Annotated in this window: 58 protein-coding genes, 1 tRNA gene and 1 pseudogene (1 of these 60 only partly in view); 43 read left to right on the top strand and 17 right to left on the bottom strand. The window is 37.2% G+C overall.

What is annotated here, in order from left to right; all coding sequences use genetic code 11:
• Positions 1-32: 32 nt before the first annotated feature.
• Complete coding sequence (locus tag G7Y57_RS09825; RefSeq protein ID WP_006801658.1) at positions 33-308, bottom strand: HU family DNA-binding protein; 276 nt, start codon at positions 306-308, stop codon at positions 33-35.
• Between the two features lie 138 nt (positions 309-446).
• Between G7Y57_RS09825 and mutY the strand changes: the two genes are divergently transcribed.
• The 23 genes and pseudogenes from mutY (at position 447) to G7Y57_RS09710 (ending at position 22,530) form a co-directional block, all read left to right on the top strand.
• Positions 447-1,502: an A/G-specific adenine glycosylase gene (gene mutY / locus G7Y57_RS09820; RefSeq protein WP_165023119.1), complete on the top strand. Its 1,056-nt coding sequence runs from the start codon at positions 447-449 to the stop codon at positions 1,500-1,502.
• Positions 1,503-1,700: 198 nt separating this feature from the next.
• Entirely contained in the window at positions 1,701-3,173 is a 1,473-nt protein-coding gene (locus G7Y57_RS09815) for a hypothetical protein (protein ID WP_165023116.1), read from the top strand.
• A 98-nt stretch (positions 3,174-3,271) separates the two neighbouring features.
• Positions 3,272-4,198: a glycosyltransferase family 2 protein gene (locus G7Y57_RS09810; protein WP_165023113.1), complete on the top strand. Its 927-nt coding sequence runs from the start codon at positions 3,272-3,274 to the stop codon at positions 4,196-4,198.
• Positions 4,199-4,390: 192 nt separating this feature from the next.
• Positions 4,391-4,744: an NADH-quinone oxidoreductase subunit A gene (locus G7Y57_RS09805; protein ID WP_165023111.1), complete on the top strand. Its 354-nt coding sequence runs from the start codon at positions 4,391-4,393 to the stop codon at positions 4,742-4,744.
• Positions 4,735-5,298, top strand: coding sequence for an NADH-quinone oxidoreductase subunit B (locus tag G7Y57_RS09800; protein WP_165023094.1), 564 nt, complete (start codon positions 4,735-4,737; stop codon positions 5,296-5,298). Before G7Y57_RS09805 ends, G7Y57_RS09800 begins: the two co-directional genes overlap by 10 nt.
• Positions 5,299-5,363: 65 nt before the next feature.
• Complete coding sequence (locus tag G7Y57_RS09795) at positions 5,364-6,992, top strand: NADH-quinone oxidoreductase subunit D (protein ID WP_165023091.1); 1,629 nt, start codon at positions 5,364-5,366, stop codon at positions 6,990-6,992.
• A 35-nt stretch (positions 6,993-7,027) separates the two neighbouring features.
• Entirely contained in the window at positions 7,028-8,155 is a 1,128-nt protein-coding gene (nuoH, locus tag G7Y57_RS09790) for an NADH-quinone oxidoreductase subunit NuoH (RefSeq protein WP_165023087.1), read from the top strand.
• Positions 8,156-8,171: 16 nt separating this feature from the next.
• A pseudogene (locus G7Y57_RS17975) lies at positions 8,172-8,645 on the top strand (4Fe-4S binding protein); the annotation flags it as partial.
• A gap of 313 nt (positions 8,646-8,958) precedes the next feature.
• The gene (locus G7Y57_RS09780) at positions 8,959-9,462 is read left to right on the top strand and encodes an NADH-quinone oxidoreductase subunit J (RefSeq protein WP_165023081.1); all 504 of its coding nucleotides are present in this window, start codon (positions 8,959-8,961) and stop codon (positions 9,460-9,462) included.
• 11 nt (positions 9,463-9,473) lie between these two features.
• A complete protein-coding gene (gene nuoK / locus G7Y57_RS09775) occupies positions 9,474-9,818 on the top strand; it encodes an NADH-quinone oxidoreductase subunit NuoK (RefSeq protein ID WP_165023078.1) in 345 nt (114 codons plus the stop codon).
• A gap of 23 nt (positions 9,819-9,841) precedes the next feature.
• Positions 9,842-11,785: an NADH-quinone oxidoreductase subunit L gene (gene nuoL, locus G7Y57_RS09770; protein ID WP_165023075.1), complete on the top strand. Its 1,944-nt coding sequence runs from the start codon at positions 9,842-9,844 to the stop codon at positions 11,783-11,785.
• Positions 11,786-11,807: 22 nt separating this feature from the next.
• Positions 11,808-13,289 (top strand): NuoM family protein, encoded by a 1,482-nt coding sequence (locus G7Y57_RS09765; RefSeq protein WP_165023072.1) that lies wholly within the window; start codon positions 11,808-11,810, stop codon positions 13,287-13,289.
• 50 nt (positions 13,290-13,339) lie between these two features.
• Positions 13,340-14,764, top strand: coding sequence for an NADH-quinone oxidoreductase subunit N (locus G7Y57_RS09760; RefSeq protein WP_165023069.1), 1,425 nt, complete (start codon positions 13,340-13,342; stop codon positions 14,762-14,764).
• 96 nt (positions 14,765-14,860) lie between these two features.
• Positions 14,861-15,559 carry a MotA/TolQ/ExbB proton channel family protein gene (locus tag G7Y57_RS09755; RefSeq protein ID WP_165023066.1) on the top strand — a complete coding sequence of 233 codons (699 nt, stop codon included), beginning with the start codon at positions 14,861-14,863 and terminating at the stop codon, positions 15,557-15,559.
• A 22-nt stretch (positions 15,560-15,581) separates the two neighbouring features.
• Positions 15,582-15,992, top strand: a complete 411-nt coding sequence (locus G7Y57_RS09750) for an ExbD/TolR family protein (RefSeq protein WP_165023063.1) — start codon at positions 15,582-15,584, stop codon at positions 15,990-15,992.
• A 148-nt stretch (positions 15,993-16,140) separates the two neighbouring features.
• Positions 16,141-16,689 (top strand): RNA polymerase sigma factor, encoded by a 549-nt coding sequence (locus tag G7Y57_RS09745; protein WP_165023060.1) that lies wholly within the window; start codon positions 16,141-16,143, stop codon positions 16,687-16,689.
• Between the two features lie 3 nt (positions 16,690-16,692).
• Positions 16,693-17,286 carry a hypothetical protein gene (locus G7Y57_RS09740; RefSeq protein WP_165023057.1) on the top strand — a complete coding sequence of 198 codons (594 nt, stop codon included), beginning with the start codon at positions 16,693-16,695 and terminating at the stop codon, positions 17,284-17,286.
• Positions 17,287-17,766: 480 nt separating this feature from the next.
• Positions 17,767-18,594, top strand: coding sequence for a hypothetical protein (locus tag G7Y57_RS09735; RefSeq protein WP_165023054.1), 828 nt, complete (start codon positions 17,767-17,769; stop codon positions 18,592-18,594).
• A 73-nt stretch (positions 18,595-18,667) separates the two neighbouring features.
• Positions 18,668-19,159 (top strand): mechanosensitive ion channel domain-containing protein, encoded by a 492-nt coding sequence (locus G7Y57_RS09730; RefSeq protein ID WP_165023051.1) that lies wholly within the window; start codon positions 18,668-18,670, stop codon positions 19,157-19,159.
• A gap of 74 nt (positions 19,160-19,233) precedes the next feature.
• The gene (locus tag G7Y57_RS09725; RefSeq protein WP_165023048.1) at positions 19,234-19,692 is read left to right on the top strand and encodes a single-stranded DNA-binding protein; all 459 of its coding nucleotides are present in this window, start codon (positions 19,234-19,236) and stop codon (positions 19,690-19,692) included.
• A 202-nt stretch (positions 19,693-19,894) separates the two neighbouring features.
• Positions 19,895-20,359 carry a hypothetical protein gene (locus G7Y57_RS09720; protein ID WP_255491398.1) on the top strand — a complete coding sequence of 155 codons (465 nt, stop codon included), beginning with the start codon at positions 19,895-19,897 and terminating at the stop codon, positions 20,357-20,359.
• Between the two features lie 7 nt (positions 20,360-20,366).
• The gene (locus tag G7Y57_RS09715; protein ID WP_165023042.1) at positions 20,367-21,875 is read left to right on the top strand and encodes a glycosyltransferase family 39 protein; all 1,509 of its coding nucleotides are present in this window, start codon (positions 20,367-20,369) and stop codon (positions 21,873-21,875) included.
• A 310-nt stretch (positions 21,876-22,185) separates the two neighbouring features.
• Complete coding sequence (locus tag G7Y57_RS09710; RefSeq protein WP_165023039.1) at positions 22,186-22,530, top strand: hypothetical protein; 345 nt, start codon at positions 22,186-22,188, stop codon at positions 22,528-22,530.
• 83 nt (positions 22,531-22,613) lie between these two features.
• Here G7Y57_RS09710 and G7Y57_RS09705 read toward each other — a convergent pair whose 3' ends face one another.
• Entirely contained in the window at positions 22,614-23,537 is a 924-nt protein-coding gene (locus G7Y57_RS09705; protein ID WP_165023258.1) for an endonuclease/exonuclease/phosphatase family protein, read from the bottom strand.
• Between the two features lie 145 nt (positions 23,538-23,682).
• Here G7Y57_RS09705 and G7Y57_RS09700 point away from each other — a divergent pair, with 145 nt between their 5' ends.
• The 6 genes from G7Y57_RS09700 (at position 23,683) to G7Y57_RS09675 (ending at position 28,929) form a co-directional block, all read left to right on the top strand.
• Complete coding sequence (locus G7Y57_RS09700) at positions 23,683-24,489, top strand: patatin-like phospholipase family protein (RefSeq protein ID WP_165023036.1); 807 nt, start codon at positions 23,683-23,685, stop codon at positions 24,487-24,489.
• A 20-nt stretch (positions 24,490-24,509) separates the two neighbouring features.
• The gene (locus tag G7Y57_RS09695) at positions 24,510-26,201 is read left to right on the top strand and encodes an alpha-amylase family glycosyl hydrolase (RefSeq protein WP_165023033.1); all 1,692 of its coding nucleotides are present in this window, start codon (positions 24,510-24,512) and stop codon (positions 26,199-26,201) included.
• A gap of 86 nt (positions 26,202-26,287) precedes the next feature.
• Complete coding sequence (locus G7Y57_RS09690) at positions 26,288-27,223, top strand: ribose-phosphate pyrophosphokinase (RefSeq protein ID WP_165023030.1); 936 nt, start codon at positions 26,288-26,290, stop codon at positions 27,221-27,223.
• A gap of 142 nt (positions 27,224-27,365) precedes the next feature.
• A complete protein-coding gene (locus G7Y57_RS09685; RefSeq protein ID WP_165023027.1) occupies positions 27,366-28,028 on the top strand; it encodes a phosphatidylserine decarboxylase family protein in 663 nt (220 codons plus the stop codon).
• A gap of 3 nt (positions 28,029-28,031) precedes the next feature.
• Positions 28,032-28,751, top strand: coding sequence for a CDP-alcohol phosphatidyltransferase family protein (locus G7Y57_RS09680; RefSeq protein WP_165023024.1), 720 nt, complete (start codon positions 28,032-28,034; stop codon positions 28,749-28,751).
• Positions 28,752-28,855: 104 nt separating this feature from the next.
• Positions 28,856-28,929 (top strand) — tRNA-Ile (locus tag G7Y57_RS09675).
• Positions 28,930-29,059: 130 nt separating this feature from the next.
• Here G7Y57_RS09675 and G7Y57_RS09670 read toward each other — a convergent pair.
• Complete coding sequence (locus tag G7Y57_RS09670) at positions 29,060-30,205, bottom strand: hypothetical protein (protein ID WP_165023021.1); 1,146 nt, start codon at positions 30,203-30,205, stop codon at positions 29,060-29,062.
• A gap of 90 nt (positions 30,206-30,295) precedes the next feature.
• Positions 30,296-31,174: a HEPN domain-containing protein gene (locus G7Y57_RS09665; protein WP_165023016.1), complete on the bottom strand. Its 879-nt coding sequence runs from the start codon at positions 31,172-31,174 to the stop codon at positions 30,296-30,298.
• 391 nt (positions 31,175-31,565) lie between these two features.
• Between G7Y57_RS09665 and G7Y57_RS09660 the strand changes: the two genes are divergently transcribed.
• The gene (locus tag G7Y57_RS09660) at positions 31,566-31,961 is read left to right on the top strand and encodes a hypothetical protein (protein WP_165023013.1); all 396 of its coding nucleotides are present in this window, start codon (positions 31,566-31,568) and stop codon (positions 31,959-31,961) included.
• A gap of 166 nt (positions 31,962-32,127) precedes the next feature.
• Here G7Y57_RS09660 and G7Y57_RS09655 read toward each other — a convergent pair whose 3' ends face one another.
• On the bottom strand, positions 32,128-34,089 hold the full coding sequence (locus tag G7Y57_RS09655; RefSeq protein ID WP_165023010.1) for an FISUMP domain-containing protein: 1,962 nt from the start codon (positions 34,087-34,089) through the stop codon (positions 32,128-32,130).
• Between the two features lie 712 nt (positions 34,090-34,801).
• Here G7Y57_RS09655 and G7Y57_RS09650 point away from each other — a divergent pair.
• The 3 genes from G7Y57_RS09650 (at position 34,802) to G7Y57_RS09640 (ending at position 38,282) form a co-directional block, all read left to right on the top strand.
• Positions 34,802-35,974, top strand: coding sequence for a helix-turn-helix domain-containing protein (locus G7Y57_RS09650; protein WP_165023007.1), 1,173 nt, complete (start codon positions 34,802-34,804; stop codon positions 35,972-35,974).
• 431 nt (positions 35,975-36,405) lie between these two features.
• Positions 36,406-36,963: a peroxiredoxin family protein gene (locus G7Y57_RS09645; RefSeq protein WP_165023004.1), complete on the top strand. Its 558-nt coding sequence runs from the start codon at positions 36,406-36,408 to the stop codon at positions 36,961-36,963.
• A 104-nt stretch (positions 36,964-37,067) separates the two neighbouring features.
• Positions 37,068-38,282 carry a clostripain-related cysteine peptidase gene (locus G7Y57_RS09640; RefSeq protein WP_255491397.1) on the top strand — a complete coding sequence of 405 codons (1,215 nt, stop codon included), beginning with the start codon at positions 37,068-37,070 and terminating at the stop codon, positions 38,280-38,282.
• Positions 38,283-38,388: 106 nt separating this feature from the next.
• Here G7Y57_RS09640 and G7Y57_RS09635 read toward each other — a convergent pair whose 3' ends face one another.
• Positions 38,389-38,937: a DUF3332 domain-containing protein gene (locus G7Y57_RS09635; protein WP_165023001.1), complete on the bottom strand. Its 549-nt coding sequence runs from the start codon at positions 38,935-38,937 to the stop codon at positions 38,389-38,391.
• Positions 38,938-39,095: 158 nt separating this feature from the next.
• The gene (gene xerD / locus G7Y57_RS09630; protein WP_165022998.1) at positions 39,096-39,995 is read right to left on the bottom strand and encodes a site-specific tyrosine recombinase XerD; all 900 of its coding nucleotides are present in this window, start codon (positions 39,993-39,995) and stop codon (positions 39,096-39,098) included.
• A 67-nt stretch (positions 39,996-40,062) separates the two neighbouring features.
• On the opposite strand from xerD, the gene G7Y57_RS09625 reads away from it, so the two are divergent.
• Both G7Y57_RS09625 and G7Y57_RS09620 read left to right on the top strand, forming a co-directional pair.
• A complete protein-coding gene (locus tag G7Y57_RS09625) occupies positions 40,063-40,365 on the top strand; it encodes an FtsB family cell division protein (RefSeq protein WP_165022996.1) in 303 nt (100 codons plus the stop codon).
• A gap of 25 nt (positions 40,366-40,390) precedes the next feature.
• Complete coding sequence (locus tag G7Y57_RS09620) at positions 40,391-40,759, top strand: hypothetical protein (protein ID WP_165022993.1); 369 nt, start codon at positions 40,391-40,393, stop codon at positions 40,757-40,759.
• Positions 40,760-40,761: 2 nt separating this feature from the next.
• Here the strand turns inward: G7Y57_RS09620 and G7Y57_RS09615 are convergent, their stop codons facing one another.
• The 3 genes from G7Y57_RS09615 to G7Y57_RS09605 are packed head-to-tail and all read right to left on the bottom strand — an operon-like array spanning position 40,762 to position 44,185.
• Complete coding sequence (locus G7Y57_RS09615; RefSeq protein ID WP_165022990.1) at positions 40,762-41,868, bottom strand: TlpA disulfide reductase family protein; 1,107 nt, start codon at positions 41,866-41,868, stop codon at positions 40,762-40,764.
• 28 nt (positions 41,869-41,896) lie between these two features.
• Positions 41,897-43,003, bottom strand: a complete 1,107-nt coding sequence (locus G7Y57_RS09610) for a TlpA disulfide reductase family protein (RefSeq protein WP_165022987.1) — start codon at positions 43,001-43,003, stop codon at positions 41,897-41,899.
• A 45-nt stretch (positions 43,004-43,048) separates the two neighbouring features.
• On the bottom strand, positions 43,049-44,185 hold the full coding sequence (locus tag G7Y57_RS09605) for a TlpA disulfide reductase family protein (RefSeq protein WP_165022984.1): 1,137 nt from the start codon (positions 44,183-44,185) through the stop codon (positions 43,049-43,051).
• A gap of 277 nt (positions 44,186-44,462) precedes the next feature.
• On the opposite strand from G7Y57_RS09605, the gene G7Y57_RS09600 reads away from it, so the two are divergent.
• Complete coding sequence (locus G7Y57_RS09600) at positions 44,463-44,732, top strand: co-chaperone GroES (protein ID WP_165022981.1); 270 nt, start codon at positions 44,463-44,465, stop codon at positions 44,730-44,732.
• A 46-nt stretch (positions 44,733-44,778) separates the two neighbouring features.
• Positions 44,779-46,416, top strand: a complete 1,638-nt coding sequence (groL, locus tag G7Y57_RS09595; protein ID WP_165022978.1) for a chaperonin GroEL — start codon at positions 44,779-44,781, stop codon at positions 46,414-46,416.
• 104 nt (positions 46,417-46,520) lie between these two features.
• Here the strand turns inward: groL and G7Y57_RS09590 are convergent, their stop codons facing one another.
• From G7Y57_RS09590 to uvrB, 5 genes are all read right to left on the bottom strand, one after another.
• Positions 46,521-47,453 (bottom strand): SecDF P1 head subdomain-containing protein, encoded by a 933-nt coding sequence (locus G7Y57_RS09590; protein ID WP_165022975.1) that lies wholly within the window; start codon positions 47,451-47,453, stop codon positions 46,521-46,523.
• Positions 47,453-47,821 (bottom strand): hypothetical protein, encoded by a 369-nt coding sequence (locus G7Y57_RS09585; RefSeq protein WP_255491396.1) that lies wholly within the window; start codon positions 47,819-47,821, stop codon positions 47,453-47,455. The genes G7Y57_RS09590 and G7Y57_RS09585 overlap by 1 nt, the downstream gene beginning before the upstream one ends.
• Positions 47,822-47,943: 122 nt before the next feature.
• Positions 47,944-48,504: an RNA polymerase sigma factor gene (locus G7Y57_RS09580; RefSeq protein ID WP_255491395.1), complete on the bottom strand. Its 561-nt coding sequence runs from the start codon at positions 48,502-48,504 to the stop codon at positions 47,944-47,946.
• Entirely contained in the window at positions 48,501-48,812 is a 312-nt protein-coding gene (locus G7Y57_RS17970; RefSeq protein WP_317167533.1) for a DUF6249 domain-containing protein, read from the bottom strand. Before G7Y57_RS17970 ends, G7Y57_RS09580 begins: the two co-directional genes overlap by 4 nt.
• A gap of 169 nt (positions 48,813-48,981) precedes the next feature.
• A complete protein-coding gene (gene uvrB, locus G7Y57_RS09570) occupies positions 48,982-50,997 on the bottom strand; it encodes an excinuclease ABC subunit UvrB (protein ID WP_165022972.1) in 2,016 nt (671 codons plus the stop codon).
• A 287-nt stretch (positions 50,998-51,284) separates the two neighbouring features.
• On the opposite strand from uvrB, the gene G7Y57_RS09565 reads away from it, so the two are divergent.
• The 6 genes from G7Y57_RS09565 to G7Y57_RS09540 all read left to right on the top strand — a co-directional run bounded on the left by G7Y57_RS09565 (position 51,285) and on the right by G7Y57_RS09540 (position 56,182).
• Positions 51,285-52,016 carry a lysophospholipid acyltransferase family protein gene (locus tag G7Y57_RS09565; protein ID WP_165022969.1) on the top strand — a complete coding sequence of 244 codons (732 nt, stop codon included), beginning with the start codon at positions 51,285-51,287 and terminating at the stop codon, positions 52,014-52,016.
• 64 nt (positions 52,017-52,080) lie between these two features.
• A complete protein-coding gene (locus G7Y57_RS09560; RefSeq protein ID WP_165022966.1) occupies positions 52,081-53,835 on the top strand; it encodes a LysM peptidoglycan-binding domain-containing protein in 1,755 nt (584 codons plus the stop codon).
• A complete protein-coding gene (locus G7Y57_RS09555; protein WP_165022962.1) occupies positions 53,832-54,512 on the top strand; it encodes a porin family protein in 681 nt (226 codons plus the stop codon). The genes G7Y57_RS09560 and G7Y57_RS09555 overlap by 4 nt, the downstream gene beginning before the upstream one ends.
• Positions 54,513-54,516: 4 nt before the next feature.
• Entirely contained in the window at positions 54,517-55,200 is a 684-nt protein-coding gene (locus G7Y57_RS09550) for a class I SAM-dependent methyltransferase (RefSeq protein WP_165022959.1), read from the top strand.
• A 102-nt stretch (positions 55,201-55,302) separates the two neighbouring features.
• Positions 55,303-55,866: a cob(I)yrinic acid a,c-diamide adenosyltransferase gene (locus G7Y57_RS09545; RefSeq protein ID WP_165022956.1), complete on the top strand. Its 564-nt coding sequence runs from the start codon at positions 55,303-55,305 to the stop codon at positions 55,864-55,866.
• Positions 55,867-55,960: 94 nt separating this feature from the next.
• Entirely contained in the window at positions 55,961-56,182 is a 222-nt protein-coding gene (locus G7Y57_RS09540; protein ID WP_165022953.1) for a DUF2795 domain-containing protein, read from the top strand.
• Between the two features lie 80 nt (positions 56,183-56,262).
• Here the strand turns inward: G7Y57_RS09540 and G7Y57_RS09535 are convergent, their stop codons facing one another.
• Complete coding sequence (locus G7Y57_RS09535) at positions 56,263-57,450, bottom strand: aminopeptidase C (RefSeq protein ID WP_165022950.1); 1,188 nt, start codon at positions 57,448-57,450, stop codon at positions 56,263-56,265.
• A 35-nt stretch (positions 57,451-57,485) separates the two neighbouring features.
• Positions 57,486-57,671 carry the final stretch of an HD family phosphohydrolase gene (locus tag G7Y57_RS09530; protein ID WP_165022947.1) on the bottom strand. Its footprint extends 1,878 nt past the window's final position, so the window shows 186 of its 2,064 coding nt (coding positions 1,879-2,064); the start codon falls outside the window, past its right edge; its stop codon occupies positions 57,486-57,488.

The following is a 57,671-nucleotide window of genomic DNA, read 5'->3' as shown; positions in this document are numbered from 1 at the left end:
ATTTAGAAATTAATAATTGTTGATGTAATTTTTTATTTTCTTACCTGTATAACAAAAGTTTTAGCCGGCTTAAATGCAGGGATAGAATGTGCAGGTATAATAATTGTAGTGTTTTTAGAAATGTTACGAGCTGTTTTTTGTGCTCTAGTTTTCACGATGAAACTTCCAAATCCTCTTAAGTAAACGTTTTCATTCTTGCTAAGTGAGTCTTTTACAACGTCCATGAATGATTCAACTGTTTTTAATACAGTAGCTTTGTCAATACCTGTATTTTTCGCAATTTCGTTAACGATGTCAGCTTTTGTCATTTTTTTATTTTTTTATAGTTCTAAACAATTAAATTTTTGGACTGCAAATATATAGCTTTTTATTTACCTTTGAAACAAATAAAACTCATTTTTTGTAAAAAAAGCAGTTAAACATGAGATTATCATATATTAAACTACATGGTTGAAGGGAAAAACTTAAGATTGAGTGCATTGCTGACACAATGGTATGAAAAGAATAAGCGGGAATTACCCTGGCGGGAAACAAACGATCCTTATATAATATGGATATCGGAAATAATATTGCAGCAAACACGGGTCGATCAGGGCTGGGCATACTTCGATCGTTTTATTTACCGTTTCCCTGATGTGAGTAGTTTAGCCGTCGCCGACGAGGGCGAAGTGTTGAAATTATGGCAAGGTTTAGGCTATTATAGTAGGGCACGAAATCTTCATGCAACGGCTCAAATAATAGCAGGTATATATAAAGGAGTATTTCCACGCGAATATAAAGATGTTTTAGCATTAAAAGGTATAGGGGAGTATACTGCTGCTGCAATTGTTTCTTTTGCATATAATCAGCCCTATGCCGTAGTCGATGGCAACGTGTATCGGGTGTTGTCGCGTATATTTGCTGTTGATGACGCTATAGATACAACATCCGGCAAAAAGGTTTTTGCTCAATTGGCTCAGTCTTTGCTCAATGAGGAAGAACCGGGTTTGCATAATCAGGCTATCATGGAATTTGGGGCTTTGCAGTGTGTTCCTATGTCTCCCAATTGCCAAATATGTCCAATGGCAGATTTTTGTCAGGCATATTTATATAATAAGGTGTCATCTTACCCCGTTAAAGAAGGCAAGACTAAGGTTCGAAATCGCTATTTTAATTACTTGGATATTCGTCACAACGATAAAATGTATTTGAACAAACGTGGAGCTAAAGATATTTGGCATGGACTTTATGAATTGCCGCTGATTGAAACTTCCGAAAGCTTATCCATAGAACGATTGCAGAAGGATGAGTCTTTTGTTAAGCTGTTTGATAATGTGGAGGGAGTGACAATCACTTTGGTGTCACAAATGAAGCATGTCTTGTCACATCAGATAATTTATGCTAATTTTTATCGAATAGAAATTGAACGCGGGGATTTTCCTGATTACTTACAAATAGAAGCTGAAACGGTCGATGATTATCCGGTTTCGCGATTGGTAGAAAAGTATCTTCTTTCTGATTGATGTTTGTCGTCTTTGCTTTAATTTTTACTTTTGCGGTCTATTTAACTCTCCAATTCTAATTTGGCTTAGTTATTTAAGCTTTACAAATTTATTCTCGGTAATATGAATTATAGTATTCTGGTAAAGATTTTTCGTTCGTTTTGGTTTTGGGTTTTATTAGTCTTTGTTTTGGCTACCGGTATTCGTTGCTTAAAGTTTATGGATAAAGAACATTTATTTTTAGATGAGCACCTTTCTGTAATATTATCTACTTATAATACCTACGGATGGACCGAAGAGTTTAAAGATGATAGTGCCGTATACACAGGACGAGAACTGAAAGCTATTTTATTGTCAGATGATAATTCTTTAAAAAGTATTTTTCAAGATGTAAGATCTTTGCGTAATTCGACGAGAGACGATCCACACACAAATCTGTATTATTCTTTTTTACGCATAAGTTTTTGGGGAGCTGATACAACAGTTTTTGATCAAATATTGATGAGAGGTTTCATTTTGAATCTCCTGCTGTTTGCTTGTGGCTTCTTTTTATTATGCGGGTTGTCTCGTAAATTATTCTCAAATAAAATTCTCGTAATATGCACCCTTGCTATTGCATTCCTTAACCCTGCCTCCATAGCGAATACTTTGTTTTTTAGGCCATATCAGTTACAAGAAACCATTCTTGTATTATTCTCTTTTGTGTTTGTTTTGTGTTATTTGTCAATACAAGATAGGGTGAGGTTCGATACATGGAAAAATATGCTTCTAATTGCGATAGCTACGGCGCTGGTTTTTCTGTCTGGCTATTTTGCAGTATTTTATGTTATTATTTTAGGATTTGCCTTGGTGTTTTTTTCTTATAAGAAAAAACAGAAGTATAATATTTCTTTTTTGATATGTACCCTTGTTTTGTCCTATATATTCGTTTTGACAGTTTATTCCAATTACAATAGCTTCCTTATCGCAGAACGCGGTACACAAGCCATAGAAAAGTTAGGCGGAGACGGGGTGATCGCAAATATTTTATTGTCAATTGAAGGACTGGCTAAAGAGCTTTGTTCATTCTTTCTTGATATATATTCAGTTGGAGTACTTGTTCTTTCGGTAGCCTTTATTTTCATGCAAAGAAGAAAGGGTAACAATCAAGATATAAAATCCTTTCTGCCATTGCTACTTTCTGTTTGTGCTTTATTTTGGATTCTGATTGTTTTTATATTAGCTCCATACAAAGCTATTCGCTATGGTGTTTCTGCTCTGCCGATTGTGTCATTATTTATTCCTTTTGTTTTATCGTATTTCGATTCTCGCAAACAGCAGTTTTTGTTTGTTCTGTTTTTTGCTTTCACATTGAGTAAAGGGATTCTTAAAGACGATGTATATTGGGGTGTTCCCTATGTTAAAGTAAATTGTGTTGAAAGTCAGAAGGTTCCAATGTTAATTGTCAATTCTGATTCGATTGGTCAGGCGCCATGGGTGCAAGCTTTACTAATACCATATTGGGCAGATGATAGGATTGTTGAATTTTCATCAGAAAAAGATTCTTTTTCTAAGATCGAAAAATATGATGATGTATATGTTTTTGCTGTGCCCGGTCTTTCTGAGAATTGTTTTTTACCCGAGGGATATAAATTAGAAGATATTCCAAATAAGCTGAGACATTTTAATGTTTATAGAGTGAAGCGGAAATAATTAAAGATAACAAAGATCTGTATTCTATTTATTATTAGCTTTGTGATTCAGAAATGATCAAACTTTATAATATTGTTTTTATCTAAATTTGCAATATCATGGATAAAATATCCTTAATAATACCTTGCTATAATGAAGAGCAAGCACTTCCCTTCCTTTATGAAGAACTAAAGAAAGTAACAGAAGGTATGTCCGGGCAAGAGTTCGAATTTATTTTTGTTAATGACGGATCGAAAGATAAAACATTATCGGTAATCAAAGGACTTAAAGATGTGGATAACCGTGTCCGTTATGTATCATTCTCTCGTAACTTTGGCAAAGAAGCCGGTATTTATGCCGGGCTAGAGGCGTCGACAGGCGATTATGTCGCATTGATGGATGCCGATTTACAAGATCCGCCATCGTTATTAAAAGAGATGTATGATACTCTTAAAACCGAAGACTACGATTGTGTAGCAACCCGTCGCCTCGATCGCAAAGGGGAGCCGGCAATACGATCTTTCTTTGCTAAGCAGTTTTATCAGTTGATAAATAAAATATCAGATACCGAAATTGTAGATGGTGCTCGTGATTTTCGCCTGATGAGCCGCCAAATGGTAAATGCCATAATTGACTTGAGCGAGTATAACCGTTTTTCAAAAGGTATTTTCGGCTGGGTCGGGTTCAATACTAAATGGATTTCGTATGAAAATATAGAGCGGGTTGCAGGTGCTACTAAGTGGTCGTTTCTGAGTTTGTTCTTTTATTCGATAGAGGGTATCATTGCTTTTTCTACAAGACCTTTATATATAGCATCGGCTTTTGGGATTTTGTTTTGTGTCATCGCCTTTCTGATGATTTGTGTCATCATAATGAAAACACTTATCTGGGGAGATCCTGTAGATGGGTATCCTTCTACTATTTGTATTATATTTTTCATTGGCGGTATCCAGCTTTTCTGCTTGGGTATTCTTGGCCAATATTTGTCAAAAACATATCTTGAAACAAAGAGAAGACCTATTTATATCGTTAAGGAGAAGGCATAACAGTTAATTTTGTAATGTTCAGTTGACAATTTTCGATTATTTGGCGTCTTAAGTTTGTGTATAACGAAATAAAATTTTAATTTTGCGCCCATTGTGTATGGAGTGTATTATATTATATTTCTTATTACAATCGTTTGATAAAGGAACTGAAATACTATAAAACTATAATAGATCTAACTTTAAAATAAAAATATGAGTTCTTCTGCTCTTTTTTTAGTCGTTTTAGTTACAGGGATGACCTTAGTCTGTGCCGGTTTGGGCATGGCCCTGTTGCTCTCTCCTAAATCATTTAATGCGCAAAAAGGTGAGCCTTATGAGTGTGGTATTCCTACACATGGCACATCGTGGATGCAATTTAAAGTGGGATATTATCTGTATGCCATTCTTTATCTGATGTTTGACGTGGAAACTATATTCTTGTTCCCGTGGGCAACAGTAGTGCGTGACTTGGGTATGCAGGGTTTGTATAGCATATTATTTTTCATATTGATATTAGGTCTAGGCTTAGCCTATGCTTGGAGGAAAGGAGCTTTGTCATGGAAGTAAAGAATATATATATAAAAGGGATTCCGAATGAGGAATTTAAAGATAACGAATACCTTGAAGAATACGTTAAAGAGCTTCAATCCAACGGAGTTGGTATTGTAGTCGGTAAACTTGACGATCTAATAAACTGGGGACGATCTAATTCTATATGGCCTTTGGCTTTTGCTACAAGCTGTTGTGGTATTGAGTTTATGGCATCGGCTGCTTCAAAATACGATCTGGCTCGTTTTGGCATGGAGGTTACACGTAACAGTCCACGTCAGGCAGATACAATTGTAGTGGCAGGCACTATCGTGCATAAAATGGCTCCATTGTTGAAGCGTGTTTATGATCAGATGGCCGAACCTAAATATGTAGTGGCAATGGGTAGTTGTGCTATTTCGGGGGGTCCGTTTGTCGATTCTTATCATGTAGTGAAAGGCGTTGACGAAGTTATTCCTGTAGATGTATATATTCCGGGATGCCCGCCCCGCCCCGAAGCCTTGTTTTACGGATTGATGCAATTGCAACGTAAAATAAAAGTAGAGCGATTCTTATTCAAAGTAAAAAAGTAAAAACAAAAGATATTGAATGGAGGAGTAAGTTCGCTTATCCCTTGCCTTTTATTTATTAATAATCGATGGAAAATATCAAGAAGGTAATACTCGATGCTGTACCGGAGGCTGTTATCGAAGAAAGAAATAAGCTTACGGTAACTGTAGAGCCTAACAAATTGCGTCATTTAGCAAAAACTCTTCGTTATCATGCCGAATTGCCGTTCGACTATCTGGCCCAGCTAACAGGAATGGATTGGGGAGAAAAATTAGGTGTAATATACCTGCTTTCTTCATCCAAAGATCTTACTAAAGAGCTTGTTATCGAAACAGGTACAACAGATAGAGAAAAACCTTTATTATATACTGTTACCGATCTTTGGGGGACAGCTCACTATAATGAGCGAGAAGTATTTGCTATGTTGGGTATCCGTTTTATAAACAATCCCGATATGAGACGTTTCTTTCTTAACAGTGATTGGGTTGGCTTTCCGTTGAGGAAAGATTATGATGCAAATCCTGTTTTGAATCCTGTTTCTTTAGAAAGTAAAGAGATTGAAGATATTGCTCCGCGAATAGTAGAGACTCCGCAAGGACTGAAAGAGGAGAAAAATAACATCTTTGCAGATGACGCTTATATCATCAATATAGGACCACAACATCCATCCACTCATGGTGTAATGCACTTTAGAGTTGCGTTAGACGGTGAGATTGTAAAAAAGATAGATGTTCATAGCGGATATATTCATCGTGGAATTGAGAAGATGTGCGAGAATATGACCTATCCTCAAATTCTTCATTTAACCGATCGTTTAGACTATTTATCTGCCAATATCAACCGCCATGCACTGTGTATGTGTGTTGAGAAAGCGGCTGAAATAGAAGTGCCCGAGAGAGCGCAATACATCCGTACCATTATGGATGAGCTTAACCGTATCGACTCTCACCTTATTGCATGGGGTACTATGTGTATGGACCTTGGTGCTACTACAGCATTTATTTATGGAATGCGTGAGCGTGAGCAGATACTTAATATTATAGAAAAAACATCAGGTGGACGTTTGATCATCAATTATAATGTGATTGGTGGTGTAATGTTCGATATTTATAAAGACTTCCAAAAAGATGTAAAGGAATTTATTCCTTATATGAGGAAGCACCTTAAGCAATACGATAAACTATTTACAGGCAATGTAATTGCAGTAGGCCGTATGAAAAACATCGGCATTCTTACTACAGAAGATGCAATTTCGTATGCGGTAACCGGTCCGGCCGGACGAGGTTCGGGTTTTTCTTGCGATATGCGTAAACATCAACCTTATGCCTTATATGATAAGGTTCAGTTTACAGAGGTTATTCGTAATGAGTGCGACTCATATGCAAGATATTTGAATCGTCTTGATGAAATAGAAGAATCATTGAAAATTATAGAGCAATTGATAGACAATATACCCGAAGGTGATATTCAGGCTAAAACTAAAGCCATCATCAAATTACCCGAAGGTGACTATTTTCAACGAGTGGAAGCTGCTCGTGGCGAATTTGGTGTATTTATCCAAAGTAGGGGAGACAAAACTCCTTATCGCATGAAATTCCGTTCTCCGTCGATGGCAGCAGTTTCGGTTATGCCGATAATCTGTGCCGAAGAAAAGATATCCGATTTTATTGGTATCGGAGGATCTATGGATTATGTGATACCTGATATCGATCGCTAAAAAAGATTATTTATTTTATCAATATAAAGAAATATATGTTGTTAAAGGTTTCATTTGAAATTTCTCAGCTAACAAGTTGGTTAGATACAACACTGCGAGCTAATTTACCCGAATTTGCGGTACTTTTAATCCAGTTTGTACTTGTAGGAGTTGCTTTACTGCTTATGTATGCATTGTTGGCTCTGATATTGATTTATGCAGAACGTAAGATAACTGCATTCTTTCAGGCTCGCGTCGGTCCTAACCGTGTAGGTAAATACGGATCGATACAGAGTGTTGCCGATATGTTGAAGATATTGATCAAGGAGATTATCGAAATCAATAATGTCGATAAATTCTTGTTCTATGCTGCTCCTTTCTTTATGATTGTAGCATCTATGCTGACATTTGGAGCATTACCTTTTGGAAAGGGATTGCAAGCTGTCGATTTTAATATCGGAGTATTTTATGTTATAGCAGTATCATCGATAGGTATCATTGGTGTCCTATTAGCAGGATGGTCTAGTAACAATAAGTATTCGATGATTGGTGCTATGCGAAGCGGTGCGCAGTTTATCAGTTACGAACTTTCAGCAGGACTAGCATTGATGACGATGGTTATATTATCGGGAACCATGCAGTTTTCTGAAATGATAGCAAGACAAGAATATTGCTGGAATCTTTTCAATGGTCATATAGTATCAGTAATCGCATTTGTGATTTACCTTATATCGGGTCATGCCGAAACCAATCGTGGTCCTTTCGACTTACCCGAAGCAGAATCAGAATTGACAGCCGGCTATCATACAGAGTATTCGGGTCTTCAATTTGGATTCTTTTATCTGGCTGAGTATTTGAATATGTTTATTGTGGCAGGGATTGCTTGCACAGTATTCTTAGGCGGATGGATGCCGATACAGGTACATGGATGGGAAACCTTTAACGAATGGATGAATTATATTCCTTCTTATGTTTGGTTTTTTGGTAAAACAGGCGTATTGGTATTTGTAAGTTTATGGGTGAGATGGACATTCCCTCGTTTGCGTATAGACCAATTGTTAACTCTTGAATGGAAATATTTATTGCCAATCAACGTAGTAAATATATTATTGATGGTAATTATTGTTTTGGCAGGATGGACATTATCTGACTGGTTGCCTACTATATTTCCTCGAATGTTTTAATTTATAGCAGAATAAAATGAGTTCAGTATCAGAATATTTTTCAGGTTTATTTGGCGGAATCAAGTCGTTACTCACAGGTATGGGTGTGACATGGAAGGAGCTATGGACAAAGAAAATTACAGAGCAGTATCCTGAAAACAGAGCAACACTAGTGATTGCCGATCGTTTTCGTGGCGAACTGGTTATGCCCCACGACGAGAATAACGAGCACGCTTGTACATCTTGTGGTATTTGTCAGATGAACTGCCCGAACGGAACGATTAGAATCGTTTCGAAAACGATAGAAACAGAAGACGGCAAGAAAAAGAAAATTCTTGATGAATATTTCTATGATCTTGGTATGTGTACCTTCTGTAATCTTTGTGTAATAACATGTCCTTCGGATGCAATCAAATTCAGCGGTACGTTCGAGAATTCGTTGTTTACCCGTAGCAAGTTGATTCAGAAATTAAATAATGAAGGTTCAAAACTTCGCGAAAAGAAAAAAGAGTCTAAGCCTGTAGTTGACAAACCGACTGCACCAAAAGTGGAAGTTGCTGCTTCTGTAGCACCTACTGAAAAAGCAATAGAAGCTAAAGCTGAAACTCCTGCGACAGCTACATCTGCATTGAATAATTTGGTAGAGGCAGTAAAAGAGGCTAAAGTGGAAGCGCCAAAACCGGTGGTTGAGGTAAAACCCACAATTGAGCCGACAGTGGAGGTAAAAGAGTCTGAAACAACTAAGGATTCTGTTCCTGCACCTGAAAAGGGCGCGGATAAGACAGAAGGTAAAGAATAACATAACATACGATAATCACGGGATTATGGCAGAGCAAATTATATTTTACATTTTAGCGACGATTATTGTAGCATCCTCTCTTTTGGCTGTTACATCGCAACGCATCATCCGTTCGGCAACCTTCTTGCTTTTTGTGCTGTTGGCTACGGGCGGTCTTTATTTACTATTAGACTATCATTTCCTTATGGCTATACAGATCGCTGTATATGCAGGAGGGGTTATGGTCTTATTTATTTTTGCTATCCTATTGACCAATCAACCGGGAGAAGCAGTGAAGTTCGAAAAACCCAAACGAATGTTCATCTCAGCTCTGGCAGCCCTTGCGGGTATTGCTATCTGCGGACATATCATCTTCCATAATGTGGCTAAGTTCTATACCTATATTAAACAAGACGAGTTAGATATGCGTCAGGTAGGTTTTACGTTGATGGGTACAGATAAATACCAATATATGTTGCCGTTCGAAGCAATCAGTTTGCTACTTCTGGCTTGTATTATTGGAGGTATAATGATTGCTAGAAAGAGATAAAAGATATAATTATGTTTGATTTTATTACAAGTTTTCTGTCGGGACCAGTGCCTATCGAGGCATATCTGGTTGTAAGTACGATTATGTTCTTTGCAGGAGTATACGGATTTCTTTCGCGTAAGAATATGCTTATGGTCTTAATTTCGGTTGAGCTGATGCTGAATGCAGCCGATATCAACTTTGTGGTGTTTAACCGCTATTTATATCCCGGACAATTGGAAGGATTTTTCTTTGCTATGTTTGCGATAGGTATTGCTGCTGCCGAAACAGCTGTGGCAATTGCTATTATCATCAATATATACCGTAATGTGAAGAGTATATATGTAGATGAGAATATAACAACAATGAAACACTAAGTAGAAGGAAATAATTACTCGATATGGATTATAATTTTAATTATTCGATACTCATAGTTGTACTTCCCGCCATAATGTTCCTCATTCTGGGTTTAGGAGGTAAATATATGAAACCTGTTGTGGCAGGTACATTAGGTACAATATCATTGTCGGTGATGGCTATATTGGCCTATCTCACCGGATATCAATATTTCTTTGGCATAGGTGTGGGTGCTGATGGTGCTTATGCAGCAATCAATGTGATTAATTTCGAATGGTTGCGTTTTACTGATCATCTTCATATCGATTTGGGTATGTATCTAGATCCTATTTCGGTAATGATGCTTATCGTTATCACAACCGTTTCGCTGATGGTGCACATATATAGCTTAGGCTATATGAAAGGTGAAAAAGGATTTCAACGTTATTACGCATTCCTTTCACTATTCAGTTTCTCGATGCTAGGCTTGGTTGTAGCAACCAACATTTTCCAAATGTATATTTTCTGGGAGCTTGTGGGGGTATCTTCTTTCTTGCTTATCAGTTTTTATTATATGAAACCGTCGGCAGTTGCTGCTGCGAAAAAAGCATTTATAGTTACACGTTTTGCCGACTTCTTTTTCCTTGTAGGTATCCTGTTGCTATCTTTCTACTCCAATACATTCGATTTTGTAGCACTTACTACACAAGGAGCTCCGTTTATTGCAACTATGCAAGGAACTTCCTTCGTAGGGTTATCTGTCCTTTCGTGGGCCATGTTGCTTATCTTTATGGGTGGTGCAGGAAAATCGGCTATGATGCCGTTCCATATATGGTTACCCGATGCGATGGAAGGGCCAACACCCGCTTCGGCACTTATCCATGCTGCGACTATGGTTGTTGCAGGGGTATTTCTTGTAGCGCGTTTATTCCCTATATACGCTTTCGGAGCACCCGATGTACTTGAGATAATAGCATGGGTAGGTTCTATAACGGCTCTGTTTGCCGCTGTGGTAGCATGTACTCAGACCGATATAAAACGAGTTTTAGCGTTTTCTACGATCTCGCAAATAGCCTTTATGCTTACTTCGTTAGGTGTTTCCAAATTTGGAGGACACGACGGTTTAGGGTATATGGCTGGTATGTTCCATCTATTTACACATGCTTTCTTTAAAGCATTACTATTCTTATGCGCAGGTGCTATTATTCATGCTGTACATAGCAACGAGATGGGTGATATGGGCGGTCTTTTCAAAAAGCTGCCGATCACATGTATTACATTTGGAATTGCATGGCTGGCTATTGCCGGTATCCCTCCGTTTTCGGGTTTTTACAGTAAAGACGAAATATTAGCTGCTGCTTTTGAACATAATAAGGCAATATATGCTATATTGTCTGTATCTGCCGGACTTACAGCATTCTATATGTCTCGTTTATTTTTCCGTATATTCTTTTATGAAAAAAATAAACATTACCATCATGAACCTCACGAGGCTGGTCCGACAATGACAATCCCATTGATAATACTTGCTGTCTTTGCTTTTGTTGCAGGATGGGTTCCATTTAGTCAATTAATTACATCAGACAGAGCACCGTTCGAGGCTCATATCGATATGCAGGTTGCTATCACAAGTGTCGTTATATCTCTTATCGGTATTGGCGTGGCATTTGCATTATACTTCAAGAAAAACGATATACCAGACAAGATTGCTTCAACTCTTGGTGGATTTTATAACTGGGCATATCATAAATTCTATTTCGATGAATTGTGGTTATTCGTTACGCGTAAAATAATATTCAACTGCATTTCTCGCCCTATCGCATGGTTCGACAAAACGTATGTCGATGGATTTATGGATTCGCTGGCTGACGTTACCAATGCAGCTTCCGATACGATCAAAGGATTTCAATCGGGTCGTATACAACAATATGCCCTGGCGTATCTTGTTGGAGCATTGATTCTGGTAGTTGGATTCGCGTTTTGTGTAGTATGTTTTGTTTGTAATTAAGATTTAGTAAAAATATAAGAAGATGAATATTCTTTCATTATTTGTTCTTGTACCTGTTGTGATGTTGTTGGCATTTATTCCTTGCCGCAATATTAAGCAAGTACGCACCGTGGGAGTGATAGGTGCAGTTATCGAAGTCATATTGGCATTGGTATTATTATGTATGTTCTATCAGGAGCGTGCAGCCGGTAATACTGCCGAAATGTTATTTATGTTCGATGCTGTCTGGTATCAGTCGTTGAATATTCATTATTCGATAGGTGCTGATGGTATATCGGTATTGATGATACTATTGACATCGGTAATTATACTCACCGGCACATTCGCTTCGTGGAATATGAATCCGCTGCCTAAGGATTTCTTTATGTGGCTAACTCTCCTTTCGGTCGGGGTATACGGATTCTTTATCTCTCTCGATATGTTTACTATGTTCTTCTTCTACGAGATAGCCTTGATTCCAATGTACTTACTTATCGGACTTTGGGGTACTGGACGAAAAGAATATTCAGCTATGAAGTTGACGTTAATGTTGATGGGGGGATCCGCATTCCTATTCGTAGGAATATTAGGTATTCATTTTAACTCTCCTCTGATAGACGGTCAGCATACATTCGATATAATGAAGATTGCTGCTAATAACACAATTCCTATCGGAGCTCAATATTGGATATTCCCATTGACATTCCTTGGCTTTGGTGTATTAGGTGCTTTATTCCCTTTCCATACTTGGTCGCCCGACGGTCATGCTTCTGCACCTACAGCAGTATCGATGCTCCATGCAGGTGTATTGATGAAACTTGGGGGGTACGGTTGCTTCCGTATCGCTATGCGCTTGCTTCCCGAAGCGGCTGATGAACTTTCCTGGATATTTATTATACTTACAGGTATAAGTGTTATATATGGCGCACTAGGTGCTATTTCTCAAACCGACTTGAAATATATCAATGCTTACTCATCTGTTAGCCATTGCGGACTGGTACTTTTTGCCGTTCTGATGATGAACAAGACGGCTATGACTGGTGCCGTGATGCAAATGTTGTCTCATGGTTTGATGACAGCCCTTTTCTTCGCCCTGATAGGTATGATATACGGACGCACACATACACGTGATATACGGCAGCTAGGTGGCTTAATGAAAGTTATGCCATTCTTGAGTGTTGCCTATGTAATTGCCGGTTTGGCATCCCTAGGGCTTCCGGGATTAAGTGGATTCGTTGCTGAAATGACAATCTTCGTAGGTTCATTCGAGCATGCAGATACTTTCCATCGTGTATTTACAATTATTGCCATCTCTTCTATTGTGGCAACAGCTGTATATATTCTTAAGGTGGTAGGTAAGATTCTATATGGTCCGGTGATAGACGAGCATCACTTGGAGTTGACTGATGCTGTATGGCACGAAAAGATAGCAGTCGTAGGGCTTATTATATGTGTGGCTGGTATGGGATTATTCCCGGGATGGATTTCAAATCTTATCAGCTCTAGTTTAGCTTATATTCAATAAGAAATAAGTAGGAATCAAAATTTGTAAACGTTGTAATTTAAGATATAAAGATGGATTTAAGTAATTATTTGTTGATGAAGCCCGAACTGTCGCTAATGGCAGTATTTCTCTTACTTATTTTTTACGATTTATTTGCTTCAGACAGCGCTAAGAAATACTATTTCCCCGTAGCCTGTACCTTATTTCTGGTGCATACGGTAGCCTGTTTCTTTTTCAAAGATTCGGGTGAGGCCTTTTCTGGATTATATATTACAGGTCCGGCACAACATACAATAAAACAAATATTGAATATCGGCGTATTCCTGATTTTCCTCCAAGCTAACTCTTGGTTGTCAAAACCCGATTCTATATTTAAGCGAGGTGAGTTTTTTATGCTTACTCTTCTTACATTGGAAGGTATGTATCTTATGATCTCGTCGGGTAATTTCATGATGTTTTACATCGGACTCGAAACTGCATCATTGCCTATCGCAGCGCTTGTTGCATTCGATAAATACAGGCATGAGTCAGCAGAAGCAGGAGCTAAATATATCTTTAATGCTATATTTTCATCTGCAATTATGATCTTTGGAATCTCGTTCCTTTATGGAGCGTGCGGAACTCTTTACTATTCGGATATTGCAACAAGTATATATTCTACGCCTTTGGTAATCATGGCTATGATATTTATCATGAGTGGTTTATTCTTTAAGGTATCATTGGTGCCTTTCCATCTTTGGGCTGCCGATACGTATCAAGGTGCACCAACTAATGTGACACTATATTTATCTACCATATCGAAAGGTGCAGCAGTATTTGCACTGATGATTATATTATATACAGTATTCCCTGTGGTTTCTGCTATATGGAAAGATATTATATGGATTATTATTCTGGCGACTATTACTATTGGTAACTTGTTTGCTATTCGTCAAAAAAATATGAAGCGATTCCTTGCATTCTCTTCTGTGTCTCAGGCGGGATACATCATGTTGAGTGTATTTACAGGAACAGCCGAAGGGATGGCAGCTACATTATTTTATATATTTGTATATGTATTTTCTAATCTTGCAGCATTCGGTGTTATCTCAGCTATTGAAGATAAAACGGGTAAAGTAAGTATGGATGACTATAACGGATTGTATAAAACTAATCCGAAACTGGCATTGGTAATGATGATCGCCATGTTCTCTCTGGGGGGTATTCCTCCGACAGCAGGGTTCTTTAGTAAGCTGTTTGTATTTATGACCGCAATGGAGCAAGGACAAATATTGCTTGTTTTCTTGGCATTCTTAAATACTGTTGTATCTTTGTTCTATTACTTACTTGTCGTTAAAGCGATGTTTATCAATAAGAACAATTCTCCTATCGAAACTGTTAACAGTGATGGATATTTGAAACTCTCACTCATTGTATCGATGGTAGGTATATTCTTCATCGGTATGATAAGTTGCTTCTATGAACATATAAATTTAGCCAGCTTTGGGATATATTAACAACAGATAAAAACAATATAAAAGTTCGACATTAGACTGGTAAATCAGCCTTCTGTCGAATTTTGTGTAAAAAATAAAACGTCAAAAATAACACCTATGAACCTATTTGTTCTACTTCAAGAAACAACTCCTATCGTCGATGTAGCAACTCAGGTTGCTCCTGAAGAAAGTTACTTTAACCTTGTGTTAAAAGGTGGATGGATATTATTACCTATCTTTCTGCTTTCGCTATTAGCTATATATGTTATAATAAACAAATGGTTGATTATAAATCGTGTTGGAAAAAAGGATTTGGTATGGCTATCCCGTGTAGTAGAACTAGTCCACGAAGGGAAAACCGACAAGGCTCTTAAGTTTTGTGTCGAGCGTCCTTATTCGTCTGCCAAAGTAGTGGCTGCCGGTCTGAAAGACTTTGATTGTGACGATAGCGAGATACAAGAATCGATGGAGGTTGAGGCCCGTCAACAAGTATCGATGCTCGAAAACCAAATGAACTATTTGGGTATTACTGCATCTATAGCTCCAATGCTTGGTTTCTTGGGTACAATCTTCGGAGTAATAAAAATATTCTATGATATTGCTAAGACAAATGATTTAGCTATAGATACTATCTCTACAGGGTTGTATCAAAAAATGATTTGTTCGGGAGCCGGCTTGTTAGTTGGGATCATTGCATATACGGGATATTATATTTTAAATGGGCGCATAGATAAAGTTGTGGCTAATATAGATAAAGAGTCGAATGAGATTTTGAAAGCTATAAGAGCTTACAAAAAAGGTAAAATAGAGGCTTAACAATTCGTAAAGAGCATAACCAATGAAAATTCAACGAAGAAAAACAAGAGCAGCTGAGGTCTATACGTCCTCATTGAACGATATTATGTTCTTCTTGTTATTGTTTTTCCTTATTATATCTACTATGGTGACACCTGCTGCAATTAGGGTGTTGCTTCCAAATGCATCTACATCGGAACAGGTGGTGACTAAAAAGAATATAAACTTAGTTATCACGGCTGATTTGCATTATTATATTAATGATAAACCAGTAACAAAGGATGAGATAGAACCTACTCTAGCTGCCATTCTTGCTAATAAGCAAGAAAATGAGGAGGCTAACATCTTGTTGCAGGCTGATAGAAGTCTGAATCTGCAAGACGTGGTTGATATGATTGATATAGGTAATAAATTGCGTGTAAAAATGGTTCTTTTTACGCAAAAACAGGACTAAAATTGGTGTTATCATTAATACTTGAATCTTGTAATTGCAGCATGAAATCCATATTCTTCAAAAAATGTAAATAAAAAAACAAATTTATGGTAGGTGCATGCAACATTTTAATAAAAAGTGCATCTTATAAAAAGGAAGCTTAGCTCATATGAATGAACTGCAGATAATAGCAGGTTGTAAGGAACAGAAGCGTGATGCGCAGAAGCTACTCTACGAGATGTACTCTCGTAAGATGTTTGGTATCTGCTTGCGTTACAGTTCCGATCAAAATGCTGCTAAAGATTTGCTGCAGGATGGATTTATTAAAGTTTTCTCCCACATGGGTTCTTTCGAAGGAAAAGGATCTTTTGAGGGTTGGATGAAACGAATTTTTATAAACCAAGCTTTAGAGAATTTAAGAAAAAGAAAATCGATTACAGAAAGTTCAGAACATATAGAAGATCTTCCTGATATTGTGGATGACACAACGGAAGAAGATCAGATGTATAAAATATCAGAAAATGAACTGCTAAAAATGATACAAGAACTACCAAAAGGCTACGCAACCGTTTTTAACTTATACGCAATAGAAGACTATTCCCATAAAGAAATAGCGGAAATGCTTGAAATTAGTGAAGGTACATCTCGTTCACAGTATGTTCGTGCACGCCAGATTCTGCAAGAAAAAGTTAAACAATATCTAAAAAACAGAGGATAAAAGATGGCATTGGAAAACGATAAAATAAAAGATCTCTTCTCTTCGAAACTAAATAGTTTCGAACCGGAAGTGCCTGCATCTCTTTGGGGTGGGTTAGATCTGCTATTATCGCAATCACCAATTCAACCTCTCGTTGATCCATCGTCATCTGCATCGTCCGCATCATCTGCTTCTACATCGGGTACATCTACGGTCATGTCAACTGTAGCGGTTAAGTCAACTGTTGTCGCTGTAAGTGTTGCTGTAATTATTGGTGGAGTCATACTCCTTACTGATAGTGATGAACCGAAGGAAGAGCCTCCTGTGGATAATGTTATAATGATAGATGACACAACAGATACTCTTGAATCATTAGTGGATAGTATGCCTACTGAATCAGTTCCATTGTTGACCGATTTGCCAAAACCTGCACCCGAGGAAAAGACACTTCCAGAAGAGGAAATAGTTGTACCTGTGCAAGATGCTGATACTATTCCTGAGGAAGGAGATGGGCTTTCGGTTGGTAAGAAAGCAGATAATAATACTGAAGATATAATTTATTCCGGGACTAAACTCGGAGATAAGAAAATACAGACAAAAGACAAGAGAGGTAAATAAGGTCAATTCTCATGTCAATCTTGTAGAATAGAATTGTGAGCTGTAATTTCCACTTCAGACTCATATAATAGAAGCTTCATTCGAAAATTTAACTGTTCATATATACTAATAAATTCCAATAACCGTTTTACTATTTAAGCATAGCTAATATGCGTGTGAATAATGGATAGCTTAAGAGTTATCCAGACTTTGTTTGTCAACTATCTGACTATTTAATTGTTGAGAGAGGGCGTATTTTTGAATATCGGATATTTGACATTGTTAAAAACAGTATGAGTAAGTTAAATTTATAAGATGATAGGCAAACAATTCTTTGTATTTTTATCGTGTTGTAAAAAAGTTGTATATTTGAAGCCTAATATGAAAAGCATGCTGTTTTGATACAGTGGATAAATAATCTATTCAGGGAGAAAAACTCAATCGAATTCTCAATTGAGAACACAAAAATAAAATTGAATATTAAATTAAAACTATATAGAAATGAAAAGGATAACGTTTAAAGTAATTTTTTCAGTGTTTGCAACGGCGCTTTTATTGTCTTCTTGTTTGGGAGATGGTGAAAGTACTTCGAAGCAAGAGAATGTGTTTGCATACATGTCGACAGGTGACACAGGTCAGACGATAGCGTCAACACCGATCGGTCAAATGACTTCTGCTAGTATGAGCGATTTTACTGTCGGAAGATGCTATTTTGTTAATTATGAAATAAATTTATCAAATAATTCAAATGGTATCTACACTGCAGAATATATAAGACCTACTAATAGCAATGGACAAGCTATAAGTGAATCAAAATTTCGTACAATACCTGTTCCAGCGGCAACGGATGACGCTATTGTCGCGAAAGGTATAGGAATTCCATTTTTTCACGGAACTGATTATTATGGAGATAATTGGCTATTTAGTTATAGTTTTTCTGTAAAACCAGACGATATAGTAGAAGCTGAATTTTATTATGACAGCACTAATCAGATAGATGAGGATGGGACGGAAATTAAAAATACAGAAGATAAAGTAATAATTGATATACGTTTTAAGAAAACCTATTCACAAGCTGGTGAAGCTACGACTATACCCAAAACTTTTACATCTGTAACTAAACTAAGTGTGCTGAGAGGTTCATTTCCGAGACCAAATAATCCAAGTCCGATTGTACAGGGTGATTATACTCTTATACCAATTAAATTTAGATATTGGGAGCCTGCTTCAAAAGCTGGTGACCCGGATAAGCTTCGTTACGTAGGAACATGGGAGTTGTTGACTACCACATCTAATCAAGTCTATTATTTAATGAAGGAGAATAAATAAATTCAATCTAAATAAATAAACAAAAGGAGGAATGGCTAGTCTGTTTCTCCTTTTTTACACTAACAAAATTGCTATGTACGAATATATCCCACAGTTAATTGCTACAGCCATTGTTTTAATAGCAACACCGGTTTCTAAATACGTAACACGTAAGTTGATACGTAATTTTGGTATTCTTCGTTTGAAAAATGAAAATCGTATAGCGCATATTATAAGAGTTATATACATACTTATAAATTTCACCTGTATTGTTGCCTTGACTATTATTTGGGGGGTACAACCCGAGCATATGCTTGTTGCTTTGTCTTCTATATTTGCAGTTATAGGTGTCGCTATGTTTGCCCAATGGTCTATGCTTAGCAATATAACTGCCGGAATAATTATATTTTTCACGACCCCTTTTCATATTGGAGACGAAATACGCATATTGGATAAAGATTCGCCGATTGTTGCTACAATAGAAAATATCCAGACATTTCATACTTATCTGCGGACAAACGAAGGTGAACTTGTTGTCATTCCAAATTCTCTGTTTTTACAAAAAATTGTATCAGTAGGAGAATAAATAATCCCGAACTCCGACACGTAGAAAAAATTCCTATATTTGTAAATAGATAAGAACCTAAAAACAACAAAGATATGTCCGTAAATAAAGTAATATTAATCGGTAATATAGGGAAAGACCCTGATATAAAATATTTTGATAATGGTAGTGTTGTAGCTAACTTTACGTTGGCAACGACCGAAAGGGGATATACTGCTGCTAATGGAACTCAGATTCCTGACCGTACGGAGTGGCATAATATTGTATGCTGGCGGGGATTAGCTAAAGTTGCTGAGCAGTTTGTCCGTAAAGGAACACAAGTATACGTGGAAGGTAAAATCCGCTCACGTACATACGACGATGCCAATGGAATGAAGCGTTATGTAAACGAGATATATGCGGATAATTTAGAGCTTCTTGGGCGCAGAAGAGAAGCTGGCGAAGGAGGAGAACACTCATACAATACAACTCCGCCTGCTAGCGAAACGAATAATACATATCAGGCTCCAACCTCATTCTCGAATGCTTCGGACGAGGATGATTTGCCTTTCTAAAGGTTTATATATATTGAAATTAATATGGAACAGATTAAATGTAAATAGCTATTAAGCTATAAATGTTTAATCTGTTTTCACTTTACAAATAATGGATTAAATGAGATATTCTTTATGTTTTCTATGCCTGTTATTTTTTTCTTGTAATGAATATACCCCCAAGCCAAAAGGATATTTACGACTCGAAAGGAAGGAGTCTGGTATGGCAGAATACAAGGATCACCAATTCTCATTTCAATACCCCGATATTGCCAGAATAGAGAATGTCGAAGGTTCCCCAGACAACGAAAAATGGTTTAATATTGTTTATCCTCAATATAATGCGACTATTTTTTGCACCTATATTCCTGTTACCCCCGAGACACTGCGTAATGCTCTTGATGATAGTTATCAGTTGGCCTACAGCCATGCTTCGATAGCAGATGCCATAAAACAAGTGAACTTTACTAATGAATTGCATAATACATCGGGAATAATATATGAAATAAAGGGGTCGGTAGCTACTCCCATTCAGTTTTTCGTGACAGATAGTCTTTCTAATTTTTTCAGAGGCTCACTTTATTATGATCAGAAGGTAAATAAGGATTCCATTGCACCTGTAACTCAATTTATACGCGAAGATATTATTCATTTAATGGAATCGTTGGAGTGGGGCAGTACTAAATAGGAGACAGATGAAATTCACGAAGATTATTATATATATTCTTTTATTATGTTTGGCCTTTGGTATATTCTTGTATCAGGATTCTATAAATGTTCTTATTCCTTACGATGATGCATATTCTGCATTTATGATAAGGAGATCATATCTTGATATTCTACGGATCACAGCATCTGATGTACATCCACCGCTTTACTATTGGTTGTTGAAAACGTACAGTCTTATATTCGATAGCTCGATGTTTGCCTTACGCGTATTCTCAGCTCTGGGTATGATGGCAATATTACTGCTTGGTTGTTTTCCTATACGCCGTCATTTTGGAGATCGTGTTGCAATTATTTTTATTATTCTGCTTATTATATTTCCTGTAACTCAATATTTAGTAACGGATATACGAATGTATTCGTGGTGCATGTTCTTCGTTTTGGCATGTGCCTTGTTTGCTTACGATGTTTATTTGAAGGAAAGGTCAGTTGATTGGCTTAAATTTTTCGCAATGAGTGTTTGTGCCGCGTATACTCACAACTATGGATTACTGGGTGTTTTCTGGATATATATTCTGTTGTTGATCTTCCTGTTTAGAGCTAAGAAGAAATGGCTTCATCTGATTATTCTGGGAGTCGTGTTTTCGGTTATTTATTCGCCGTGGCTTTATCAGCTTACTTTTCAGATCGAAGATGTTGTTAGTCATTATTGGATAGTTCCATTAACGTTAAACGATATATTTGTTCATATTTATTATTTTTATTCACCTAAGATAGTAGAAGCACCCTTCCTTTATTTTACAAAAATACAAATGATGGTTGGGCTCATCTTTTTAATGTTAGTACAGTGCATTTTAACCGCAAAGGTGTTTGTAAATGGTTTTAAACAGAAGAACAAGCAGGTCTATTTGAGCTTAATAGCATTTGTGGCATTTCTTTTGCCCATTGCTACAGCTTTTATAATATCTATAATCTACTTACCTATATTAGTTCCCCGCTATATGACGTGCTCGTTTGGATTGTATGTACTTAGTATCGCTATCATTTTGGCTAGGGCTATGGACTTACCTCGATTCAGACAATTAGCTATTGCTTTTCTGATTCTTTTAACTCTCTTTGGTGCCATGCGATTTTACTCATGCAAGAGAGACTACAAGGTAGTAGAAAATGCTTATGCTGATATTCGCCGCTTTATTGCGTCGGATGGAAAGGATGAGCATATTTTTGTGGTGAATTTTTATTCGCATTTTATGCTTAGCCGTGTAGAGCTAATTGCTCCTGGTAATAGATATTGTGTGTTAGTACCTGAGGGAATTAACCCTCGTTTCGAGCCATTTAATTTTGAAAAAATGGGCTATGGAGATCCGGCTGCGCCTGAATTTATTTTATTAAATCAAGATCGACCGGAAGTGCAAGAGGTATTTTATAACTTTTATGATGCTCTACAAAAAGATTTCATGACAGTAGATTCTTTGCGAGCTACTGACATTTTTCTTTACAGAATGAAAGCAAGAAAATTAATCGAACAGAAACAATAAGAAAGGGAGGTGTAACTCATGAGTGACCAGTATTTCTTCCGACGTCTCTGGCTGATAGCTTCCTTTTTCTTTTAAATCTACAACTATCTTTTAATATACAGGATGCCACCATGCTATTCCACCAAAATTGCCCATCGTCAATGAATTTTGCTGATCGATTCCTAAATCACCGATTTGTCCGAAATTTGGGAGTAAAAATAAATATAGCAGGATATCAATAATTTAACTGCTTAAATAGAGAATGCTAAATAATAAATTATACATTTGTCGAAATTTTAATACTATAAATTACAACTACAATTTTACAACTATGAAAAAATTACTTTTATTATTATTGCTTTTACCTCTTATCGTAGGTTCGTGTAGTAAAGATGATGACGACAAAAATGATTCTTTAGAGGGTACAACATGGGAGGCTAATGAGGTTGATGGTGAATATACCTACAAAAGCACTATTAAGTTTCAAAAATCAACATTTAATTATTCAGGGTATGAAGCTCTCGTAGATAAAAAACTAGAATTTTCGGGAAGTGGCACATATACCTACGATCACCCAAATGTAGTTATGGTTGAAGATGGGGAAACTATTGTTGCAACTATAGCGAATAATAAATTGACCGCTAGTGAGGATGGTATAGTTTACATTAAAAAATAATTGATATTACGTAAACATACAAAAAGAGGCTGATTCCAACTATGGGACAGCCTCTTGTGATATATATCCTTTTCGATTTATAATTATTTCTTATACTCTAGCACTACCATCACAGGGAAATGATCGGAAGGTACTCGTGCCGAATATTTATGTAGCGAAACTTCTTTAGGGAAGTTTCCCGATTTTATCTCTTCACTGCTTTCTGCTACAGCCGATCTGTATGTGTCAGTCAATATTCCATAGCGTAACACATCGAATGTTGGACTAACAAATATATGGTCGATGCGACTGTTTGTTTTACGATCTGTATTGAATCCGTTAAAAGTTCCGTTTTGTGCATAACAAATCTTGGTTGCGTCGTAAGAATCCCTCATAATGCCGGAACTATTGATGAGTGTGAAGCTTTCATTTGTTTGATCTACATTGAAGTCACCTGTGAATATTACAGGTTCTGTGCCACACATTTCTTTTATCTTACTCAATACTAGTTTGGCACTTTCTTTGCGTGCTTCTACTCCTACATGATCCATATGCAGATTGAAAAACCAGAATCGTAGCCCACTTGTCATATCTTCAAATTCACCCCATGTGCAAATGCGTGGTAATACAGCATCCCAGCCTTTGTTGGGGAATGTGGTTTCTTTTGACAACCAGAAGTTACCTGATTTTAGCAGCTTGAATTTGTCCTTTTTATAAAATATAGGAGCATATTCGCCTGCTGTTTTTCCATCATCGCGTCCAACACCTATGTATGCGAAATTAGGAAGACCCGCTAACATATCGTTTAGCTGATTGTTTAATACTTCCTGTGATCCGAAGATATCAAAGTCGTGGAATTGTATCAATTCGCAAACAACAGGGCAGCGTTGTACCCAGCCATTTCCGGCAATAGAATCTCCTCTGTTGTCGTTGCGTATATTATATGTCGCAACATTTAGCTTCTGTGCATTTAAAAGTGAGATACTACAAATTAGAACAAGGCAGACTGCCAGTAATTTCTTTTTCATCATATTGATAAAGGTTAATGTAAAATATATATGACTGTAAAATTACGAAAGATTGAGATAATAATATTCTTATAATTAGTAAAATATAGGCTATAATAATTAAATTTGCTAAAGATGCTCTTGAATGCATTGATTAATTAGATATATGAAAGTAGACGATAAGGATAAATTTAGACTGGGGATCGCTCTAAGTGGAGGAGGAGCAAAAGGTTTTGCTCATTTGGGTGTATTACAGGCCCTTAATGATAATGGACTATTTCCGGAGGTTGTATCCGGAACGAGTGCAGGAGCATTTGCAGGAGTGCTTTATGCTGATGGTCATTCTCCACAAGAAATTTTGTCATTCTTTAAGAAGAAAGTTTTTCGTGAATTTGCTGAGTTCGCAATTCCGCAGGGTGGATTCTTTAAAAGTACCGGATTTCAGAGTTTTCTTAAGAAGCATCTCCGTGCAAAAACGTTTGAAGATTTGCAAATACCCTTGCGTGTCGTAGCTACTGATATTGAATACGGAAAGAGCATGGTTTTTACATCTGGGCCACTTATTCCTGCAGTAGTTGCTTCTTGTTCTGTTCCCATTATATTCAGACCTGTAGAAATAGATGAACATTATTATGTAGATGGCGGCTTATTTAAAAACTTTCCGGTTTCGACCATTCGTCGTGAGTGTGTAAAAATTATAGGAGTCAATGTCAGTCCTATAAGGGTTATGGAGTATAAGAATTCATTGAAGTATGTGGCGGAGCGTTCATTCCATTATATGTCGGGCTCTAATACATTGCTCGATCGTAATTTATGCGATTATTTAATAGAATCGACGGATCTATCGAAGTATTCGATGTTTGATCTGGAACATGTTGAAGAGATTTATCAATCGGGATACGATTTGGTGGTAGATATGTTTAAAGAAAAGAAGGAATCCTTAGAGAAAGATTTTGCGAATATTGTTGTTTGATACATTAAGACTTAGACGTTATGAAAGAAAAAATATTTATATACCAGGTTCTTCCGAGATTATTTGGCAATGACAAATCTCTCAATAAAGAGAACGGAAGCTTGGACGAAAATGGTGTGGGCAAGTTTTCAGCTTTTGATAATAAAGCATTGAAAGAGATTAAAAAAATGGGATACACCCATATATGGTATACCGGTATATTGGAGCATGCTTCTAAAACGGATTATTCGGATTTTGGTATCATTAAAGATCATCCTGATGTAATAAAAGGAAATGCCGGTTCGCCCTATGCTATTCGCGACTACTATGATGTTACACCTGACCTTGCTGATAGTGTAGGAGATAGAATATCAGAATTTGAAGCACTGGTAGAGCGGACGCATAAAAACGGAATGAAGGTAATTATGGATTTTGTACCTAATCATGTTGCCCGCCAGTATTGCTCTGATGCAAAACCTAAGAACGTAAAAGATTTTGGTGTTGATGATGACACTTCTTCTGCATTTTCTCCCGATAATAATTTTTACTATATACCCGGGCAAAAACTCGAATTGCAATTTCCTGTTCAGCAAGGAGAAGGTGCTTACGATGAGTATCCTGCAAAAGCTACGGGAAATGACTGTTTCAGTAATAAGCCATCTGTGAGTGATTGGTATGAAACCGTAAAGCTCAATTATGGTGTCGATTATAATAATGGGCGAAGAAATCACTTTGCGCTTATTCCCGATACATGGTCGAAAATGCGAGATATTCTGCTTTATTGGACAGCTAAAGGTGTTGATGGCTTCCGTTGTGATATGGCAGAGATGGTACCTGTCGAATTTTGGAATTGGGTAATACCAAAAGTCAAAGCAAAAAATAAATCGTTATTATTCATTGCTGAGGTTTATAATCCGGAGCAATATAACAACTATGTGCATTGGGGTTTATTCGATTACTTGTACGATAAAGTCGACTTGTACGATACGCTTCGTGATGTCATTTGCGGTCATAAGCCGACTTCCGAAATAACATTCTGCTGGCAACGTATAGATGGTTTGCAGCAAAAAATGCTTAACTTTTTAGAAAATCACGATGAACAGCGTATTGCTTCTGATTTTTTTGCAGGAGATCCATTTAAGGCTATCCCTGGGATGATTGTTACAGCTACAATGAATACGAACCCTGTAATGATTTATTTCGGTCAGGAATTAGGAGAGCGGGGTATGGATAAAGAAGGTTTTAGTGGCTGTGACGGACGAACAACTATATTTGATTATTGGTCTGTTGATTCTGTTTCTAAATGGCGTAATGGAGGTTCTTTTGGTAATTCGGAACTGAATGATAGCCAAATAAAACTCCGTAAATTTTACACTCAACTATTGCAGATAGCAGGAACAGACGAAAGCATAAACAGCGGTAAGTTTTACGATCTGATGTATGCTAATTATGAGAATCCGTTGTTTGATTCAACTAAACAATATACGTTTTTACGTTCATCTAAGAAAGAGTTCGTGCTGGTAATTGCCAATTTTGACGAAGTAGATAAAGAGGTTGTGGTTGATATCCCCGAAGATGCCTTTGATTTTATGGACATTATACCATATAAGATAAAGGTTGCAAAAGAATTGTTTGCAAATAAAGACTTTAAATTGCCTGCAAACTGGTATCAATCGTTAAAAGTGAGCGTAAATGCGCATTCAGGGAAAATTATTAGATTTTCTATGAGCTAATATTTTTGTTGAGCAAATTGTTTTTATACTTTTGTAGTTCAAATAACAAACCTATCATTAAACCTATCTAAAAGATTAAAAAAACAATGGAAAGTCTACCATTTAAGGTCTTCTCGGGAACTAATTCTCGTTATCTAGCTGAAAAAATCTGTGCGAGTCTTGGGTGCCCTCTTGGCAAAATGAATATTGAGCATTTTGCAGATGGAGAATTCTCCGTGTCATACGAGGAGTCTATTCGTGGATGTCAAGTGTTTTTGGTACAATCGACGTTTCCTTCTTCAGATAATTTGATGGAATTGTTATTGATGGTTGATGCGGCAAAGAGGGCTTCGGCTCATTCTATTGTTGCTGTGGTTCCTTATTTCGGATGGGCTAGACAAGATCGCAAAGATAAGCCGCGTGTTTCTATAGGTGCTAAACTTATTGCCGATATGCTAAGTGCGGCAGGTATTAATCGTTTAATTACGATGGATTTACATGCAGATCAAATACAGGGCTTTTTCAATGTGCCTGTCGATCACCTTTATGCATCAGCTATATTTGTAGATTATATTCAATCGTTAGATAAAGAGAATCTTGTAATAGCTACACCTGATGTAGGTGGAACTAAGCGTGCAAGTTCTTATGCAAAATATTTTGGCGTACCTATGGTTATCTGCTATAAACTTCGCAAGAAAGCGAATGAAATATCCGAGATGCAAATAATAGGGGATGTGACCGGAATGGATGTTCTTATTGTAGATGATATCGTGGATACAGCAGGAACAATAACCAAAGCTGCAGATATCATGATGGCTAACGGTGCGCGTTCGGTTAGAGCTATTACAAGCCATGCTGTGATGTCCGATCCGGCTTCTACACGTATAGATCAGTCGGGGCTTACAGAAATGGTGTTTACGGATAGTATTCCATATACTAAAAAATGCGATAAGGTTGTTGTTCTTTCAGTTGCAGATGTTTTCGCAAATGCAATTCGCAGGGTACTGAGCAATGAGTCTATCAGTTCGCTTTATTTGTTGTAATCAAAGGAACTCCGATAATATAAAGAGAGGCCTGTGGTCTCTCTTTTTTCTTTATACGAAATGCAGTATCAAATTTGTATATATCGGCAAATAAAGATACTTTTGCATCTTAACAGAATTATGTCTTTGTAAAACATAGATTATGAAAGTTCATCACGAAGGTCGTGGAGTTTTAGCAACTTACTTTATAATACTCGCATTGCTCAATGGAGCATTGTACTACTTCTTCCATCTACCTGTACTCTCTTATTTTGTAGGTGGAGCCTCTTTGGTTTTCTTTTTGATAGTACTTAATTTTTATCGCAGTCCCTATCGTAGGTTCACAGGCGATATGAATAACACCATAGTCGCATCGGCAGATGGTAAGGTTGTAGCTATTGAAGAAGTGTATGAAGGCGAATATTTTAAAGATAAGCGTATAATAGTTTCTATATTTATGTCTCCGTTCAATGTTCATGCCAACTGGTTTCCTATCAACGGGAAAGTGTTGATGGCAAAACATCATCCGGGACGTTTTATGGCAGCATATTTACCCAAATCGAGTACAGAGAACGAGCGTTCGACTATTGTGCTCGAGACCGAAGATGGAAAGTATCAGCTTTTGCTGCGTCAGGTAGCGGGAGCGATGGCTCGTCGTATTGTGACTTATCCTCAAGCCGGAGATGAAGCGCATATTGATGAGCATCTGGGTTTTATTAAATTGGGTTCACGGGTTGATGTCTATTTACCTCTAGGTACCGAGATTGTAGTAGAAATGGATCAGAAGGTATTGGGGAATCAGACTGTTATCGCTAAATTCAAATAAATTATGAGAAAGCATATCCCTAATTTTCTTACATGTCTGAATCTCTCCTCCGGGTGTATTGCTTGTGTGATGGCATTTCATGGAGAATATATGTGGGTAGTAGTTTGGGTTGTTATAGCTGGGCTATTTGATTTTTCTGATGGGTTCGCTGCTCGTTTTTTGAAGGCTTATTCGCCGATAGGTAAAGAATTAGATTCCTTGGCAGATATGGTTAGTTTCGGTTTTGCTCCTAGCCTAGCTGTTTTTACATTGTTATCGGAAAAAGTACCGGTTATATCTCAGAATCCTGTTATATGCGAGTACCTTCCATATATGGCTTTTCTATTGGCAATCTTCTCTGCTCTACGCCTAGCGAAATTTAATGTGGACGAACGTCAGTCAGAATCTTTTATTGGTCTTAATACGCCTGCAAATGGCTTTTTTTGGGTTAGTTTCTGCTATGGGTTGATGACGCATGAGAACATTGTTTTCTCTTCGGGATTAGTTTACACTATCTTGATTGGTATAATCGTCTTTTCACTTCTTATGGTTTCAGAATTGCCTATGTTCTCATTGAAAATTAAGAGTCTTAAACTTAAGGGTAATGAACAGCGCTATTTCTTAGCCGTATTTATCATCGGGCTTTTTGCTCTTATTGGTGTATTGGCTATTGCGGCAGGCATACTTCTCTATATAGCTTTATCTATTATTGGAAATCGTAATAAGCCTGTAAGTGAGGCTTAATGCCTATAAAGCGATATTTTAAAGCTACTTTTTTCTTTGAAAGTTTGCTAGTTTCGATAAAAAGCAGTAATATTGCATCCGATTTCGGGAGAACATCCCAATCTGGTCCTATAGCTCAGTTGGTTAGAGCATCTGACTCATAATCAGGGGGTCCCTGGTTCAAGCCCAGGTGGGACCACTTAAAAATCAAGCAGTTAAGCATTTTTTACTTAGCTGCTTTTTTTATTTGCACCACAAATTTGCACCACAGGTATTTTGAAGATAGAGGGCAAAATAAACGGATCAACCCATATCTTTGTGTAAATCTATTAGCGCATTATTAACGGCATTACCTTCTCGTCAAAATTGTCACGGTTAATTCCAACAAGTTTCTCAATAGAGATAAAATAGTTATCGTCGCCTTGTCCGCAATTCAACAGTTCGATGATTCCCTCCGTTCCTTTTATCCGCTCTATTTCATCACAAATAACCCCTGATATAGTAGATTTGGGCGATATTCGTTCTGAGTAACTGAAAAAACGAGGATTACTGTTAAATATATCCAATAATGTTTCATTAGGATGATCTTTAAGATATTGTTGTAATTCAAGTATCAGATCATTTTGATTGGGTATATATCCGTTTATATCCGTGTAATATGCATCTCCCCATGTATAGGCTAATCCTTCCTCGGCGGTAACATTACGTTTACCCCTTATGTAGTAAGCATACATGTGAAGTGCATCATGCGAGAAATCTTCATTTCCCCTGACAACGAATAATGTGTTGGGGTTGACAATATATCCCCGATTAATGATACCGTTGTTTCCATACTCATAATCAACCCCCAAAAGATTAAGTGATTCCTGATAATTATTTGTTACATAAACTTTGTAGTTGATTATCGGCAATCCGAATTTTGATGCCATAGCTCTGTTTTTTCGTACAAAATTGGATGCACGTTCTATATTCAATTTATCAGAATAATCAAAAGTGATTTCATCAATCACCTTTGATTTCCATGACCTTGTTCTATATTTCAGAGGTGTTGAGAATACAAACTTTCCGTTGTTTTTTGTTGCAATGAATGTATATATACCGTAGATAACAGGAGGAACAGAGTCCTTCTGAGATTTACTGTAAGCCAGTGTGATATTATAGTCGTCGCTTGCTGTTAGTCTATAGATATTCAGTATTTGGGGATGCGGATAATTGGATGTGGTATCGGGTCTGGTGATCCATCCCAGACTCTTGAAATAATTTGTATTGAAATCAATATCCCTATTATCAAGTAAATTTGTGGGAATGTTTTCATTTGCAATGCCTTCAAACAAAGTATTCAATGATGTTATAATTTCACTCCTAACCGAATCAGGCATTTCGGAATATAAATCCTCAGGGGTATAAAAATTGTGTTGTGCATAGCTTCCAAAGCTAATAAAAATAAACAAAATAAGTATATATATTCTATTCATGATTAATCGGTTAAAATCAGTTCGAGATGAAAGGTCATTAATTGGCTTTATTTACCCTAGATATATATATATATATATATATATTCACTTTTATTCCATCTCCCCATACTCCTTTATACGCTGTTCACAAATACGCTTAGTAATATCCCGAAGAAGTTCCACTTTCAGCAACAAAGCATCAATATCCTCCCTCGTCACCAAAAACTTAGGATTATACCGAGCCTCCACATAAGCATCCTTTAACAACGTAAACAACCGCTTCTCCTCCGCCGTATGCTGAGGGAAAACCTTTGCCAAATCCTCAGAGTAATGTTTAACCGATGAAGACAGCTTAGCTAAATTATGTTGCTTATTACTTCTCAACGTAAAAGACAAACGGATAGCATGGTAATAATTTTCAGAGGCTTGATGGAGTTGAAATGATGACATCTTATAATCTTCATACTCATAAGCTGATTTTGCCAATCTAAAGAAGCTATTCGCATTTTGAAACTTGTCAGTAAAATATTCTTCCGCTTGCTGCTGTATCTCCTTAAAATTCAGTTTTCTTCTTCGGGCAAGCTTAAACTTACCACTATCATAAAGGATTATACCCTCCTGCTTTAACTGTGTATAAAAATACCTACCTTCCTCCAACTGACTGTTAAGCGTCTTAATATCTTCGTTGATAAACTGAACAGGCGTTTGTGTCTCAGGATTTTTGTAATACAAGTTATCTATATTATCCAAAGCATGTGAAGCTTTCTTATTCAGTATACCGCTTGTCACAACCAGTATATCATAATCGGACATAAACAATGTAGGAATTCCGAATTCTACACGCTCATCATATTCCACATACTTACCTGTAGCATAACTACCGTAAAGAATAATCATTTCCGCTTGTGGCAGGCGTTCCCTTATCTTACTGACAAGAAAATACAAGTCTTCCTGTTTACGCTTGGGCAGATGTGAAATAGACTTTTTCATGAGAAAGTATTTTGATACGAACAAAAATAGTTAATTATTAGCAAACAAGAGTTTACAGCCACCCTATAATTTCATGTAAATATAAAACAGATATAAGTAATGAAAATATTTGATGATATACTTAGCCTCCCCAACCTTCCAAAGGAGGAAGTTATTTCTCCCCTCTGGGGAGATTAAGAGGGGCTGTTATACTTACCCAAGTAATAAAAAGGTCTGCGACCTTAAAAGTAAGAAATAACTTTTATATTTGTAATAATAAACTCCGGCTGTGATTTTTATTTGCCCCACGCACCTTTGCGGGCAGATAACACAAACCCCGCAGACGAAGCACGAAGCTGAAACTATTAATCACAAAGCTTGCTACCCATAGCAGGCTTAAAAGCGGATGTTTATGAATCAAAAAAATAACGATTTCACACACTTGGTCGGACACGCATGTTCAGCCCTTCCCCTGTCTCACCTGGCAGTAAAAGAGAAGTACAACAACTACCCTGTATGTCTGATTAGATATATGGAAAAAGGTAACCTTCTGGATTATGTGGAAGTCAGTTTTGACAAAGAGAATGCCTCCCTGACCTTTATAATGGACAAAGAAGATAAGTGCTATTCAGCATCTATTCATTTCTATGAACCCAAAGATGAGACCTTATTCATCATCTTTTTGCGTCAGTTCTCAAAATATTACAGCTACAGAAAAAAGTGCTGGATATTGAAAGACGCTGTTTACTGTAAAATAGAAGAGAATGAAGGAACACACTTCTATTTTTATAAAATGGCAACTCCATAAAAAATAGGAACAGAATCTTAAGCCAAAGGCAGTTTTTCTGCCTTTGGTTTAAATTTATCAATTATTTCACTTCGAGTTTTTTAATCTTACTAGAAATAAACCCTCCTACCTAAACAGGAGGGTAATCAAATAGTAAAACAACGTTTAGCAGAGCTGCATAGACAGCTTATCTTTCGGATATACAGCGTACCATCATTCCGAATGTACGGAAGTTGCTATTTATATATGCTTTCCCCTTATCGGACTCGTTATTGTTGTCCAGATAGTACATGTATTCAGGGGTACCTTTATCCTCAGTACTACTCAAGTATACACCGAAGCGTCCACGATAGAGCAGTTCGCCATCCCCTTCGGTGAGGCGTCCACCGATCGGTAAAAGGAGGTTTTGACCGTGCTTGCGGCCTACACCAAAGTTGGTATCGTTATTTGTTCCTGTACTCCATGTGCCCAGTGAGGAAGTAGGGTTATTACGAGTAACGCCTTCCCATTCTTTTCTGGTTGGCACACGGTAGCCGGCAGGGCAAGGGTCATTATCGGTTTTCACCGGAGCATCTTCCGTACCCGAATTCCATGCCCCGTCTGGTTCCCGAATTGTATTCCAATTCGACGGTTTTCCTCTGGCTGTAGTGGCATCACCCACGATAGTGGCTCGTCCCCATTGATAATAATTGCCATGAATTTCTTTCACAGGGTTAAGCGGATCTTTAGTAGCATCGGCACCCATGTTATGGCACATAAAATCTTTCCAGACACCGGGGGCTATAAGTGCTCCACAACACGAAGCATCTTTGATAATAATGGGCAGTTTAACCGTCACATCGTCACCTGTACCAGCCGAGTTATTATTGTATATCGCATAGATATCCGCCGTAAGTGGAGCATTGTTGCCTACCCCATTCGTGTATTTGCCCAAGGCATCGGTGTTTAATGTGTTGAAGTAAACAACAGTTGCCGTACAAGGGGTAGAAATATTAGTACCTGTGTAATTGCCGTTAGGTACTATACTTTGAATAATAGAACCATTACCGGCTATGCTTATAAAGCGGACATTACTGACCGTTCCACTAGGGGTGAAGATGTAAGTTTGGGTATTGGTAGCCGTTTTAGTAAAATCGGCTTGGTGCGGCAACCGACTGGATAATGCACCACTGTCGTTGATGTCGTTATTGCTCAGTGCAATATCAAAACATATTTTGCCGGTAAGTGCGCCAGAGCCTAAGGTAGCACGCATTGTTTTTAAGATAACATCAGTGGTTGTTGAGCCTGTACAACCTTCGGAATTGGTATAATCAATTGTGACGCTGCCACTGTTGCCCGAGCCCCAAGTGATAGTTATTGTATTTGTTCCTGTACCCGAAGTTATTGTGCCCCCTGTTACTGCCCAAACATAGTTATTCATGCCTGCTTCGGTGCTGTACACGTTGCCTGCCGAATTGGATATACTATTGGTTGACCCTGTAATAGTCGGTATCGGAGCAACGCTAGCGCTCACAGTTACGTTCACAGCTTTGCGCGCAACGGACGATGCGCAGTTGTTAGCCGGGTTGTAAGCTTCGGCATAATATATGGTACTATTTGTAGGCGTAACTCTTAGACTTCTACCTGTTCCGATTGAAGTTCCATCTGTTAAGGTTGTATACCAACGGATAGTTGCCCCTTCGTTAACCTGACCAGAAAGCGTAGTAGCTGCACCCGTGCATATAGCATTCGGGGTGGCAACGACTGATGTAATAACAGGGTAAGGAGTAACGGGCAATATGCTTTCCCAGCGTGTTCCCTGCCAAAAGTAAATACCTTTGGCGATAGGGGCAGCAGAGCATGAATAATCAGTTACATTGTAGACAATCAGCCCAATGTGTTCGGCTAGGTCGTAATTGCCTGTACCACCTATGGATGCAGCTAAAGCAGCAGGAGTGGTAGGAGTAAGGTTATTAAGGCTCACGCGTGGCATGCTTAGTCCTCGGCTACTATTGTTACTTGTGCTTTCCGTTTCTTTGAGTTGCAGTAGTGCTCCCTGTGGAGGTGCGCCACCTGACCCGATAGTCACTTGTGCATGGGTTGTTGGTGAGTAGCTAACAAAACTTAGTATTATAAATACTATAATAGTAAAGCTGGGGCTCGTCTTCATTTTGCTTAAGGTAGTTTAATTTGAAATTCAGATCTGACATAGATTGTGCAAAGTTGTGAACATTTTGTGGTTTAGAGCAAATCTATCTGTCGCAGGGCATTATATGGTTAGAATGTGAAATCTAACTATTGAAATTGCCGTATATATTTACGTGTCTTTGATGCAAAGAAGGATGAGGCTGCGGGGGTTGACTCTCTCTCAAACAATATAAGGTTAACTCCCAAACTAGTTGGTGAGAAACCCAGTCTTAGTTTATCATTATGAGGAGTGTTATTTTGCATCTTTTATTTATCTATATATGATAAGATAATGCTACAAACTAAACCATTATTTCTGAAATCAACAAAGAAAAATGGATGTTTATTTAAGATATTGTGATTTAGTAGGTTAAGTCTATTTAAAGAATGTGAAAATAAACAGAGTAATAACCTACTATTTGTTGGCTACTGCGAATTGTTTACTTATGTTTTTCTGATATTCGATAGTTTTTACCATAGTTATTTGGATATTAGTCCTGTGTTTTGATTAATTTTTCATTTGTTTTCCCAGCATCTATATTTTTATAAAATCTCTGTATCTCTAATGTAAATCAAAGTATTAATAATAATATACGTTCAATGTAATTAAAAAATTACTTCGTGATTATTTCTCCAAAATAATTATATATATTTGCTAAGACAATCATCTTAATAGAGCTTTAAGCTAGTACTATATGCCTGCGGATATCTTTCTCATTCTTCCAGTTATACTTGTGGCTCAAGGAGTCACATTGCTGATAGTACAGAGTAGTTTCAGGAAAAAAGAAACTATTGTATTATTCGGTATATATTTTATTCTAAACGCATTACTCAGTGCTATACTTATCTATGCAACCCCTTACAATATAACGATATTGGAATGCTTGCGGGGATATGTACTGTTTTTTACGTTCTTTTTTTTCTTTATGGCTTGGAACAGCGTAGTTGTACCTGCAAGAAAATGGTTGCAGTTTTCTAAGAAAGTGATGATCGCAGGTATAGTCGTGGGTACGCTTCATGTGCTTGTTATTGTATTTTATACCTTTCAGGAACAGGGTTTTTTAATGGATCTGCAGGGCAATATTATCGGTAATGGATTTTTGGGAGTAAAAATCTCCATTGCACTAACGATTGTTACTACCATTTATCTGGTTTTTATCTATATGAAACGGATGATACGTGTTAATCTGCTGTTTCTGGATTATATAATGGATAACTATTCTTATATAGAACAATCATTGATCAGATATAAAAATGGTGTGATCCTTGGTGTTCTGTTTGCGATAATTTCATTTCTGGGCGCTCTGTTAATGATTTTCTATTATAGTATACCGGTCGTGATAATTTATGTAGTGTACCAGTTACTATATCTCTATAGGGTTCTATATATTATTTTTAATTTTACTACTTATGAAAAGACAGAAAGCGAAGTAACAGTATATTTTTCCAATTTTCTAGCTGAAACCAATATCAAAGAATTCAATCTTTTTTTTCCGTCAGATCCTGAAATTCTGCTTGACGACAAACACGAAGAGCTTCGTAAAAGACTCATTGTATATTTCGAAGAGTCAAGGCCATACATATCAAAAAGATTAATAATGAACGATGTTGCCCGGGATTTAAATACTAATCGCACTTATATTTCGAAAATCATCAACGCTGACTTTGACACCACATTCTTTAATTTTGTAAATGTTTTCAGGATCGAAGAAGCCAAAAAACAGATTGAGGCAACATCATCTTATAGCTTGAAAGCCATTGCTGACAATTGTGGTTTCAGCAGTTACACTACTTTTGCGAAATACCATAAAATGTACCTTACTCAATCGGCCGATTGGTACGAAAAACGAGAGACAGTTTCTAAATAATAGATACTGTTATAAAATATAAATATCCCCAAACTGTATTTACTCAAAATATTTGTCCTTTTTCCGCTAAGGAGACATATACATTTGCCCAAATTGATAAATATCTTTTAGATCGTGAACCCCCTTCCTAAAAGATTAAAATGCCTCCCCTATAATAGAAAATTTTCCCCGCTAAATAGTGATTTTAATGATAATGTATCTCAATTGACGAAATTGGGATACATTATTTACGGTCTTGATAATACATTTACGGTCTTGTTAGTATTTGATTTGCAGTGTATTATATTGTATATATATCTTTGTGAAAGAGTAAAAACGTATTTTCGGGAGTATGAAACTTGTTGATGAAATTTTTCTCCGTGTTTCCAGTGCTATAGCATCTTAGTCATTTTTCATTCTGATGCAATTGTTACTGGCTGGCTGTTCGGGAAATGGACGGTTGGTTTTTGACAAGCGTTATAAGTTGCTGGCTTCGGGTACGTCCGAACAAAAGGCAGAGGAAAGAGTCTATGTGTACGACTCTCTCGACTTCGATAGCTTGTCTGTCTCGTCACTATGGGGTAGATGTTTCTCCTAACGAATACAGCGAGATAGCAAACCGTCTGCTTATTCAAACACGGCTTAGGGGAAACAAAGCACCTGCTATATCAGCACTGACTACAGACGTTTATGCTGCTTTGGTGATCTTTTATGAAAGCGACTGCCCCAACTGTATTGATCTGTTGGAAGATGTAAAAAAACATTTCAGTCTGTTAGAAAATAATCATATTAGGGTTATCAGTCTATCGTCGGATACTGACAAGGAGGTTTTTGAAAACTTCGCTTCTCACTATCCATGGAAAGATAAACTATGCGATTTACAGGGATTCAGTAGCCCCGATTTCAAGCATTGGGGTGTGGCTGCAACACCGAGCCTGTATTATATTGACGAGGAGGATATTGTCAATGACCCTTACGGGATGGAAGAATTTAAGTTTCTCAAACATTAAGTGTTCAAAAGAGAAACACACGATAAACATACTGGGCTAGCGAGCTTGTATGTGTAGTTTTTAAAGTTTTGTTAAGATGATGGGGTTGTTAACGTAGTGATTATATGAACTCCTCCGAAAAATTTCTGATCCCTTCCGTTTCGGCGGAAGGGGGAAGGGATGAAAATTTAAAAAGAAATTTAAAAATGATACTGATGGATGGTTTCAATAAGATAGGATTATTGCTGATGCTCTTGTGTATTCTGTTATTCTCTTGCAGTAAAGATGGAGGAGAGGATCTGTCTATGGCGCAGCATGTCTTGTTGGTATATATTGGTGGTGACAATAGCCTCTCGGATGAGACTTACCAAAAAATAGAGTCCATCCGCTCGGGTTGGAAAGCGGAAAATGATAATAAGCTATTAATATATAGCGATGCTTCGGATGCTAAACCATTGCTTATGGCGATTGTAAATCAAAATGGAAAGAATGTACTAAAGACCGTAAATCTATATATGGAAGAAGATTCTGCTTACAAAGAAACTCTCGCCCGCGTGATTGGCGAAGTTAAAAACCTTTACCCTTATTCACCTTACGGTTTACTTGTGTTCTCGCATGCCTCGGGTTGGTTGCCGCCAGGCACATTAACCAACCCCCAGGCTGCGAATAAATCGGTTTTGATGGATGGTATATCAGAAATGGATATGACTGATTTTGCAAATGCCATCCCCGATGGTACATTTGATTACATTGTGTTTGAAGCCTGCTTTATGGCAGGTATAGAAGTCGCTTATGAACTCAAAGACAAGACTGATTATATTCTGGCTTCTTCGGCAGAAATATTGTCACCCGGCTTTACTGAAGTTTATCCGCAAATTATCAATAAACTCTTTGATGGTGATCTGAAGGGATTTGCTCAGACTTCATTCGAGTATTTTAATACCAAAACAGGATGGCGCCGTTTAGCTACCTTCTCCATTATAAAGACTTCTGCACTGGATGATCTGTCGGATTTTGTGAGTCAAAATTGCGATTTGAATAAAGAAATAAACATAGGCGATATTCAATATTTCGACCGTTACGGCTATCATCTGTTTTTCGATTTTGAGCAATATTATGCATCTCTTATCGGTAGTGATACTCAACGCGAGGAATTTAGAACACTGATTGATAAATGTGTTGTGTGGAAAGCGGCTACACCTGATTTTATGATAAATTATAACGGATTTACAATAGAAAAACATTCTGGACTGACAGTTTATATAGAACAGGAACAGTTCTCTTTTCTGAATGCAGCTTATAAGAGGCTCGCATGGTATGGGGCTATTCACGTCAAATGAAAAATAAATAGCATTTGTTATGGGTGCTGTAAATAGCAAAAAATAGGTGTTTGAATAATAACTATTCAAACACCTATCTCTTTATGCAACTAAATAATCGATTTGCTTATTTTGCTGCGTAATATATTGAATTTTCGATTGATTCGCGGAAAGCTAAAACGCCTTCGTTAGAAAGCTGTACCGATTTTTCACCACCATTAGGTAGATAAACTATAGCATTACCACCATCTTCAATTTTTATCAGTTTTGCAGAATTTCCATTTGCTACAACACTCCATGTATTAGACTCCTTGTCGTACACCAGATTCATTTCCTGACCCTCTTGATTCTCGATACGATATCCATTTTCTAAAGTTTCTACCGTATAGATTCCATTCTCTCCTTGTACTTGTTTTACAATGCCTGCTTCTATCGGATTGTCGCCCGACCAGAACTCGATAGAATTGATTACAAGCACATCTGCCAGTATAGAAACTTCATATACAGGAACGATCCACAATGCAAAGAATACTATTTGATTGACAAATTTATTGTCAAGTGTTTGATTCCATGATAATAACTTTTTAGATAACCCGAATGACCCGATGCAAGATGAAAACATAATAGTACTAGCGATTGCTATAATAGCTGCGACAGTAAAAAATCTTTTTTTCATAGGTGCGTATTAATTTAAATGTATGATTAATTTTTAATATTAAATTTTAGTGATGTAGCATACCTTGACTCTCATGCAGTCAAAGCAATGGGAAGGCTTATGACCTTTAGGTGAAAACAAAGATATGATTTCCATATTAAAACTTGGATAACAATCGCTTATTTTTTATTGCGTGGATGATGTTCTATTATCTCCTGTCGTAAATATTCTCTATCCATGTGGGTATAGATTTCGGTGGTAGTTATCTTTTCGTGTCCCAGCATCAATTGGATAGCACGGATATTGGCACCACCTTCGAGCAGATGCGTGGCAAAAGAATGGCGAAATGTATGCGGGCTGATTGTCTTTTTTATTCCGGCCTCTTCTGCATATTGTTTAATGAAGTGGAAAACCATGATACGCGATATCATTGTGCCTCTGTTGCTTAGGAATAATACGTTCTCGAATCCTTTCTTGATGGTCATCTCATTGCGGTAAAAGAGATATTTTTTTATTTCGTTGACCGCAGTATGCGATATCGGAACTAAACGCTGTTTACTGCCTTTCCCTTCCACTTTTATAAAGCCTTCTTCAAAAAATAAATCGGAGAACCGGAGGTTTGTCAATTCCGATATACGTAGTCCGCAGCCATAGAGAGTTTCGATTATAGCCCTGTTGCGCTGTCCTTCTTTTGTAGACAAATCAATAATCGATAATAGGTTGTCTATTTCTTCGAGAGAAAGTACAGTAGGTAGTTTTAACCCTATTTTGGGAGTTTCCAGAAGTTCGGTAGGGTCTGTTTGTATATAACCATCTAAAACAAGAAAATTGAAGAATGACTTTGTACCCGATATTATGCGTGCAACGGAGCGTGCATTGATACCAAGATCATAGAGTTGTGCTATAAATTGCTGTAAATGATCGAGCTTTACGTCTTCTATCTTCAATTCTTCATTTTGGAGAAAACCCGACAATTTACTAAGATCGGTCATGTATGCATCGATAGAATTGGGAGATAATGACCTTTCCAGCAATAAATAGTTCTTATATTTTTTTATAACATCATCTTTTGTCGTCATTGTGTCTGAATATTATTACAAATATATATCTTTGTGTGGTGAGTTCTACTAAAATTTAATTTTATAGATGAAATTTTTCAGACTGATATTCAATTATCTGACTACCCGATATACTAAAGTACAACTGATTGTTATTTTAGTAGTCATTATTTTTGGCTTTTTCATTAGCGATAGCAGTATCTTTTCGCGATTGAGTCATGATGCTAAAATTATGGAATTGAATGGTCAGATAGAGTATTATCGTGAGCAAGCAGTTCAGGATAGAGAAAAATTAGAACAACTTCAGGACGACAGAGAGCATATTGAGAAATTTGCCCGCGAAAATTATTTGATGAAGAGACCCGATGAAGATATTTTTATCATCGAATAAGTAAGATTATTTATACTCCTACCTAATGAAATTAAACCCGAAAGCAAAAAATATATTTTTCCAAGTATCAGCTATTCTTATCCTATTGTCGGCCATAGCTTACAATTTCGATCTGACTGTTGGTAGGTATGCCATGATAATTGGCGTTGCAGGCTTTGCTGCATCTGTGTTTACAACACCTTATCCGGGGAAGAGTATTCGAGGAAAGCGCCTTTTCAACATTCAGGTGTTTGCAGTGTTGTTGATGGCTGTATCTGCTTATCTTATGTTTGTGAATATGAGCGAGTGGGTAGTGATACTCCTTATAGCATCGCTTCTTACACTATATTGTTCTATCGTTCTTCCACGCGCATATAAGGAAGAACAAGAGGAGGAAGAAAAGAAGAATAAGTAAACTTATTCTTCTTTCAGTAAACTTTCTATTTTTCTGATTAGTTCATTTCCATGCAAGTCGTGTGCAACTACTGTTCCATCTTTGTCTACCAAGAAACTTTGAGGGATCTGCGATACCCCGTAGAGGCGTGCTGCTACACTGTCCCATCCGCCAAAATCGGATAGCTGGATCCACGTCATATTCATCCTGTCGATAGCTGTTGTCCAACGGCCTTTGTGATCGTCGAGAGATACACCGACTATCTCAAAATTCTGGTCTTTGAATTTGTTGTATAAGCTAACAATCTGTGGCATTTCCTTGATACATGGTCCACACCACGAAGCCCAGAAATCTATCAGTACCACTTTTCCGTTACCTACATAATCGCTCATCATGGCTTTACTTCCGGCAGGAGTTGATAGCTCTACGTCTATAAATTTACTACCTATCACTACATCTTCTTTTGTGTTTACATAGGTGTCCATCAGATACTTCACCATCTTTGTGCTTTGAAATGCAGGTCTCAACGAATCGTATAATTCCTTAATTTGTTCAGGACGGAGATAACTACCATACGAGAGGAAGAAAATCTCACCCACTTTGTTGTCTATATTTTTATATATATAGTTGAAAGTCTCCTTTTGAAACTGATCGGCTAACGAATCAAAATCTTGTGCAAGGCTTGGTGAAGCATCCGGAGCTTGCATAGCTTGATTGATTTCCTTCATTTTGTAAGATATAGTATCTAAACTTTCTTTGAAAGCTGCATAGTTTTCATTCGCAGGAGAATTTTTTACTATAAAAGTATCGTCAATATACAGATCGATCGTACCGGGTTCAATAATTAGATGATTTACCACATCTTTCTCACCAGTAGGATCGACAAGCCTTACGATCTTAAGCTCTTGACTATTGTCTATCGTATTTTTGATTAAAAATTGACCAGTCTCGACTTTTGTGCTGTCCAATAATATAGGGGACATGTCTTGCTCAGACAGGCTATATAGATATACAGACCACCCATCTTTAAGCGAATTTGGGAGCTTACCGTTTAAGGTAAACTCCCTGTTCTGTGAAAAGATATTCCCTGCAATAAGCAGGGATATCATTATAAGTGCGAATTTTTTCATTCGTTACGTTTTTGTAAACCGGCTTATTTTATTTAAACAATTCGTCCAGCTTGTCCATTACTTGTTTGCCATGAAGGTCTTTAGCAATGATTTTGCCTTCCTTGTCTAATAATACAGTATGGGGTATCGATGCTACACCATATGCATTAGATAAGTCGCTTTTCCAACCTTTAAGATCAGACATTTGCGGCCATGTAATATTCAGGTCTTTGATGCCTTTTTCCCAAGCTGCTTTGTCATCATCTATCGATACGCCTACTATTTCTAAACCTTTACTGTTGTATTTCTTATATGCTTCTACTAATATAGGCATATCACGACGGCAAGGAGGACACCATGATGCCCAGAAATCTACAAGTACATATTTGCCTTTACCGGCATAGTCGGATAAAGCTACTTCTTTTCCGTCAGGAACATTTCCTTTTATATCTACAAACGAGTTGCCTACCTGAGTTGCCTCAAGAGCCTGTGCACGTTTTTCCATGCTTAGTATTCTTTCATTTGTTTTGAACTCAGGGCTAACCAATGGTAATAGCTCTTTGAGTTGATCCAAACTGAATTGATAAGCTCTTGTTGCAAAGAAGTATGTACCTACTTGTGTTTGAATGTTAGCCTTTACATAATCGTAAAGAATTGTCTTCATTTCGGCATCTTTCGCTTCATATTGTTTTTCTAGATCAGCCTGAAGTGCTACATTAGCAGTATCTTGCTTGCTTTTCTCGTATATGGCTTTTTGTTCTTGGCTAATAGCATTTGCTTTAGAAGCAAAAGCCTGATAGCTGTCATTAGCCGGTGTTCCTTTTACAGTCGGAATACTATCGAATGATAGTTGAATAATTCCCGGTTCAATTATAACTGTTGCAGGCACCTTGCGTCTTGCATCAGCTTCAGCTAAAACAATAAATCGGACAACATTAGACTCTTTGGCAACACCTTTGAATGTAAATGCTCCGTTTTCGATAATAGCTGTATCAATATTGATTTTTTCTTTCCAATCAGCGCCTACCTCTTGCAGGTATACTTGTTGACCTTCAAACTCATCATCACCCATATTACCGTTGATGGTAAATTCCTTTTTCTCTACACACGATGACATTAAGATCGCGACTGCAGAAAATAATAATAACTTTTTCATACGTTTATAACTTTGTGCTTATTAATCTATGTATTAACAGTTAAATTACTTCAAAAGTTCGGCTAGTTTTTTATCTAAGTCGTCACCTCTTAGGTTCATAGCTAATATAGTACCGTTTCCGTCAACCAATAGAGTATAAGGAATCGCACTTATTCCATAAGTTTCTGCTGCCGATTTATCTGCATCTATTAATTGTGTCCAAGACATGTTGTTTGTCTTAATTGCACTTGTCCATGCTGCTTTATCATCGTCGAGAGAAATACCTACGATCTCGAATCCTTTACTTTTGTATTTAGCATACGCTTGTACTAAATGAGGTACTTCCTGCATGCACGGACCACACCATGATGCCCAGAAATCAAGAAATACAACTTTTCCTTTTCCTACATAAGTAGATAAAGCTACAGATTTTCCATTTTGGTCTGTTAGCTGTACATCTTTATACGGTTGGTTCAAAACATCAGCATTGCGTTGAGATTGCATTTCGAACATGCCTAATAGATCTTTTATTTCCGGTTTGTTTTGGAATGAGCTGTCGCTAAGAGCAATAAGTTCTTTAATTTGATCTTCTTCGAATGATCTTGCAGATGACAAGAAAATAAATTCTCCTACAGGATTATTCATATTTTCTTTTGTAAACTGATAGTTTACATCTTGCATATCTTTCATTATTTTTTCCATTCTGGCTTTTGCATCCAGTCCGTTAGAGTCAAGAGGAACTCCAGCTACTCCGCCTGCGTCAGAAACTTCTTTGTATAATGCTACCATCTGGTTCGAAAGAGCATGTACTTTATTAAAAGCATCGTTACGAGGTGTGCCTTTTATTTCGAGAGTTGCTTTATCTAATAATATGTCTATAGTTCCCGGCTCAAGTACAAAAGTTGCTACTGTTGCTTGATTTGGGTCAGGAGTCTCCATTTCTGCTAATTTACCTAATGATATAAATCTGATAGCAGGTTTTTCACCGGCAATTCCTTCAAAATGGAATTTTCCGTCTTTGACTGTTGCCGAATCCAGAACAGTTGGTTCCATTTGGCTGAAATCGTCCATTGCTTGTAGATAAACTATTTTGCCATCGAGATTTGTCGCATTGAAATTACCATTGATGGTATATGCATTTTTGTCTTTACACGACGAAAATACTATTGCAATGATAGATAGGAGAAGAGTGATTTTTTTCATTTAGAAAAGTATAATATGATAAATATTAATTAAATAGCTACAAATATAAGTAAAGTATTTAAAACTGAGTTTATCAGGAAACAATATACGCTATTATTTAATTATCTTTAGCCTCATTTTATTGGGCTGTCACTATAAAAAGACAGACTGTCACATTGTTTTGCATCTGATATGCATTTTTGTCAGAATTAATGTTTGGCACGTATTTCGCTAATGCTTTTGTGAAAATAATTTATCAATATATAAAAATAATAACCTATAAAAACATTAAAGTATTATGAGTATTAAACCATTAGCAGACAGAGTACTTGTTAAACCTGCTGCTGCAGAAGAAAAAACTGTTGGCGGTATCATCATTCCTGATACAGCAAAAGAGAAACCATTGAAAGGTGAAGTTGTAGCTGTTGGTAATGGCACAAAGGATGAAGAAATGATTGTAAAACCTAAAGATCAGGTTCTTTACGGCAAATATGCAGGAACTGAAATTGATCTTGATGGCGAAGTTTATCTTATTATGCGTCAATCGGATATTCTTGCAATTATCTAAGAACTGTCTAAAATTAATTTAATAATCTAATAAAAATATAAGAATTATGGCTAAAGAAATTCTATTTAATATAGATGCCCGCGATGAACTTAAAAAGGGTGTTGACGCATTGGCAAACGCAGTGAAAGTAACACTTGGACCTAAAGGTCGCAATGTAATTATCGAGAAAAAATTCGGAGCTCCTGCTATCACTAAAGATGGTGTATCGGTGGCTAAGGAAATAGAATTAGAATGCCCTTTCCAAAATATGGGTGCTCAATTAGTTAAAGAAGTCGCTTCTAAAACTAATGATGATGCAGGTGATGGAACTACAACTGCTACTGTTCTTGCACAATCGATTATAAGTGTAGGTCTTAAAAATGTAACAGCAGGTGCTAACCCAATGGAATTGAAACGCGGTATTGACAAAGCAGTTGCCAAAGTTGTAGAGAGTCTTAAAGCTCAATCTGTAGCTATCGGCGATGATCTTGGCAAAATCGAAAACGTTGCTAAAATATCATCTAATGGTGATGAGACTATCGGTAAACTGATTGCAGAAGCTATGGGTAAAGTAAACACTGAAGGTGTTATCACTGTAGAAGAAGCTAAAGGTACTGAAACTTATGTTGACGTAGTAGAAGGTATGCAATTCGACAGAGGGTATATCTCTCCATATTTTGTGACTGACACAGAAAAAATGGAAGCTGACCTTGAGAATCCTTATATCTTGATTTATGACAAGAAGATTTCAGTATTGAAAGATATTCTTCCAATTCTTGAAGCTGCTCTTAAATCGGGTCGTGCATTACTTATCATTGCCGAAGATATCGATTCTGAAGCATTAACTACATTGGTAGTAAACCGTTTGCGTGCAGGCTTGAAAATAGCTGCTGTAAAAGCTCCGGGATTTGGCGACCGTCGTAAAGAAATGTTGGAAGACATTGCTATCCTTACAGGTGGTATCGTAATCTCAGAAGAAAAAGGTATCAAACTAGAGGCTGCAACTATCGATATGCTTGGTACTGCTGACAAAGTAACTATCAACAAAGATGCTACTACGATTGTAAATGGTGCAGGCGATAAAGCTGCAATTGCTAATCGTGTAGGTCAAATCAAAACTCAAATAGAGAAAACAACTTCTGACTACGATCGTGAAAAACTTCAAGAGCGTCTGGCTAAATTGTCGGGTGGTGTTGCTGTTCTTTACGTTGGTGCTGCTTCTGAAGTGGAAATGAAAGAGAAGAAAGATCGTGTAGACGATGCTCTATCTGCTACTCGCGCTGCCATCGAAGAAGGAACTGTTCCTGGTGGTGGTACAGCATATATCCGTGCTATCGAAGTGCTTGAAAACCTTAAGGGTGCAAGTGATGACGAGACTACAGGTATCGAAATAGTAAAACGCGCTATCGAAGAACCTCTTCGCCAAATTGTAGCTAACTCTGCAAAAGAAGGTGCTGTAGTGGTACAAAAAGTACGTGAAGGTAAAGGTGACTTCGGTTACAATGCTCGTACAGATGTATATGAGAACCTGAATGCTGCGGGTGTTATTGACCCTACTAAGGTGACTCGTGTAGCTTTAGAGAATGCTGCTTCAATTGCAGGTATGTTCTTAACTACAGAGTGTATCATCGCAGATAAGAAAGAAGACAACTCAATGCCCCCTATGCCTCCTATGGGTGGCGGTGGAATGGGCGGTATGATGTAATAAACATCAATCTGCTGCATTGCAGTTTAAGATAAAATAAAAGCCGGTAAAGAATCCTTTACCGGCTTTTATGTATTTTGATATATGGTTGTTTCGTATTTAATTTAAAACCATTTTTCTTTTTTACGTTCAACATAATCTACAGATGCAATTTTTGCTTGGCTTGCTATAACACCTCCGTTGAGTAATGCGCGAAAGACTGCTATCTGATTGTGATCGAAAGCTCCTGAAATGCTAAGTGATCCCCCTTCAATTTTACTGCTAACGGTGGGAGCCGATAGAACAAAATCATCAACCGTGATTGCTAGAGGCTGTCCAATATTAAGTTCTGTAAGAGTTTCAAATTTTCTCGCACCAGCCTCGTTCAGTGAGATTGATAAGGCTGCCCCGGGATATCCGGAATCTGAATTTTCAATTTTACTCGATTTATGAGTTCTATTTAAGTCGATACTTCCCGAAGAGTTTTTCACAATATAGAGGTTGGCTCTTTTTTCATAAGCCATTCCCCATTTGAAAACGATATTATCGGGTAAAATAGATTTTATATTAAGAACTTCTATAATGCTATCCACATGGTGGATGTTAAATACAGAAACATCGGTCAATATAGCTGTGTGCATATAGCCGAGTCTGAAATCAACACGAGTGTAATTGTAATAACTTAACAATGAATCGATACATTTCGAATTGGCTGCATTCTGCAATCTAATCAGATCTTCTAGTTGGCATATCTCACTAATATTCATTCGCCCATGAGCAAGGAGCATTTCAGCACTTAAATAAGGAAGTCCCGGTATTTCAATATGGAATACCGAATCTGACTCGTTGTAACTGACAGTGGGCGTGATTGCACCATCCAGGTGGCGAAGTCGCTCTTGCAATATCGACGTGATCTGTTGAGGCGTTTCGTTGTTGAGAGCCATGTCGCTGAACCTGCAATCTATAATTGTTCCTCCGATTTCAGCAACGGTTTTTGGCTTTTGATTACACGAATAAATGAAAGGTAGTAGTAAAATAAGTAGTAAGGTCTGTTTCATTAATTTTCTTTTATGTGTTTCTTGGATTGTCGTCGGTCGTCGATGCTGGTTATTGTCCAATACATTGCGCAGATGGAAGATACCAGTATTACGGGTATATAAAAAGACGTGGATGACAGACCCTCCATTCCGGCAGAAGAGTATATTCCAAAACCAATAACAGCAATGATTGCATACATGATGCCGAATACAGTGAACATATTGCTTAGTACAGGTCGAGATTGAGTTGCTTTCTTTCTCGACAATGCTTTTTCTGTATTGATTTGCTGCATGATCCTAAACTTCAAATTGTCGCTGGCTTTTATCTTTGTTCCGGATAAAAGTGCTTTTAATTTATCGTCTTGCATGTTTATATTGTTTTCATTCATGTCCGTTGTATTGAATATCGTGAGATGTTTAAAATGCTATACTTCTTGCTAATTGTAACATCCTTTGAGTATTGTGATTGCTAAAGTAATAAATAAGTACGTTGTTTAAAAGTTTTATTCAACTATATTTCTCCTTGCCGTACCATTTGATTTATTGTTTCCCCAAGCCGTTTTCGTGCCCGATGGAGTTTTACTTTTACATTTGCTTCGGTCAGACCTGTTATCTTTACAATATCTTTCACCGAATTTTCATCAAGATAATACAGAGTAAGGAGGAGGCTCTCATCATTGGGCAGTGTATCCATTGCTTTACTCAAACTGGCTTTCCGTTCTTTTTCTTCAATTTGCTCAATTGTATCCCAATCAGAATATGAATTGTCAGTTTCCATTTGCATGTAATCGACAAATTCGGTATTGAAATTCGTGCCCTTTATCTCGCTGATTGCTGTATTGTAGACGATACGGTAGAACCATGTAGAGAATTTGCTGTCGGAACGGAATGTATGTAAATTATGAAAAGCTTTAACAAAGGCATTTTGCACTATATCTTCTGCATCCTGTTTGTTTCCACAGACACGATAAGCAATGGTTATAGCCATATCCTGATAGGTATCTACAAAATGACCGAAGGCGGACGTATCCCCCTTCAGTATTCTTTGTATTTGTAGCTTTTCGTTTATCATTCAATATCAGAGTCGATTTCTTTGTTATTCTTGGTAGCAAAGTAAAAAAGTACGTAGGCTATTCCAAGGAAAAATAATACTGACGATCCGATAATTAAAGCTTCAGCTTCTTCGGTATAAGTCGCACATTGTGTAACTACAAATCCGATGATCAAACCTAGAGCAACCCCAATACATAAAAATCCATTACGGAGCGCTCTGTATTTGTTGGGTGTCGGCTTAGGCGCATTTTGTGGAACAATACCTTGTTTTATTAATTCCATGCGTTCCCTGTATCTTGCTCGAATACTTATCAATCCTAAATACATGCCGAGGCTAACTGGTAGTCCAACTGCACATATGATTGCAATGATAGGAACTAATTCTCCTAAAATATCTGCCATAATGTTTCAATTTTATTGTTAATAATCTGTTTCTGCAAATATGACTATACTCAGTTCTATTTGGTTACAGATTTTTGAAAGTTTTTTTAGAATATTATTTTTTGCTCTTCAATAAATCTTCCAAACGGATTATCTGGTCACGATATTGAGCAGCTTCTAAGAATTCGAGTTTTTTTGCTGCAAGCTTCATCTGGTTTTTCAATTGGGTAATCAACTTCTTCAGATCGCTCGCATCCAGATATTGTACTTTGTCTTCAGCAGCTATTGTCAGTGTTTGAACTTCGGCGTATGGTCTTACTTCGCCCTCTTTTCCATCTCTTTTGGCAAATGCTGATACCCTTGATCGTGTAATCTGTTGGGGTGTTATACCATGTTCTTCATTATATGCCATCTGAACTTCGCGTCGTCGATTTGTTTCGTCAATAGTTTTTTGCATACTATCGGTTATTCTATCTGCATAAAATATAACACGTCCGTTGACATTACGTGCAGCACGCCCGACAGTCTGAGTTAGTGAGCGGTGCGAACGCAGGAATCCTTCTTTATCTGCATCCAGAATAGCAACCAGTGATACTTCGGGCAAATCGAGACCTTCTCGTAGCAGGTTGACTCCTACCAATACATCAAACTCTCCGGCACGTAGTCCGTCCATAATCGTAACCCTATCGAGGGTATCAACATCGGAATGTATATAGCTGCATTTTATACTACTATCATTTAGGAAGTTGGTCAATTCTTCGGCCATTCTTTTGGTCAGGGTTGTAACCAGAGTTCGTTCATTCCTTTCTATTCTTAGCTGTATTTCTTCCATCAAATCGTCAATCTGATTTAGGCTCGGACGAACGTCGATAGGAGGGTCAAGCAGTCCTGTCGGGCGTATTAGCTGTTCTACAACTACACCTTCACTTTTTATAAGTTCATAATCGGCAGGAGTTGCACTTACATATATCGTTTGAGGAACGAGGGCGTCGAACTCTTCAAATTTCAGTGGACGGTTATCCAGCGCCGATGGCAGCCGAAAGCCATATTCTACAAGATTTTCTTTACGGGAGTGGTCTCCTCCGTACATGGCGCGCACTTGAGGTATCGTTACATGACTTTCGTCGATCACCAATAAAAAATCTTTAGGAAAGAAATCAAGCAAACAGAAAGGTCGTGTTCCGGCTTTACGGTTATCAAAATAGCGTGAGTAGTTTTCTATGCCTGAACAATGCCCCATTTCACGAATCATTTCTAAGTCATAGGTTACTCGTTCATACAGGCGTTTAGCTTCTAAGGGCTGACCTATTGAATTGAAGTATTCGACCTGATGACCAAGGTCTATAGCAATCTCGTCTATAGCTCTGTGTATGCGTTCTTTGGTAGTTATAAATAAGTTTGCAGGATAGAATATATACTCGTCGAAGCGTTCTATACGTGCTCCATTGTCGGGATCGAAACTCTCGATACTCTCTATTTCGTCTCCCCAAAATACAACACGAACCATTGCTGTACCATAAGCCAGAAAGATGTCGACAGTATCGCCTTTGACCCTAAAATTTCCTGCTTCGGGTTGATGCTCGTTTCTTGAGTAAAGGGCATCGACTAACGAACGCAGAAAATTATCGCGTCCGATTTTCTTACCGACACTTATCTGTATGGTCGAATTCTCGAAGTCTTCAGGGTTACCCATTCCATAAAGGCATGATACTGACGATACAACTATTATGTCGCGTCTTCCCGAGAGAAGAGATGTGGTCGTTGCAAGACGTAACTTCTCTATTTCATCGTTTACCGATAAGTCTTTTTCTATATATGTATTAGTAGAAGGAATGTATGCCTCGGGCTGATAATAATCATAGTAAGACACGAAATATTCTACTGCATTTTCGGGAAAAAATGTTTTAAATTCACTATATAGTTGAGCTGCTAAAGTTTTGTTGTGACACAGAACGAGAGTAGGTCGTTTTACTTCTTTAATTACATTTGCTACGGTGAAGGTTTTGCCCGAACCGGTTACACCTAGAAGTGTTTGTGCTGATATGCCCTGTTCAAGTCCTTCTACAAGGGCCGATATTGCTGTGGGTTGATCACCGGTTGGCTTGTAATCAGATATTAATTTAAAGTCCATTTTTGTAATTGCTTTCTATATGTACAAAGATAGTAAGAATAAGAGCCTTAGTTGTACCTAGAGTTAAATAAAATATTTTGTTATTCTTTTATAACAATCTATGGTTAAACTAGTTTTAAGTATAAAGATAGTAGTGTTTTTTTGGATAATAATATATGAGATATTTCTTTGAGTGAATTTAACACATTGTGGGCTATATATTCCGTCTATTTCTGAAAATAATGCCTCATAGTCTAAACATTTTGATAAAAGATGTATTTTTGTATAACAAACTGAATGTTTCTAGCATGAGGAAGATAATTATCTTTTTATATCAATTATTTATTTTTGCGCCTATTTTTCTGTTGGCGACTATTGTTACCGCAGTTACAGTAATGCTGGGTTGTATGCTAGGTGATCCTAAATTCTGGGGTAATCATCCTCCGCGCTATTGGTCGAAACTTGCTTGCAGGCTGGCCCTTTGTCGGATAAAGGTGACTGGTCTTGAAAAACTGGATAAAAATCAATCGTATGTATTTGTACCTAATCATCAAAGTGCATTCGATATTTTTCTTATCTATGGATATATAGGAAAGGATATAAAATGGGTGCAAAAGAAAGAACTTCGTAAAATTCCTTTTGTAGGGAAGGCTTCAGAGATTGCGGGACATGTTTTTGTAGATCAGTCGAGTCTGGTGTCGATGAAAGAAACAATTATTAATGCTCAGGTTCAATTAGGAGAAGATGTTTCAATGACTATATTTCCAGAGGGTGCAAGGACATATACGGGGCACATGGGACGTTTTAAACGTGGGGCGTTTGTAATTGCCAAAGAAATGAAATTGCCTGTAGTTCCTGTTACTGTTAATGGTCCTTTTGATGTAATGAAGATACATACTTACCTATTTAACCCGGGTAGGCTTGAATTAATAATCCACGAGCCGATTCGGACTGTAGGCCTGACAGATGAGGGTATCCCTGAGTTAGTGAACAGAAGCCGTGAAATAGTACACTCTGCTCTTTGGGATAAGTATAAATAATAAATACTAAGAAACAGTCTATTTTTTTTAGTACTTTTGTGTTTCGTACTAACAAATTTTTAGCATGAAATTAAGAAGCATATTTTTATCTCTGATATTTATAGCCGGCGTAACAAATGGACTATCGGCGAAGCTTACATACACAGAACCCAGTCTTATAGATCATTCTATAACTGGTATTCAGCAAGATTATCAAACTCATATCGTAGCTAAAGGCGAGACTGCATATTCCATAGCTTCGGCATACAATACGACCGTGCAGGAGATATATCGCCTGAATCCGAAGGCTGAAAAGGGTATAAAAGCAGGAGATAAACTTTTGATACCTAAAGCTAAAGAAGTAGTAAGTGGTTATAAGAACCATACTATACAATCGCAAGAAACACTTTATGGTATCTCTCGTCAATATACAATAACCATTGAAGATCTCGTTGCAGCCAATCCTGGCTTGAATGAGAGTACATTTAAAGCAGGTAAAACAATACTGATACCACTTTATGATAAATTGGTAAAATCGGGATTCGCTAATCCAAATATTGAACACAAGGTTGAGAAAGGCGAGACATTGTACAGTATTAGTAAGGCTTATGATGTATCTATAGAAACCTTGTTCAATAGCAATCCGTCATTGAGTGATAAAGGATTGAAAGAGGGATCGATGCTTTCTATTCCCAGAAAACAAGTAACACCTCTTCCTGTTGCTGTTAAGGATGTTGCCGCTACAAGTACAATAGTCAACCATAAAGATAATGTGGTGCGCATAGGGATCTTACTCCCATTTCTTGAAGAAGGCGGAAGTATTCAGAAAGAGAAAATAATAGAATATTATGAGGGATTTCTTTTAGCAGTAAAAGAGCTAAAGGAAAAAGGACTGAATGCTGAAATATATACATTTGATATCGGTTCCGAAAAGAACACAAAGCGCTTGGAAAGTATACTTGGTACTACCGAAGCAAATAGTTTAAGCTTAATTATCGGCGGAATATCAAAACAGCAAATAGAGGTTCTGTCTAAATTTGCTAAAAAGAAAGAGATTAAATATATAATACCTTTTGGTTCTGCCGGCTCAGAAGTTGATTCAAACCCATTTTTATATCAGGCTACTAACTCTCATTCAAATCTATATTCGGATATTTCAGAGGCTTTCATTAGCCGATTTAGAGACTACAATGTCATCTTTGTGTCGGAGGCAGGATCGGATAATAATAAATCAGATTTTGTAAGTGTACTGAAGAAGGAATTGGCAAAAGCAAATATATCGTATGAAACAACAGCTAGTTCAGCCAGTTTAATCACTGATCTGGAAAAAGTATTGGCCGTTTCGAAGAAGAATATACTGATCCCGACCTCATCGTCAGAAATGACTCTAAGGAGGTTAATGCCTGCTCTCAAATCTATTCCGGAGGGAACATCAATGACTCTTTTCGGATATCCTGAATGGCAAACTTACTCTTCGTATACGGAAAATTTTCATAATTACAATGCATATATTTACAGTATATTCTATCTTAATGAGCAGCAGGAATCAGCGCAAAATTTTATAGAGCAATACAAGAAATGGTATACAAAGAGTCTTATAAACTCTTATCCTAAATACGGTTACCTAGGATACGATTCGGGGCTTTACTTCCTTACGGCACTAAACAGGTATGGGAATAATTTTGAATCTGGAATATCGTCTCTAAGGGTGCCAACACTTCAGTTGGCGATGCATTTTAGCAAAGTAAATGCTCGTGGCGGATATATCAATAATGGTTTATACTTCGTTCATTATAAAACGGACTCGAGTATCGAAAAAATTGATTGCAGTAATAAATGATGAGAAAAATAGTACTAAGTTTAATTTTGGCTTGCCTGTATACGCTGAATATTAGTGGACAAGAGAAGTTTAAACCCGAATGGAATGTGGGTATAGGATTTGGTCCTACATTTTCGGCTGTTGATTTCGATCCTTCTGTCAGTACTAAAAATCTCAATCAATTTCACGGTGGAGTTTCAGTAAGATATATTACCGAAAATCATCTGGGGGTAATTGCCGAGTTAAATTACATACAACAAGGATGGGCTGAAAGTTTTAAAGAGCAACCTGAATTTTCTCATTCGCATCAATTGAATTATATCGAATTACCACTCCTTACTCATATATATTTTGGAAACAAGATTCGATATTTTATTAATCTGGGACCTAAAATAGCTTACTTGATCAGTGATAGTGAGAAAATGAATGATGCTTTTGCCGACTATCTGGCTAGTGGTGAAGTCAGTGCGACTAGCCCTACATATCAGTATTTTCGTAAGGCAGAGAAAAAGCTGGACTATGGACTTATGGCTGGTATGGGACTTGAGTTCAGAACCGGTATAGGCAATTTCAGTTTAGAAGGCAGATATAGCTTCGGATTTGGAGATATTTATAACAATAGAAAATCAGATTATTTTAATCGTTCGGCAAATAGAGTTATTTCAGCCAAGTTAACCTACTACGTTAAACTATTCTAATCCTATGCCCCGTATATACCGACTATCCCGAACAGGGTTAAAGTTATTATATAAAATACGCCATCATCGAGGACATGGTATTCATTCGCCATTTGTATTTAATCTCATAAATAAGGTTATAGAAGAGAAAACACCTTATCATGCTTACGAAGATATACAGGCTTATTTGGATAGTGTTCCGAATATTGATTATTCTCAAAGGAAATACAATCTATTATCTTTTAGATTAGTCAATTATTTTGAGGCAAAGCAAATACTCGAAATAGGGTCGGGGACAGGTGTCAATACGATATACTTAACTGCACCATCCAGCAAAATAGATTGCAATTGCGCTGAGTTGTCGGTGAAAAAAATAGCGAGGGCGCAAAGAATATATAAAGAATGGGGTCGAAAGATCAATTTGAATACCCATGGGTTGCCGGTCTTAGATAAAAAGCAAGATTGTATTTTTATCGATCTGAATAATTATAATAAATTGAATAGTAATCTGGTAAATTATATTTTACCACTCATTCATGAAGGAACGTTTATTATTGTGAAAGATATCCGAACAAATAAGCGCCATCAAATGTTATGGAAGAGTATTATGGATATGGAATCGCGGACTGCTGTACTAGATCTATTCAATATAGGAATTGTATTCTTCGACCGTAAACTTTATCGCTGGAATTATCAGATTAGTTTTTAAGGTAATATATAATACTTTTCTATATTTTGATAATGCGATCTGAGAGGTATTAGAAAAGAATGCAGTGTTGACATTCCAACTTTACTTAATTAATAATCAACAATGAAAAAAAGCCTAGTATACACTAAAACAGGAGATAAGGGCAAGACGTCTCTTGTGGGTGGCAAGCGTGTAGCCAAAGCCCATATAAGATTGGAGGCTTATGGTACTATCGATGAGTTGAATTCTTTTACGGGTTCTCTTATCTGTCAGATAGAGGATGAAGGAGACTTAAAAATACTTTCTTATATCCAACATAAATTATTCACAGTAGGTTCTTATCTTGCTACCGAAACGGAAGCAATTTCGCCGAAGGCTGCAAGCATCATAATCGATAAAGATATTGCTTTGCTTGAAAATGAAATGGATAGAATGGATAGTGAGTTACCTCCCCTCCGTCAGTTCGTTTTGCCGGGTGGAAGTGAAGCTGCTGCTCGAGCACATATCTGTCGTACTGTATGCCGAAGAGCCGAACGCTGTATTTATAGAGTGAAAGAGGAATTTCCTGTAGATGACAATATTATGACATTTGTTAACAGGCTTTCCGATTACTTTTTTCTCTTATCAAGAAAGGAATGTAACAAGAATGGTAAGGAGATATTCTGGAATCAGGAAATTATCCAATAATTAATCCATTTTAATGCTACATATATCAAATAATATTTTATTTTTGCGAAAAGTAAAATAATTAATAAAATAATAATCAATAAAATAACAAACTATGTACTGGACCCTTGAATTAGCTTCAAAACTAGAAGATGCTCCATGGCCTGCAACCAAAGAAGAGCTGATTGATTACGCACAGCGCTCGGGAGCGCCTATGGAAGTAATAGAAAATCTGCAAGAGATAGAAGATGAGGATGAGATTTTCGATACAATCGAAGATATCTGGCCTGACTATCCAAGTAAAGAGGACTTCTTCTTTAACGAAGACGAGTATTAACTTTATCTTCATAGTATTGGAAAAAAATAAAAGCACAAGTCTAATAGGCTTGTGCTTTCGTTTATTCTGAATAGTATAGCTTATTTAAAGCCTAATTTCTTTGCTATATCTTTTGGTAAAGCATCTTTGTGAATTACCATGCTTATAGTTTTATATTTTACAAAAGCATCAGAAGCATACCAGATTCCCTTGTATTTTCCGGCGTCACCCCATGAGTTCTTCACCATATAATATTTTGTTCCATTTTGATCTTTGGCAATACCGTATATTTGCATGCCGTGGTCATCGGTTGTTTCATAGTTATCGTATGCAATTTGGCGCATTTCTTGTGTGATTACTTTCTCTTTCAGCGGAGAAAGGTCGACTTTAGCTTTTAATTGATTGGTTCTTTCACCAACCGATAGTCCTAACCAATGTGCTTGATCCGAACCTGCATTTTCTGTAGCAGCCTCGTCCGGGATTACAGCAATACCATTACGGGTGAATCCTATTTCGCTTACATCCGACGCCCAAGCCACGGTGTAACCATTTTCTAGCGCATTATCAAAAACCTGCATCAATTCATCTATCGGTAGGTTGTAAGATAAAGACCAGCGCCAGTTGTCAGGAACTTCTATTGGGAATGAAGTGTAGAAAGGATGATGAGTAAATGATGTAAGTGATATGTAATCGTTAGAATCTAAATCTAGGGATTTAGCAAAAGACTGTGGAGTGTACGTTTTTCCACTGTAATCGAACTGGGTAGGAACTACCCCGAAGTAAGCATCCAGCACACCATTAAATCCGGCAAACCAAGCTGTTGATAATTTTTTATTCTTATTTGCTGTTACTGCTTTCACATATCCTGTTAATATCGCCTCTACCTCGCTGTGTTTGTGACTGTCTTCACCATAGTTAAGCCCTTTGTAAACATCGTTAGGCATAACTCCGTACTCGTTGATAGTTTCTATTGCATCCGAAAATGCACCACCTTGAGCGAAATTAAGTGAACCGTTCAGGCGCACATATTTCTGTGCTTTATCTGCATAATTGCGTCTTACGATATACATTTCCGACAAATCGTGCTCTCCTTTGCCTTTACGGATAAGTTCAGATTCGATGAAACCTAGTGCGGAAAAACACCAGCAAGTACCACTGCTACCTTGATTTTTGATTGAAGTAATCGGGTTCTCTTTTACAATCGAAAATTGATACCCTGAGGCAGTTTCCTGTGCCCATGCACTCCATGCCATCAATAGAGATAGGGACAGCACAAACAATTTTTTCATAGTTTTTTTCTCTTAAAGTGTTATATAAATAGTTATTATTTTTTCAATTCGGGATAACTAATACGGGTGTGGTATATTGTTATCAGTTTTTCGCAAAAGACTTCTTTTGCATCCTCTATATCTTTGAATGTAATAGGAGCATTCTTAAACAGGCCATCACTTACTTGCATATCTATTAATCGATTTACTAGGTCGGTAATTGATTCGGGACTGTACTCTTT

Source organism: Dysgonomonas sp. ZJ279 (genome assembly GCF_011039205.1).
Taxonomy (GTDB): domain Bacteria; phylum Bacteroidota; class Bacteroidia; order Bacteroidales; family Dysgonomonadaceae; genus Dysgonomonas.
Note: the sequence above shows the minus strand (reverse complement) of the source record. Positions and strands in the feature narration are given on the sequence as shown.

Bases quoted from the DNA above. Each gene is read 5' to 3' on its own strand.
- G7Y57_RS09825 (WP_006801658.1), bottom strand. From the start codon at position 308: ATGACAAAAGCTGACATCGTTAACGAAATTGCGAAAAATACAGGTATT.
- mutY (WP_165023119.1), top strand. From the start codon at position 447: ATGGTTGAAGGGAAAAACTTAAGATTGAGTGCATTGCTGACACAATGG.
- G7Y57_RS09815 (WP_165023116.1), top strand. From the start codon at position 1,701: ATGGATAAAGAACATTTATTTTTAGATGAGCACCTTTCTGTAATATTA.
- G7Y57_RS09810 (WP_165023113.1), top strand. From the start codon at position 3,272: ATGGATAAAATATCCTTAATAATACCTTGCTATAATGAAGAGCAAGCA.
- G7Y57_RS09805 (WP_165023111.1), top strand. From the start codon at position 4,391: ATGAGTTCTTCTGCTCTTTTTTTAGTCGTTTTAGTTACAGGGATGACC.
- G7Y57_RS09800 (WP_165023094.1), top strand. From the start codon at position 4,735: ATGGAAGTAAAGAATATATATATAAAAGGGATTCCGAATGAGGAATTT.
- G7Y57_RS09795 (WP_165023091.1), top strand. From the start codon at position 5,364: ATGGAAAATATCAAGAAGGTAATACTCGATGCTGTACCGGAGGCTGTT.
- nuoH (WP_165023087.1), top strand. From the start codon at position 7,028: ATGTTGTTAAAGGTTTCATTTGAAATTTCTCAGCTAACAAGTTGGTTA.
- G7Y57_RS09780 (WP_165023081.1), top strand. From the start codon at position 8,959: ATGGCAGAGCAAATTATATTTTACATTTTAGCGACGATTATTGTAGCA.
- nuoK (WP_165023078.1), top strand. From the start codon at position 9,474: ATGTTTGATTTTATTACAAGTTTTCTGTCGGGACCAGTGCCTATCGAG.
- nuoL (WP_165023075.1), top strand. From the start codon at position 9,842: ATGGATTATAATTTTAATTATTCGATACTCATAGTTGTACTTCCCGCC.
- G7Y57_RS09765 (WP_165023072.1), top strand. From the start codon at position 11,808: ATGAATATTCTTTCATTATTTGTTCTTGTACCTGTTGTGATGTTGTTG.
- G7Y57_RS09760 (WP_165023069.1), top strand. From the start codon at position 13,340: ATGGATTTAAGTAATTATTTGTTGATGAAGCCCGAACTGTCGCTAATG.
- G7Y57_RS09755 (WP_165023066.1), top strand. From the start codon at position 14,861: ATGAACCTATTTGTTCTACTTCAAGAAACAACTCCTATCGTCGATGTA.
- G7Y57_RS09750 (WP_165023063.1), top strand. From the start codon at position 15,582: ATGAAAATTCAACGAAGAAAAACAAGAGCAGCTGAGGTCTATACGTCC.
- G7Y57_RS09745 (WP_165023060.1), top strand. From the start codon at position 16,141: ATGAATGAACTGCAGATAATAGCAGGTTGTAAGGAACAGAAGCGTGAT.
- G7Y57_RS09740 (WP_165023057.1), top strand. From the start codon at position 16,693: ATGGCATTGGAAAACGATAAAATAAAAGATCTCTTCTCTTCGAAACTA.
- G7Y57_RS09735 (WP_165023054.1), top strand. From the start codon at position 17,767: ATGAAAAGGATAACGTTTAAAGTAATTTTTTCAGTGTTTGCAACGGCG.
- G7Y57_RS09730 (WP_165023051.1), top strand. From the start codon at position 18,668: ATGTACGAATATATCCCACAGTTAATTGCTACAGCCATTGTTTTAATA.
- G7Y57_RS09725 (WP_165023048.1), top strand. From the start codon at position 19,234: ATGTCCGTAAATAAAGTAATATTAATCGGTAATATAGGGAAAGACCCT.
- G7Y57_RS09720 (WP_255491398.1), top strand. From the start codon at position 19,895: ATGGCAGAATACAAGGATCACCAATTCTCATTTCAATACCCCGATATT.
- G7Y57_RS09715 (WP_165023042.1), top strand. From the start codon at position 20,367: ATGAAATTCACGAAGATTATTATATATATTCTTTTATTATGTTTGGCC.
- G7Y57_RS09710 (WP_165023039.1), top strand. From the start codon at position 22,186: ATGAAAAAATTACTTTTATTATTATTGCTTTTACCTCTTATCGTAGGT.
- G7Y57_RS09705 (WP_165023258.1), bottom strand. From the start codon at position 23,537: ATGAAAAAGAAATTACTGGCAGTCTGCCTTGTTCTAATTTGTAGTATC.
- G7Y57_RS09700 (WP_165023036.1), top strand. From the start codon at position 23,683: ATGAAAGTAGACGATAAGGATAAATTTAGACTGGGGATCGCTCTAAGT.
- G7Y57_RS09695 (WP_165023033.1), top strand. From the start codon at position 24,510: ATGAAAGAAAAAATATTTATATACCAGGTTCTTCCGAGATTATTTGGC.
- G7Y57_RS09690 (WP_165023030.1), top strand. From the start codon at position 26,288: ATGGAAAGTCTACCATTTAAGGTCTTCTCGGGAACTAATTCTCGTTAT.
- G7Y57_RS09685 (WP_165023027.1), top strand. From the start codon at position 27,366: ATGAAAGTTCATCACGAAGGTCGTGGAGTTTTAGCAACTTACTTTATA.
- G7Y57_RS09680 (WP_165023024.1), top strand. From the start codon at position 28,032: ATGAGAAAGCATATCCCTAATTTTCTTACATGTCTGAATCTCTCCTCC.
- G7Y57_RS09670 (WP_165023021.1), bottom strand. From the start codon at position 30,205: ATGAATAGAATATATATACTTATTTTGTTTATTTTTATTAGCTTTGGA.
- G7Y57_RS09665 (WP_165023016.1), bottom strand. From the start codon at position 31,174: ATGAAAAAGTCTATTTCACATCTGCCCAAGCGTAAACAGGAAGACTTG.
- G7Y57_RS09660 (WP_165023013.1), top strand. From the start codon at position 31,566: ATGAATCAAAAAAATAACGATTTCACACACTTGGTCGGACACGCATGT.
- G7Y57_RS09655 (WP_165023010.1), bottom strand. From the start codon at position 34,089: ATGAAGACGAGCCCCAGCTTTACTATTATAGTATTTATAATACTAAGT.
- G7Y57_RS09650 (WP_165023007.1), top strand. From the start codon at position 34,802: ATGCCTGCGGATATCTTTCTCATTCTTCCAGTTATACTTGTGGCTCAA.
- G7Y57_RS09645 (WP_165023004.1), top strand. From the start codon at position 36,406: ATGGACGGTTGGTTTTTGACAAGCGTTATAAGTTGCTGGCTTCGGGTA.
- G7Y57_RS09640 (WP_255491397.1), top strand. From the start codon at position 37,068: ATGAACTCCTCCGAAAAATTTCTGATCCCTTCCGTTTCGGCGGAAGGG.
- G7Y57_RS09635 (WP_165023001.1), bottom strand. From the start codon at position 38,937: ATGAAAAAAAGATTTTTTACTGTCGCAGCTATTATAGCAATCGCTAGT.
- xerD (WP_165022998.1), bottom strand. From the start codon at position 39,995: ATGACGACAAAAGATGATGTTATAAAAAAATATAAGAACTATTTATTG.
- G7Y57_RS09625 (WP_165022996.1), top strand. From the start codon at position 40,063: ATGAAATTTTTCAGACTGATATTCAATTATCTGACTACCCGATATACT.
- G7Y57_RS09620 (WP_165022993.1), top strand. From the start codon at position 40,391: ATGAAATTAAACCCGAAAGCAAAAAATATATTTTTCCAAGTATCAGCT.
- G7Y57_RS09615 (WP_165022990.1), bottom strand. From the start codon at position 41,868: ATGAAAAAATTCGCACTTATAATGATATCCCTGCTTATTGCAGGGAAT.
- G7Y57_RS09610 (WP_165022987.1), bottom strand. From the start codon at position 43,003: ATGAAAAAGTTATTATTATTTTCTGCAGTCGCGATCTTAATGTCATCG.
- G7Y57_RS09605 (WP_165022984.1), bottom strand. From the start codon at position 44,185: ATGAAAAAAATCACTCTTCTCCTATCTATCATTGCAATAGTATTTTCG.
- G7Y57_RS09600 (WP_165022981.1), top strand. From the start codon at position 44,463: ATGAGTATTAAACCATTAGCAGACAGAGTACTTGTTAAACCTGCTGCT.
- groL (WP_165022978.1), top strand. From the start codon at position 44,779: ATGGCTAAAGAAATTCTATTTAATATAGATGCCCGCGATGAACTTAAA.
- G7Y57_RS09590 (WP_165022975.1), bottom strand. From the start codon at position 47,453: ATGAAACAGACCTTACTACTTATTTTACTACTACCTTTCATTTATTCG.
- G7Y57_RS09585 (WP_255491396.1), bottom strand. From the start codon at position 47,821: ATGAATGAAAACAATATAAACATGCAAGACGATAAATTAAAAGCACTT.
- G7Y57_RS09580 (WP_255491395.1), bottom strand. From the start codon at position 48,504: ATGATAAACGAAAAGCTACAAATACAAAGAATACTGAAGGGGGATACG.
- G7Y57_RS17970 (WP_317167533.1), bottom strand. From the start codon at position 48,812: ATGTATTTAGGATTGATAAGTATTCGAGCAAGATACAGGGAACGCATG.
- uvrB (WP_165022972.1), bottom strand. From the start codon at position 50,997: ATGGACTTTAAATTAATATCTGATTACAAGCCAACCGGTGATCAACCC.
- G7Y57_RS09565 (WP_165022969.1), top strand. From the start codon at position 51,285: ATGAGGAAGATAATTATCTTTTTATATCAATTATTTATTTTTGCGCCT.
- G7Y57_RS09560 (WP_165022966.1), top strand. From the start codon at position 52,081: ATGAAATTAAGAAGCATATTTTTATCTCTGATATTTATAGCCGGCGTA.
- G7Y57_RS09555 (WP_165022962.1), top strand. From the start codon at position 53,832: ATGATGAGAAAAATAGTACTAAGTTTAATTTTGGCTTGCCTGTATACG.
- G7Y57_RS09550 (WP_165022959.1), top strand. From the start codon at position 54,517: ATGCCCCGTATATACCGACTATCCCGAACAGGGTTAAAGTTATTATAT.
- G7Y57_RS09545 (WP_165022956.1), top strand. From the start codon at position 55,303: ATGAAAAAAAGCCTAGTATACACTAAAACAGGAGATAAGGGCAAGACG.
- G7Y57_RS09540 (WP_165022953.1), top strand. From the start codon at position 55,961: ATGTACTGGACCCTTGAATTAGCTTCAAAACTAGAAGATGCTCCATGG.
- G7Y57_RS09535 (WP_165022950.1), bottom strand. From the start codon at position 57,450: ATGAAAAAATTGTTTGTGCTGTCCCTATCTCTATTGATGGCATGGAGT.